At 64.7% G+C, this 57098-nt stretch carries 54 protein-coding genes and 1 tRNA gene (1 of these 55 running past the window's edge); 36 read left to right on the top strand and 19 right to left on the bottom strand.

Features of this window, described 5'->3' with window-relative positions; all coding sequences use genetic code 11:
* Positions 1 to 95 carry the 5' end (the start) of an acetolactate decarboxylase gene (gene budA, locus M3G19_RS04620; RefSeq protein ID WP_259900982.1) on the bottom strand. It extends 631 nt beyond the left edge of the window, so 95 of the gene's 726 nt are visible here — the first part of the coding sequence; it begins with the start codon at positions 93 to 95; its stop codon lies beyond the left edge, outside the window.
* Positions 96 to 200: 105 nt separating this feature from the next.
* Here budA and M3G19_RS04615 point away from each other — a divergent pair, with 105 nt between their 5' ends.
* From M3G19_RS04615 to M3G19_RS04605, 3 genes are read left to right on the top strand one after another with little or no spacing between them, the layout of a single operon-like run.
* Positions 201 to 1394: a 5-(carboxyamino)imidazole ribonucleotide synthase gene (locus M3G19_RS04615; protein ID WP_259900981.1), complete on the top strand. Its 1194-nt coding sequence runs from the start codon at positions 201 to 203 to the stop codon at positions 1392 to 1394.
* Positions 1395 to 1412: 18 nt separating this feature from the next.
* The gene (gene purE, locus M3G19_RS04610; protein WP_259900980.1) at positions 1413 to 1919 is read left to right on the top strand and encodes a 5-(carboxyamino)imidazole ribonucleotide mutase; all 507 of its coding nucleotides are present in this window, start codon (positions 1413 to 1415) and stop codon (positions 1917 to 1919) included.
* Entirely contained in the window at positions 1912 to 2391 is a 480-nt protein-coding gene (locus M3G19_RS04605) for a YdcF family protein (protein WP_259900977.1), read from the top strand. Before purE ends, M3G19_RS04605 begins: the two co-directional genes overlap by 8 nt.
* 21 nt (positions 2392 to 2412) lie before the next feature.
* Here the strand turns inward: M3G19_RS04605 and M3G19_RS04600 are convergent, their stop codons facing one another.
* Together M3G19_RS04600 and M3G19_RS04595 are read right to left on the bottom strand one after the other, a co-directional pair.
* The gene (locus M3G19_RS04600; protein WP_259900976.1) at positions 2413 to 3120 is read right to left on the bottom strand and encodes a TIGR03089 family protein; all 708 of its coding nucleotides are present in this window, start codon (positions 3118 to 3120) and stop codon (positions 2413 to 2415) included.
* 45 nt (positions 3121 to 3165) lie between these two features.
* Positions 3166 to 4767 (bottom strand): LCP family protein, encoded by a 1602-nt coding sequence (locus tag M3G19_RS04595; RefSeq protein ID WP_259900974.1) that lies wholly within the window; start codon positions 4765 to 4767, stop codon positions 3166 to 3168.
* A 177-nt stretch (positions 4768 to 4944) separates the two neighbouring features.
* On the opposite strand from M3G19_RS04595, the gene M3G19_RS04590 reads away from it, so the two are divergent.
* The 3 genes from M3G19_RS04590 to M3G19_RS04580 all read left to right on the top strand — a co-directional run bounded on the left by M3G19_RS04590 (position 4945) and on the right by M3G19_RS04580 (position 7775).
* The gene (locus M3G19_RS04590) at positions 4945 to 5859 is read left to right on the top strand and encodes a glycosyltransferase family 2 protein (RefSeq protein ID WP_259900973.1); all 915 of its coding nucleotides are present in this window, start codon (positions 4945 to 4947) and stop codon (positions 5857 to 5859) included.
* Positions 5860 to 6053: 194 nt separating this feature from the next.
* A complete protein-coding gene (locus M3G19_RS04585; RefSeq protein ID WP_259900972.1) occupies positions 6054 to 7142 on the top strand; it encodes an NDP-sugar synthase in 1089 nt (362 codons plus the stop codon).
* Positions 7143 to 7484: 342 nt separating this feature from the next.
* The gene (locus M3G19_RS04580; protein ID WP_282597884.1) at positions 7485 to 7775 is read left to right on the top strand and encodes a WhiB family transcriptional regulator; all 291 of its coding nucleotides are present in this window, start codon (positions 7485 to 7487) and stop codon (positions 7773 to 7775) included.
* An 8-nt stretch (positions 7776 to 7783) separates the two neighbouring features.
* On the opposite strand, the gene M3G19_RS04575 is transcribed toward M3G19_RS04580, so the two are convergent.
* Positions 7784 to 8182, bottom strand: coding sequence for a metallopeptidase family protein (locus tag M3G19_RS04575; protein WP_246875155.1), 399 nt, complete (start codon positions 8180 to 8182; stop codon positions 7784 to 7786).
* A gap of 242 nt (positions 8183 to 8424) precedes the next feature.
* Here M3G19_RS04575 and M3G19_RS04570 point away from each other — a divergent pair, with 242 nt between their 5' ends.
* The 4 genes from M3G19_RS04570 (at position 8425) to manA (ending at position 12711) form a co-directional block, all read left to right on the top strand.
* Entirely contained in the window at positions 8425 to 8898 is a 474-nt protein-coding gene (locus M3G19_RS04570; RefSeq protein ID WP_259900970.1) for a DUF3499 domain-containing protein, read from the top strand.
* A gap of 96 nt (positions 8899 to 8994) precedes the next feature.
* The gene (locus tag M3G19_RS04565; protein WP_259900969.1) at positions 8995 to 10422 is read left to right on the top strand and encodes a phosphomannomutase/phosphoglucomutase; all 1428 of its coding nucleotides are present in this window, start codon (positions 8995 to 8997) and stop codon (positions 10420 to 10422) included.
* Between the two features lie 12 nt (positions 10423 to 10434).
* Positions 10435 to 11466, top strand: a complete 1032-nt coding sequence (locus M3G19_RS04560) for a hypothetical protein (protein WP_259900965.1) — start codon at positions 10435 to 10437, stop codon at positions 11464 to 11466.
* 51 nt (positions 11467 to 11517) lie between these two features.
* Positions 11518 to 12711 (top strand): mannose-6-phosphate isomerase, class I, encoded by a 1194-nt coding sequence (gene manA, locus M3G19_RS04555; protein WP_259900963.1) that lies wholly within the window; start codon positions 11518 to 11520, stop codon positions 12709 to 12711.
* A gap of 10 nt (positions 12712 to 12721) precedes the next feature.
* Here the strand turns inward: manA and M3G19_RS04550 are convergent, their stop codons facing one another.
* On the bottom strand, positions 12722 to 13639 hold the full coding sequence (locus tag M3G19_RS04550) for a hypothetical protein (protein ID WP_259900961.1): 918 nt from the start codon (positions 13637 to 13639) through the stop codon (positions 12722 to 12724).
* A gap of 354 nt (positions 13640 to 13993) precedes the next feature.
* On the opposite strand from M3G19_RS04550, the gene M3G19_RS04545 reads away from it, so the two are divergent.
* From M3G19_RS04545 to secA, 9 genes are all read left to right on the top strand, one after another.
* On the top strand, positions 13994 to 14347 hold the full coding sequence (locus tag M3G19_RS04545; protein ID WP_259900959.1) for a DUF4259 domain-containing protein: 354 nt from the start codon (positions 13994 to 13996) through the stop codon (positions 14345 to 14347).
* A gap of 73 nt (positions 14348 to 14420) precedes the next feature.
* Positions 14421 to 15869: an adenosylhomocysteinase gene (gene ahcY, locus M3G19_RS04540; RefSeq protein WP_259900953.1), complete on the top strand. Its 1449-nt coding sequence runs from the start codon at positions 14421 to 14423 to the stop codon at positions 15867 to 15869.
* Between the two features lie 34 nt (positions 15870 to 15903).
* On the top strand, positions 15904 to 16545 hold the full coding sequence (locus M3G19_RS04535; RefSeq protein ID WP_259901191.1) for a dTMP kinase: 642 nt from the start codon (positions 15904 to 15906) through the stop codon (positions 16543 to 16545).
* Between the two features lie 35 nt (positions 16546 to 16580).
* Positions 16581 to 17264, top strand: coding sequence for an MtrAB system response regulator MtrA (mtrA, locus tag M3G19_RS04530; RefSeq protein WP_259900951.1), 684 nt, complete (start codon positions 16581 to 16583; stop codon positions 17262 to 17264).
* Positions 17265 to 17375: 111 nt separating this feature from the next.
* Positions 17376 to 18974, top strand: coding sequence for an MtrAB system histidine kinase MtrB (mtrB, locus tag M3G19_RS04525; protein ID WP_396121747.1), 1599 nt, complete (start codon positions 17376 to 17378; stop codon positions 18972 to 18974).
* A complete protein-coding gene (locus M3G19_RS04520) occupies positions 18974 to 20728 on the top strand; it encodes an LpqB family beta-propeller domain-containing protein (RefSeq protein ID WP_259901186.1) in 1755 nt (584 codons plus the stop codon). Before mtrB ends, M3G19_RS04520 begins: the two co-directional genes overlap by 1 nt.
* A gap of 182 nt (positions 20729 to 20910) precedes the next feature.
* Positions 20911 to 21333 (top strand): ComF family protein, encoded by a 423-nt coding sequence (locus M3G19_RS04515; protein ID WP_259900940.1) that lies wholly within the window; start codon positions 20911 to 20913, stop codon positions 21331 to 21333.
* A gap of 112 nt (positions 21334 to 21445) precedes the next feature.
* Positions 21446 to 22129, top strand: a complete 684-nt coding sequence (hpf, locus tag M3G19_RS04510) for a ribosome hibernation-promoting factor, HPF/YfiA family (RefSeq protein WP_210574153.1) — start codon at positions 21446 to 21448, stop codon at positions 22127 to 22129.
* Between the two features lie 223 nt (positions 22130 to 22352).
* Positions 22353 to 24899, top strand: a complete 2547-nt coding sequence (gene secA / locus M3G19_RS04505) for a preprotein translocase subunit SecA (RefSeq protein WP_259900921.1) — start codon at positions 22353 to 22355, stop codon at positions 24897 to 24899.
* Between the two features lie 9 nt (positions 24900 to 24908).
* Here the strand turns inward: secA and M3G19_RS04500 are convergent, their stop codons facing one another.
* Positions 24909 to 25292, bottom strand: coding sequence for a hypothetical protein (locus M3G19_RS04500; RefSeq protein WP_259900915.1), 384 nt, complete (start codon positions 25290 to 25292; stop codon positions 24909 to 24911).
* Positions 25293 to 25445: 153 nt separating this feature from the next.
* On the opposite strand from M3G19_RS04500, the gene M3G19_RS04495 reads away from it, so the two are divergent.
* Together M3G19_RS04495 and M3G19_RS04490 are read left to right on the top strand one after the other, a co-directional pair.
* A complete protein-coding gene (locus M3G19_RS04495; protein WP_259900912.1) occupies positions 25446 to 25907 on the top strand; it encodes an HAD family hydrolase in 462 nt (153 codons plus the stop codon).
* Positions 25907 to 26401: a DUF6912 family protein gene (locus M3G19_RS04490; RefSeq protein WP_259900910.1), complete on the top strand. Its 495-nt coding sequence runs from the start codon at positions 25907 to 25909 to the stop codon at positions 26399 to 26401. The genes M3G19_RS04495 and M3G19_RS04490 overlap by 1 nt, the downstream gene beginning before the upstream one ends.
* 103 nt (positions 26402 to 26504) lie before the next feature.
* Here the strand turns inward: M3G19_RS04490 and M3G19_RS04485 are convergent, their stop codons facing one another.
* The 4 genes from M3G19_RS04485 to aroA form a co-directional block, all read right to left on the bottom strand.
* Complete coding sequence (locus M3G19_RS04485) at positions 26505 to 27641, bottom strand: MFS transporter (protein ID WP_259900908.1); 1137 nt, start codon at positions 27639 to 27641, stop codon at positions 26505 to 26507.
* Entirely contained in the window at positions 27638 to 27898 is a 261-nt protein-coding gene (locus tag M3G19_RS04480; protein WP_396121745.1) for an ArsR/SmtB family transcription factor, read from the bottom strand. The genes M3G19_RS04485 and M3G19_RS04480 overlap by 4 nt, the downstream gene beginning before the upstream one ends.
* A 195-nt stretch (positions 27899 to 28093) precedes the next feature.
* Positions 28094 to 29110, bottom strand: coding sequence for a ribosome small subunit-dependent GTPase A (rsgA, locus tag M3G19_RS04475; RefSeq protein WP_259900904.1), 1017 nt, complete (start codon positions 29108 to 29110; stop codon positions 28094 to 28096).
* On the bottom strand, positions 29103 to 30374 hold the full coding sequence (gene aroA / locus M3G19_RS04470; protein WP_396121744.1) for a 3-phosphoshikimate 1-carboxyvinyltransferase: 1272 nt from the start codon (positions 30372 to 30374) through the stop codon (positions 29103 to 29105). Before aroA ends, rsgA begins: the two co-directional genes overlap by 8 nt.
* 43 nt (positions 30375 to 30417) lie before the next feature.
* On the opposite strand from aroA, the gene M3G19_RS04465 reads away from it, so the two are divergent.
* Positions 30418 to 31110, top strand: a complete 693-nt coding sequence (locus tag M3G19_RS04465; protein ID WP_259900889.1) for an SOS response-associated peptidase — start codon at positions 30418 to 30420, stop codon at positions 31108 to 31110.
* 5 nt (positions 31111 to 31115) lie between these two features.
* Here the strand turns inward: M3G19_RS04465 and ybaK are convergent, their stop codons facing one another.
* Positions 31116 to 31577 (bottom strand): Cys-tRNA(Pro) deacylase, encoded by a 462-nt coding sequence (gene ybaK, locus M3G19_RS04460; RefSeq protein WP_259900888.1) that lies wholly within the window; start codon positions 31575 to 31577, stop codon positions 31116 to 31118.
* A 45-nt stretch (positions 31578 to 31622) separates the two neighbouring features.
* Here ybaK and M3G19_RS04455 point away from each other — a divergent pair, with 45 nt between their 5' ends.
* Both M3G19_RS04455 and M3G19_RS04450 read left to right on the top strand, forming a co-directional pair.
* Positions 31623 to 32198 carry a sigma-70 family RNA polymerase sigma factor gene (locus M3G19_RS04455; RefSeq protein ID WP_210574141.1) on the top strand — a complete coding sequence of 192 codons (576 nt, stop codon included), beginning with the start codon at positions 31623 to 31625 and terminating at the stop codon, positions 32196 to 32198.
* A complete protein-coding gene (locus tag M3G19_RS04450; RefSeq protein ID WP_259900886.1) occupies positions 32198 to 32452 on the top strand; it encodes an anti-sigma factor in 255 nt (84 codons plus the stop codon). Before M3G19_RS04455 ends, M3G19_RS04450 begins: the two co-directional genes overlap by 1 nt.
* 75 nt (positions 32453 to 32527) lie before the next feature.
* On the opposite strand, the gene M3G19_RS11935 is transcribed toward M3G19_RS04450, so the two are convergent.
* Complete coding sequence (locus tag M3G19_RS11935) at positions 32528 to 32602, bottom strand: 50S ribosomal protein bL37 (protein ID WP_095066802.1); 75 nt, start codon at positions 32600 to 32602, stop codon at positions 32528 to 32530.
* A 111-nt stretch (positions 32603 to 32713) separates the two neighbouring features.
* Positions 32714 to 32971, bottom strand: coding sequence for a WhiB family transcriptional regulator (locus M3G19_RS04445; RefSeq protein ID WP_076599812.1), 258 nt, complete (start codon positions 32969 to 32971; stop codon positions 32714 to 32716).
* Positions 32972 to 33533: 562 nt separating this feature from the next.
* Between M3G19_RS04445 and M3G19_RS04440 the strand changes: the two genes are divergently transcribed.
* Positions 33534 to 34022 (top strand): hypothetical protein, encoded by a 489-nt coding sequence (locus tag M3G19_RS04440; RefSeq protein WP_259900885.1) that lies wholly within the window; start codon positions 33534 to 33536, stop codon positions 34020 to 34022.
* Between the two features lie 190 nt (positions 34023 to 34212).
* Here the strand turns inward: M3G19_RS04440 and M3G19_RS04435 are convergent, their stop codons facing one another.
* Positions 34213 to 35433 carry a hypothetical protein gene (locus tag M3G19_RS04435; RefSeq protein ID WP_259900883.1) on the bottom strand — a complete coding sequence of 407 codons (1221 nt, stop codon included), beginning with the start codon at positions 35431 to 35433 and terminating at the stop codon, positions 34213 to 34215.
* The gene (locus M3G19_RS04430; protein ID WP_259900882.1) at positions 35430 to 36755 is read right to left on the bottom strand and encodes a DEAD/DEAH box helicase; all 1326 of its coding nucleotides are present in this window, start codon (positions 36753 to 36755) and stop codon (positions 35430 to 35432) included. The genes M3G19_RS04435 and M3G19_RS04430 overlap by 4 nt, the downstream gene beginning before the upstream one ends.
* Before the next feature lie 89 nt (positions 36756 to 36844).
* On the opposite strand from M3G19_RS04430, the gene M3G19_RS04425 reads away from it, so the two are divergent.
* Genes M3G19_RS04425 through M3G19_RS04395 form a run of 7 tightly spaced genes read left to right on the top strand, consistent with a single transcriptional unit; the run spans position 36845 to position 48370 of the window.
* Positions 36845 to 37069 (top strand): DUF3107 domain-containing protein, encoded by a 225-nt coding sequence (locus tag M3G19_RS04425; protein WP_210574136.1) that lies wholly within the window; start codon positions 36845 to 36847, stop codon positions 37067 to 37069.
* 20 nt (positions 37070 to 37089) lie between these two features.
* On the top strand, positions 37090 to 38013 hold the full coding sequence (locus tag M3G19_RS04420; RefSeq protein ID WP_259900880.1) for a DUF3152 domain-containing protein: 924 nt from the start codon (positions 37090 to 37092) through the stop codon (positions 38011 to 38013).
* A 14-nt stretch (positions 38014 to 38027) separates the two neighbouring features.
* A complete protein-coding gene (locus M3G19_RS04415; protein WP_259901185.1) occupies positions 38028 to 38759 on the top strand; it encodes a hypothetical protein in 732 nt (243 codons plus the stop codon).
* 3 nt (positions 38760 to 38762) lie between these two features.
* Positions 38763 to 41915 carry an ATP-dependent DNA helicase gene (locus M3G19_RS04410; RefSeq protein ID WP_259900878.1) on the top strand — a complete coding sequence of 1051 codons (3153 nt, stop codon included), beginning with the start codon at positions 38763 to 38765 and terminating at the stop codon, positions 41913 to 41915.
* Positions 41916 to 41949: 34 nt separating this feature from the next.
* Entirely contained in the window at positions 41950 to 45201 is a 3252-nt protein-coding gene (locus M3G19_RS04405; protein ID WP_259901184.1) for an ATP-dependent helicase, read from the top strand.
* A 1-nt stretch (position 45202) separates the two neighbouring features.
* A complete protein-coding gene (locus tag M3G19_RS04400; protein ID WP_259900877.1) occupies positions 45203 to 46321 on the top strand; it encodes a TrkA family potassium uptake protein in 1119 nt (372 codons plus the stop codon).
* 3 nt (positions 46322 to 46324) lie between these two features.
* Positions 46325 to 48370 (top strand): ATP-dependent DNA helicase UvrD2, encoded by a 2046-nt coding sequence (locus tag M3G19_RS04395; protein ID WP_259900875.1) that lies wholly within the window; start codon positions 46325 to 46327, stop codon positions 48368 to 48370.
* A gap of 4 nt (positions 48371 to 48374) precedes the next feature.
* On the opposite strand, the gene M3G19_RS04390 is transcribed toward M3G19_RS04395, so the two are convergent.
* On the bottom strand, positions 48375 to 49229 hold the full coding sequence (locus M3G19_RS04390; protein WP_259900874.1) for a hypothetical protein: 855 nt from the start codon (positions 49227 to 49229) through the stop codon (positions 48375 to 48377).
* A 50-nt stretch (positions 49230 to 49279) separates the two neighbouring features.
* Between M3G19_RS04390 and M3G19_RS04385 the strand changes: the two genes are divergently transcribed.
* Positions 49280 to 49819 (top strand): M48 family metallopeptidase, encoded by a 540-nt coding sequence (locus M3G19_RS04385; protein WP_259900872.1) that lies wholly within the window; start codon positions 49280 to 49282, stop codon positions 49817 to 49819.
* On the opposite strand, the gene M3G19_RS04380 is transcribed toward M3G19_RS04385, so the two are convergent.
* A complete protein-coding gene (locus M3G19_RS04380; RefSeq protein WP_259900870.1) occupies positions 49816 to 51276 on the bottom strand; it encodes a zinc-dependent metalloprotease in 1461 nt (486 codons plus the stop codon). The two genes, M3G19_RS04385 and M3G19_RS04380, sit on opposite strands and share 4 nt — an antisense overlap.
* Before the next feature lie 175 nt (positions 51277 to 51451).
* Between M3G19_RS04380 and M3G19_RS04375 the strand changes: the two genes are divergently transcribed.
* Positions 51452 to 52462, top strand: a complete 1011-nt coding sequence (locus M3G19_RS04375) for a PDZ domain-containing protein (protein WP_259901182.1) — start codon at positions 51452 to 51454, stop codon at positions 52460 to 52462.
* Between the two features lie 52 nt (positions 52463 to 52514).
* Here M3G19_RS04375 and M3G19_RS04370 read toward each other — a convergent pair whose 3' ends face one another.
* Both M3G19_RS04370 and M3G19_RS04365 read right to left on the bottom strand, forming a co-directional pair.
* Entirely contained in the window at positions 52515 to 53213 is a 699-nt protein-coding gene (locus M3G19_RS04370) for a hypothetical protein (protein ID WP_259900869.1), read from the bottom strand.
* Between the two features lie 29 nt (positions 53214 to 53242).
* Positions 53243 to 53734: a PPA1309 family protein gene (locus tag M3G19_RS04365; RefSeq protein WP_259901181.1), complete on the bottom strand. Its 492-nt coding sequence runs from the start codon at positions 53732 to 53734 to the stop codon at positions 53243 to 53245.
* A 128-nt stretch (positions 53735 to 53862) separates the two neighbouring features.
* On the opposite strand from M3G19_RS04365, the gene M3G19_RS04360 reads away from it, so the two are divergent.
* Both M3G19_RS04360 and M3G19_RS04355 read left to right on the top strand, forming a co-directional pair.
* Positions 53863 to 56832, top strand: a complete 2970-nt coding sequence (locus M3G19_RS04360; RefSeq protein ID WP_259900867.1) for a UPF0182 family protein — start codon at positions 53863 to 53865, stop codon at positions 56830 to 56832.
* A gap of 130 nt (positions 56833 to 56962) precedes the next feature.
* A tRNA-Met gene (locus tag M3G19_RS04355) sits at positions 56963 to 57036 on the top strand.
* Positions 57037 to 57098: the final 62 nt, after the last annotated feature.

The following is a 57098-nucleotide window of genomic DNA, read 5'->3' as shown; positions in this document are numbered from 1 at the left end:
ATCTGCCCGATGGTCATCTCCCCGTCGTAGATTCCGTCGAGGAGCGCGGACATCAGGGAGTTCTGGAAAACCGTGTGGCGGCTGAAGGTAGTCATATGGCCGATGGTAGCTATCTCCCGGTGGTTGTTGGTCGCGCTGCCGGGTTTAAGGGCGGTGACCGATGGCGTGCGGTACCTGCTTGTTCACTACAGTGGGCAAGCGTGAGTAACACGCAAAGAGATGCCCAGGGAATGCCGATCATCGCGGTGATCGGCGACGGCCAGTTGGCCCGCATGATGCACACGGAGGCAATCGAGCTCGGGCTCGCGCCGCGTGTGCTGGCCGGTGCGGAGGACGCGTCGGCGGCGCAGGTCTTCGGTGACGTGCGCATCGGCGACTACACGAACTTGGACGACCTGAAGGCAGTCGTCGACGGGGCAGCGGCGGCCACGTTCGACCACGAGCACGTACCCAACGAGTACCTCGACGAGCTGATCGCTGCCGGTGTCAGCGTGCAGCCACAGCCGCGTGCGCTGATCTACGCCCAAGACAAGCTCGAGCAGCGCCGCAAGATGAAGGAGATCGGTGCGCCGGTGCCCGAATTTGCGCCGATCGAGTCGGCGGCCGATGCCGGTGAGTTTTTCGATTCCGTCGACGGCGAGATGTGCCTGAAGGCCACCCGCGGCGGATACGACGGCCACGGCGTCTGGTTCCCGGACACCCGCGAGGAGGCGGAAAGCCTCGTTGCGGATCTGCTGGATAAGGGCACGCCGCTGTATGCCGAGCGCAAGGTCGACTTCGGCCGTGAGCTCTCCGCCATGGTTGCGCGCACCCCGTCCGGCGAGGTCCAGGCGTGGCCGGTCGTGGAGTCGCGCCAGCGAGATGGCATCTGCGTCGAAGCGATCGCACCCGCGCCGGGCATGACTGATAAGCAGGCGGAGTACTGCCGCGAGCTGGCGAAGAAGATCGCCACCGAGTTGGATGTCACCGGCGTACTGGCCGTGGAGCTCTTCGAATGCGCGGATGAGGAAAAGAGCGTGATCGTCAACGAACTCGCCATGCGCCCGCACAACACCGGTCACTGGACGCAGGACGGCTGCGTGACCAGCCAGTTCGAGCAGCACCTCCGTGCAGTGCTGGACTGGCCGCTGGGGTCGGTGGAGACCACCGCGCCGTACACCGTCATGGTGAACACCCTCGGCGCCGATGTCGAGCCGGAAGAGCCGATGGAAGACCGCGTCGTCGAGGTCATGCGCCGCTACCCGGACGCCAAGGTCCACCTCTACGGCAAGGGCCACCGCCCGGGACGCAAGATGGGGCACGTCAATGTCTCCGGCACGGACCTAGACACCGTGCTCGAGCGGGCCACCGCGGCGGCGGACATCATCGTCAATGGCACTGGTGCTGCTAAGTAGGGAAGTGAAGGAGCACACATGGAACCGCAGGTAGGAATCATCATGGGGTCCGACTCGGACTGGGACACTGTCGCGCCCGCGGCGGAAATCCTCGCTGAGTTCGGTATCCGCTTCGAGGTCGGGGTCGTCTCCGCGCACCGCACTCCGGAGAAAATGCTGGCGTACGCCAAGGGTGCGCATGAGCGCGGCCTGCAGGTCATCATCGCCTGCGCCGGTGGTGCGGCGCACTTGCCGGGCATGGTCGCTGCCGCCACGCCGTTGCCGGTCATCGGCATTCCGCGTGCGCTGAAGGATCTAGACGGCCTCGACTCGCTGCTGTCCATCGTGCAAATGCCGGGCGGGGTCCCCGTGGCCACCGTGTCCATCGGTGGTGCGAAGAACGCGGGCCTGCTCGCCGCGCGCATTCTCGGCTCCACCGACCCGGCGATCCAGCGCCGCATGGTCGACTACCAGGCGAATATGGCCCGAGAAGTCGAGCGCAAGGACGAGGCGCTGCGCGAGCGTCTCCTCGGCGGCGGTGAGTAGCACCCCGAACCCCGTGGTGGTGCTCGGGGCGCGCATTATCGACGGCCGGCCGTCGCGCATGCTCGAAGCGCGCCTGGCCACGGCGCTGTCTGTCGCGTCGACGCATTCCACCGCCCCCGTCGTGGTGACGGGGAAAGGGGAATCGGCAGTGATGGCGCGCTGGCTCATCGAGCACGGCCTAGCTGCTTCACGCATCGTGGAGGAACCCGAGGCGACCTCCACCAACGAGAACCTGGAGAATTCCCGGAAGCTCTTTCCGGATGCTGCGCGCCTTATCGTGGTCACCAACGGTTTCCATGTCGCGCGCACAAAAGTCTGGGCCGCCCACCTCGGCGTGCCAGTCACCGTGATCGCAGCGCCGACGCCGAAGACGTCCCGGTTGAAGAACTACTCCCGCGAGATCATCGCCGTCCCGCACTCCGCCGCACGGGTGGTGTGGCGCAAGCTCGTCCGTCGCTGGTTCGGGCGGTAGACGCTGCTTCTCGGTCGGTGGCTAGGCGCGGCGGGCGGTGACTTTTTCAGCCTCGGCGATCTGCTCGATGCGGTCGGCGGACGCCATCCCGGCGATGACCACCACGGAGCCACCAGCGGCGAGCGGCGCCATCACATTCGCGTCGAATTCCTTGCGCGATGTCCAAGCGGGAATGAGGATGCGTTCGGCTGTCGTTCCCGGTGCTGATTCACCGCCAACGGGGGCGCTCCAATCGGCGAGCTCGGCGGAGTCGCCGAAGTACTGGTCGCCGTAGAAGCGGACAGTCGGGCCGAAGTCGACGATGCCGGGCGGGAGCGTCCCACCGGTCTCCGTCACGCCGCGGCCGAAAGGATCGCTCGAGACCACCACGACATCGGTGCCCTTCGGCCAGTTCTCCAGCCGGTCGACGGTGGTGAAGACCAGGTTGGTGTCGCTGACATCGGTGTTTGTGTCGGCGGCGCCCGGGCTGACGGTGAAGGTCAGGCCGGCGTTGTAGATGCCGATGGGCAGGACGGCGGCCTGCCAGGAGATGGGAAGGTCAACGACGATCGTGGGTGCGGCGGAGGGGTCGTCGAATTCGAATTCCTCGACGAGCATGTTGGCGATCTTGTTGGCCCAGTTCTCCAGCGTCACGCCGGAGAACTCCATCCGCGTGCCGGCGGTCTCGTCGTAGACCGTCAGCCGGGGGCTGGCAGGGTCGGTGGACACGATCGGCGTGAGCAGGCTCATGGCAACCCATCGTAGGGAAAACGCTGCGGCCGGGTGAGCGGGGAGTTAGTTCACGCAGCGGGGGCCGGAGCCACCGGCGTTGATCTCCGGGGCGACCTCGGCGGCACCGAAGTCTTCGCCCGGGGTGCCCACGGTGTCTTCCTCCGTCAGCTCGTCGGCGCCGGCGTCGGGGTCCACGTCGTCGGAAGCGGGGCCGGTGTAATCGTCGGCGGTGACCACGATGACGGAGCCAGGGTCGAGGGACTCGTTGACGGTGACAGGCAGGCCGCCGAGCAATTCAGCGAGTTCCGTGGCGGCCGGGTCATCGGCGGTGGGGGCGACGACCTGGGAGGTGGCGTAAATGCCGGGGGTGGCGTTGCCGATGCTCTCGATCGTGAGCTTCTTCTCCTCCAGGAAGCCGCCGACGGCGGCGGCCAAGCCCGGAGTGCTGCCGGCGTTCAGCAAAGTGACCGACGCACCGCTCAAAGCGGCGGAGATGTCGGCGGCACCGTCCGTGCCATCGGGGTTGTCGGTGCTGGTCTCGTCAGTCGGCTCGGCGGTCTCTTCCTGCTTCTGGGCCAGGTCGTCCATGAAGTCGTGGACCTGCTGCGGGTCGACGGTGACGATGGACTCGCCGTAATCGCCCACGCCGTTGACGGAGGTGACCGGGATGGTGGAGAAGGTGACATTGCCGGCGGCCAGGTCGGACATCTGGCTCACCAGGCCCATGACATTCCAGCCGGAATCGACGTTGACGGAACGCTCCACCGCATTGGACAGTTCACGCAGCTTCGCCGGATTCGACAGGGTGCCAGCGGAGAGCGCCTCGTTGACCAGGGAGGCCATGAATGCCTGCTGGCGGACGATGCGGTCCAGATCGCCGCGTGGCAGGTCGTGGCGCTGGCGGACAAATGCCAGAGCCTTCGTGCCGTCCAAGGTGGAGCGGCCGGCAGGGAATTTCGCGCCGGACAAAGGCTCGTCCACTGCCTCGTTCAGGCAGACCTCCACGCCGCCGACAGCGTCGGTCAGTAGCACGAAGCCGAGCAGGCCCACCTGGGCGTAGTGGTCGACTTCGACGCCGGTGAGGTCAGCGACGGCGTCGATAAGCCCCTGCTGCCCAGCTTGGGCGACTTTCTCCTCGAGCTCCTTGCCTTCCTTCTCCCCGTCTTGGAGAAGTTCCTCGCGCTTATCGTTCGCGTACTGGCCGTAGACACCGTTGATCTTCGTATTGCCGTAGGTCGAATCGTGGATGTACGTGTCACGCGGGATGGACACGGCGGTGGCGCGGGAACCGTCGTTGGGCACGCGGATCACCATGATCGTGTCTGTGTTCAGCTCACCGTCTGCCTCGCCCGCATTCAGGCGCGCCAACTCGTCTTCGGAAAGCGGGTTGCCCTGGGCGTCGGTGCGGGAATCGGAGCCGACCAGCAGGATGTCCACTGCGCCGTCCTCGCCGTCGAGGTTGTCGTCCGAGAGTGTCAGATCCGTCGAGGAGAGGTTCCCGCCCAAGCGGCCCACGGAGTAGTACCCCAACGCGGAGACGAGCAGGATGAGTGCAGACAGCACCGCCAGCACTGCCTTCAGTGCCGGGTGGCCTGCCTGGCTGATGTCCTTCACGCGGGAAGGGGCCGGCTGGATATCGCGCACCGGCCGGTATTTCACGCTCACGAAAATTGCCCCTCTAAGTCTCGTCCACACGCCGCCTGCCGTGCGGAGGTGCGGGCTGCCACGAGCAGCCCAGCGGAACCCCGCGCGGAGGGTTGTTCACATTAGGTGGAAAGTATAGTGCACACTCCCGCGCGCGCCGAGATCCAGCAGCAGCTGTCGGCTGTAAGCTGCCACACTGTGAGTACGACTTTTGGACGAGACGCCGCGGCGGGGCAGGGTGCTGCCCCGTTGGCCGTGGTCACTGTGACGTTCTCGCCGGGGAAGCACCTGGCGGGGCTCGTCGATACGCTCAGCTCCGCCTCCGTATGTGAAACGCGCCTGATCTGTGCGGATAACGGTTCCACCGACGGCGTGCCGCAGGCGATGGCCGCGGAGCGCGCGGACGTGGACTTCATGCCCACCGGCGGAAATATCGGCTACGGCGCGGCCATCAACGCCGCTGCCCGGCACCTCGCCGCGGCGCGTGAGGCAGGCGAGATCGACGGCGAGTACTTCCTCATCGTCAACCCCGACGTGGAATTCAGTCCCGGTTCCCTCGACCGACTGCTCGAGTGCGCCCGCGAGCACCCGCGCGCTGGGGCGGTCGGTCCGCGTATTGAGGAGCTCGACGGCTCGGCCTACCCGTCGGCACGCGAAGTGCCCACGCTGGTCACTGGCATCGGGCATGCCGTGCTCTACCCGGTGTGGCCGGGCAACCCTTTCAGTAAGGCATACAAAGCGGGGGAGAACCTCACGACGGTCCGCCTCGCCGGCTGGCTGTCGGGCTCGTGCCTGCTCGTGCGCTGGGAGGCTTTCGACGCCATCGGTGGCTTCGACGAGCGTTACTTCATGTACTTCGAGGACATCGACTTCGGCGACCGTCTATCCCGCGCCGGTTGGGACAATATCTTCTGCCCTGATTCCGTGATCTTCCACGACCAGGGCCACTCCGCGAAGAAACATTCCCGCGTCACCGTGCCCGCGCACCACGATTCCGCCTACCGCTTCCAGGCCGACCGCCACCCGCACACCTGGCAAGCACCGATCCGCGCCGCGCTGTGGTTGGGACTCAAAGGCCGTGCCGTGCTCGCCGGCCTGTGGGGCAGTGCTTGAAAAAGGCTTTCCAGGTGAGTTCCTAGCCACTGTCCAGTCGCTTGGCCCCGTCAAAGCGCCCTATTGGCAGACCGAACCGTTAGGTTAATGCGCAAGCTTCTCCCGCGGCGGTGCCGCTGCGGGAGAGTTCAATTCCATACCTTCATCACCGAGACGACGAACGGTAGCAACCAACAGAAAGGCCGCACCACACAATGGCTTCCACGGTAGACCCCTCCCAGATCGATGCAGTCGTGCTGGTCGGCGGGCAGGGAACACGCCTGCGTCCGCTGACGGTGTCCACGCCCAAGCCGATGCTGCCCACCGCCGGTTACCCGTTTTTGGCGCACCTGCTCGCCCGCATCAAGGCCGCGGGCATCGAGCACGTGGTCATGGGCACCTCTTATAAGGCGGAGGTCTTCGAGGAATACTTCGGCGACGGCTCCGAGATGGGCCTGGATATCGAATACGTCGTGGAGGAGGAAGCGCTGGGCACCGGCGGCGGCATCCGCAATGTCGAGTCGCGCCTGCGCTTCGACACGGCCATGATCTTCAATGGCGATGTGCTCTCCGGCGCGGACCTGGGCGGCATCCTGCAGACGCACGCCGACAAGGACGCGGACGTCACGCTGCACCTCGTGCGCGTGCCGGACCCGAGCCAGTTCGGTTCCGTGCCCACCGACGCCGACGGGCGCGTGGAGGCCTTCCTGGAGAAGACGGAGGCGCCGCCGACAGACCAGATCAACGCCGGCTGCTACGTCTTCGAGCGCGACGTGATCCGTGCGATTCCGGAAGGCCGCGTCGTCTCCGTCGAGCGCGAGACATTCCCCGGCCTGCTCAAATCCGGCGCTCGCGTCTACGGCCACGTCGATGCGAGCTACTGGCGCGACATGGGCCGCCCGTCGGACTTCGTCCAGGGCTCGTCGGACCTCGTCCGCGGTATCGCGCCCAGTCCGCTGTTGGAGGGGCGCACGGGAGAATCGCTTATCGACGAATCCGCTGGTGTTGCCGGCGGCGCCATCCTCGTCGGCGGAACCTCTGTCGGTCGCGGCTCCACCATCGGCGCGGGCTGCCGCCTCGATGACTGTGTGGTCTTTGACGGTGTGACCATCGAGCCCGGCGCCATGATCCGTGATTCCATCATCGCCTCCGGCACGACCATCGGTGCGAATGCGCGCATCCAGGACTGCGTGATCGGCGACGGCGTGAATATCGGTGCGCGCTGCGAGCTGCAGGGCGGAATGCGCGTGTGGCCGGGTGTGGATATTCCGGACCTGGGAGTGCGTTTTTCGCCGGACGCGTAGCGACACGCCGGGGAACCAGCGCATTAGTTGCTTGTGGGGGTACCCACCACAATATCTAGTACCCCCGCACTCCACCCCCGTCGCGAGTGGTATGTGGCGCATGTGACTGATGTTGCGTGCGACGGCCGAAACCCGCGCTAATGCCCAGCGAAGCGATAGTTTTGTCCCGCTTCGTGTTGACGCTATTTAGTGCGCGAGGGTTGAATCACACTTGTGTAATCAGCGGCGGCCACACGGTGGGGACGATGCTGACGGCATGGCACTATGGCGGGCATTGGCAATCAGCGCCACGACAGCAACACGGCGACAAACAAGACTCAGAAAGGGGACGGCGTGGAAGACATGGTTTCAGGCGCCACTCTCCGCGGCGCGGCTGCGGGCGGAATGACCCTCGACGAACTGTTCGGCACCGTCGAGCAGGAGTGGCAGGACCAGGCCCTGTGCGCTCAGACCGATCCGGAGGCATTCTTTCCTGAAAAGGGTGGATCCACACGCGAGGCAAAGCGCATCTGTCAGGCATGTGCAGTGCGCGACGAGTGCCTTGAATACGCGCTCGAGCACGATGAGCGCTTCGGCATTTGGGGCGGTCTCTCCGACCGTGAGCGCCGCCGCCTGCGTAAGCAGATCGGCTAACGCTTCACTCAGTACTGGAAATTCGGGTCGATATCCCGCGGGTCCAGATTCAGATAATGCGCGACCAGAGCGGTCAGAACCACAGTGAGTAGTTCTGACCGCTCTACTGCATTTGTGCAGCGCTGCTCGATCGGCATGCGGAAGATCACGATGCGTGCGCGCGTCGGATTCCCGGCGCGGTCCACGCCTGCCTGCAGTACGCGGCCCAGCGGGATCGGGCCGTCGGCGTAGATCTCGTCGGGCATGATCATGTCGGAACGCAGCCGCATGCGCGGGATCGTGTCCACTGCCAGGTCCACGCCGGTCAGGTGGTCGAAATAGCGGTTCTGCAGCGGCGCATACGCTTCGAGCACTGCCTGGTCGAAGTCCATGGAGCGGGTGCGGTAGCGCGGGACGGACACCGGCATGAGCGGCCCTCGCACACCGTGGCCGTGGCGGTCGCGCCGCACTGGCAGGCGCGCAGTGTCCGTGCTTGCGCCTGTGGCCGGACCGTGGCCGGGGCCGTTGCCGGAGCTGGTGTCCAAGCGTGCGGGATGTGCGCCGGGGTGAGTCATAGCTATCAATCTAGGACTGTGCGCCAGTGGGGCGAGTGCGGACGCGCCGCGCGTCGCGAGCCAAAAACTAAACCTTGGGTTTAGACTATTGCCCCGTGAGTACCTTCCGCCGTTGCTGTCGCCCCGGGTGTGGCCGCCCCGCCATCGCCACGCTCGTGTACGCGTACTCCGAGAAAACCGCCATCGTCGGGCCGCTGTCCCCGTCGCCGGACCCGCACGCGTGGGATCTGTGCCAGCGCCACTCCGAGCACATCACCGCCCCCGTGGGCTGGGAGATGGTGCGCATCGACAATATCGAGCTCTCCGACGAAGAAGAGATCACCGCCCTGGCTCAGGCCGTCAGTGAGGCCGGGCGCGTGACCACGGGCCTAGTGGATACCACTCAGGACCCGATCGAATTCGACACCGAGCGTGATTTCACCAACCCGGACACGTCCAACCACCCCGTGTACCGGACAAAGCGTGTCGGCGAGCACCTCGCCGAGCACAAGGCCGCCCGCCGCGCGCACCTGACTGTCGTGCCCGATCCAGATACGGATACAGAGCAGACAGACACCGATTCGCGCTAGCGGGCACTGATTCACGCTAGCGGGCGCCTGGGACTGCTCTGGGAGTGGCCGACAGGTCGACCCGTAGCACCCCGAACGCGTTTAAGATCGGGGGTCATGACTGAACAACCGTCACAGCCCGCACACCAGAACCACACCCGCACTCGCTCCCGCGAGGACGTCGAGGCCGCCATCAAGGCCTATGACATTCGCGGTGTCGTCGAACCGGCTGATCAGGCCACTGTCGACGAGGACTTCGTCTTCGACGCCGGCGCAGCATTCGCCTCCATCTTGCGTGGGGAAGGGGAGACCACCTGCGCCGTCGGCCACGACATGCGACCGTCATCGCCGGCGCTGGCCGCTGCATTCGGCCGCGGTGTGACCAGCCAGGGCTTAGACGTCATCGAGCTGGGCCTGACCTCCACGGACGAGCTTTACTTCGCCGCCGGCGTGATCGGCTGCGCCGGTGCGATGTTCACCGCCTCCCACAACCCGGCGCAGTACAACGGCATCAAGCTCTGCCGCACCGGCGCCACCCCGGTCTCCCAGGACACGGGTCTGGCGGAGATCACCGACATGCTGGTCGAAGGCGTGCCCGCCTACGACGGCGAGTCTGGCACGGTCAGCCAGCGCGATATCCTCGGCGAGTACGCGGACTTCCTTCGTGATCTGGTTCCGGTGCCGAACGACCGGAAATTGGTCGTCGCCGTCGACGCCGCCAACGGCATGGCTGGCCACACCGTCCCGGCGGTGCTGGGCAGCGAGGAGAACCTCGATATCCGTCCGCTCTATTTCGAACTCGACGGCACGTTCCCCAACCACGAGGCGAATCCGCTGGATCCGAAGAACCTGGTGGACCTGCAGGAGTTCGTCGTCAAGCAAGGCGCGGATATCGGCCTCGCCTTCGATGGCGACGCTGACCGCTGCTTCGTCGTCGACGAGAAGGGCGAACCTGTCTCCCCGTCGGCGATCACCGCGCTGGTGGCAGAGCGCACGCTCAAGGCGTCTCCGGGTGCGACGATCATTTACAACGCGATCACCTCACAGGCCGTGCCGGAGCTGATTGAAGCCAAAGGCGGCACCCCGGTGCGCACGCGCGTGGGCCATTCCTACATCAAGGCTGAGATGGCCGATAAGGGTGCGCTCTTCGGCGGCGAGCACTCCGCGCACTACTACTTCGCTGAATTCTTCAACGCCGATTCCGGCATGGTCGCCGCCCTTCACGTGCTCGCCGCCCTGGCGGAGCAGGACGCGCCGCTGAGTGAGCTCATGGCCAGCTACAACCGCTACGCCGCATCCGGCGAGATCAACTCCGAGGTCGCCGACCAGGGCGCGACGATGGAGGCAGTGGTCGAGGCTTTCGCCGACCGTACGGAGAATGTCGACCGTCTTGACGGCGTGACCGTGTCGCTGAAGGACACGAATGCCTGGTTCAATGTCCGCGCCTCCAATACCGAGCCGCTGCTGCGCCTCAATGTGGAGGCTGAGACCCAGGACGAGGTCGATGCGCTCGTCGCTGACGTGCTGGGCATCATCCGCGGTTAAGGAGCGTGGGGCATGGCACCTGAGACGAATTCTGACCTGGGCGCCGACGACCGGAGCTATTATGAGGGGGCAGCCGGCTACGACATCGAGTCCGTCCGCTTCTTCGACGTCGCCCACGAAGGTGCGCACGTTCGCGCTGTCGCGCAAGCAGCAGGGCTTCTCGACGGGCTGCGGAACACCTCGCCGCGCAGCGTCGTCGTGCTGGTCACCGACGCTGTCTCAGATGCCGCGGCGCAGTGCGCTGTCGCGCTGCTGGATTTCGGCCGTGCACCAGTGATGGTCACCCGTTTCGTGCCTGAATTCGTCGGCGCCCTCGATGTCGTCATCGTCGTGGGCGATGCTCCCGACGCGGAGAACGCTACCCGCCTGATTAGCGCGGCTGCCGGCCGCGGCGCCGAGGTCGTGCTCGCCGGTCCCGCATCCGGCCCAGTGGTCGAGGACATCCCGCGCGGCGTGATCTGCCTGCCCGCCCCGCCGACAGCGGACGGCGCGTCCCCGCTGCGCACCATCGCCGCGATCGCCGCGGTGTGTGCCGCACTCACGGACACGCAAGAGCTTATCGACGGCCCCGCCGACGCCATCGACTTCGAACTCCGCCAGCTCTCCCCGGAGCGCGACGTGTCGGTCAATGCTGCGCGTCAGCTGCGTGAATTCGTCGACGGCGCACGGATCTTGCATACCGGATACACCCCGGTCGGTGCAGCGGTGGCCGCGCTGATCTCAGCGCTTTGGTCTGCCCATGGCCTGCCCAGCGGCTTCGTCGGCCGCGAGGACCTGGCTCGGGCGTTGGAGCAGACTTCCGCCGAGTCGGCGGGTAACTCGAGCGGGGCGGCGGACGATATCTTCTATGACCCCCTCATTGACGGGCCGCCCGCCCAAGTGCCGGTGAAGACCATCGTCTGGGCGCAGCGTGACGCGCACCTATTCGGGGCACGCGCCGAATATGTCGAGACCGACGGCGTGGCCGCTACAGGAGACGAGTTCTCTGCGGCGCTCCGGCTCATCGTGCGTGGCCTCGCGGCTACGGCAATGCGGGTCGAGTGAAACAACTACAGCAAACAGAACAACATGCAGTAGGAGAAGAGGCGAACACACGTGGAGCTGCTCACACCAGCGCTGCAGACCTATCCGTGGGGCTCGCGAACATTATTGGCGGACCTGCGCGGGGATGAATCCCCGTCGGCGACACCGGAGGCGGAGCTGTGGTTCGGTTCGCACCCCGCGGCACCCGCCACGATCGAGGGCGTGGGGTTAGACGAGGTCATCGCCGATGACCCGGCCGACGCACTCGGTGTAGAGGTCCGCGGGCGCTACGGTGATTCGCTGCCGTTCTTGCTGAAGATCCTCGCGGCTGATTCCCCGCTGTCCATCCAGGCGCACCCGACATCGGCGCAAGCCCGCGCCGGATTCGAGGCGGAGAACGCCGCCGGGATCGCGCTGGATGCGCCGGAGCGGAATTACAAAGACCCGAACCACAAGCCCGAACTGCTCGTTGCGCTGACACCCTTCCGCGCGCTCGCGGGGCTGCGCCCGGCGAAGCAGACGCTCGAATTCTTCGACTACCTCGACTGCCCGGTGCTCAGCCGCTATTCGGCCATGCTCCAATCGGAAAACGAGGAAGAAGGCCTCCGGGCACTGTTCACCACCTGGATCTCATTACCGCGCGCCAAGCGGGTGGAGGTGATTGACGGGGTGCGGGGATGCGTCGATAAGCGTGCATTTTCCGGCACGCCGGACTGGATGCGCGAAGCCGCGCGCTGCTTCGTCGAATTGGACGAGGCACACCCGGGCGATGTCGGTGTGCTGGCGTCGCTGCTGCTCAATTTCGTCGAGCTCGCGCCCGGCGAGGCGATGTACCTCGGTGCCGGGCGGCTGCATGCCTACCTGTCGGGCATGGCAGTGGAGATCATGGCGAACTCGGATAATGTGCTCCGCGGCGGGCTGACCACCAAGCACGTGGACGTGCCGGAACTGGTGCGCATCACCGATTTTTCCACGCTGGTGAACCCGCGCGTGCACGCTGATGCGGTCGACGGCGCGTGTGCTTTCGACGTGCCCGTGCGGGATTTCCACCTCACCCGCTACGAGCTCGCTGATGGTACCGGCTTCGACGCGGCCTCCGCTGGTCCGGCGATCGTTCTGTGCACCGATGGTGCGGTCGATTGCGGCCCGCTCGAATTGAGCCCGGGCACCGCCGCGTGGATTCCCGCCTGCGACCCCGATGTGCGCGTGAGCGCCCGTGACGGTTCTGGCCGCGCGGAAGTGTTCTACGCGCGGGTAGGGAAGTAGCTGCTTCGAGCTATTTTTCTGTGGAGTTGGTCTCCGCGGAGTTCGCCTGCGCGTCCGACTTCGGGGGCAGTGCAGCGCCTTCGGCCGTTTCCGGCACCTCGTCCTTGGCGTTGTCCTCGGGAGCCGGGGCCTGCTGCACGCGCGTGGATGCGGAGAACGGGTCCTCCGGGCGCTTCTTCGGCGCGTCCTGCTTCGCCTCATCGGCAGCGGGAGCGACCCCCAGCGCTTCGGCAGCGGCCTTCGCATCCGATGGGTCAATCTCCATCGTGTCGTTGCCGGACTGCGTTTCCGCATCATTCGCCGGCGGGAGTGAACCCTCCTGGACCCCGGGCTTCGCAGGCTCGGACGGACGCTTAGGCTCGGACGGTTCATTCGGCACCACGGTCGTGGAGCCCGACGGCGTCGTCGTCTCCGGTGCCTCGCCCTGCGAGGAGGACGAGTCAGCGCTATCCGGTGTGCGCGACGGTGCCGAAGCGGATGTGCGGACGCTCTGCTGCTTTTGCTGCTGCTGCGGCTGAGCTGGGGCAGGTGCCGGCGCGGCATTCGTCGGACGGTAGTAGGACGGTTCAGCGGATTCGCCGCGGTTGCCGTTCAAATTCGCGTTCGGCGGGGCCAGCGGATCCTTGACCGGACCCGCGACGTTGCCGCTGCCGTTGCCATTGCCAGCGCCGGTGGAAGCGTCCATGCCAGCGCTTGCGGAGCCTTCAGCGGTCTCGCTTGATGGCATCTCGGAGGACGTGGGCTCATCCGCGGTGCGCTGCTGCGCGGTCGCGTCCGCGGCGGCGACAGGCTGGCCAGCGAGTTCCGTCTCCTGGCTGTTCAGGGTCACACCCGCGTCAGAGACCTTCCACACCAGCAAGCCGACGAGCACCGCTAGCGTCAGGCCAGAGGTAAGGAAAATGGCGAAGCGGCGATTAGTCAGTTCCATCTCCGGCATCTCCTTACCTCCCTGAGTGTTTTTCGCGTTCGGCTGCGCGGTGTGCTTGTTACTTGGTATATCGCTAATGATGACTCAGCGTTAACTCGTGCTTCGTTGTGTTCCGTGAGGCCCCCGTGACCTGCATGTGAGATCGGCCACGTGGTACTCATAACAACTCGATAACAAACTACCAATTAATCGTGCGTGAATCCACCCCCAATTCTTCACCCGGCGTGTCGCACATACCGCGCCTGCCTCTCGTAGAGCCCGAAATAGGTGGTGGACATCCCGCCAGCGAGACAGTAGAAGTGGACCTTGACGTAGTTGACTTAAGCGCACGGGACGAGCCGGAAGGAGCACGGCGTGAGCACCTGGGACATGGCCATCTTCGATGAGGACGTGAACGTCGATTTTCTCGACGACCTAGCGGAAATGGACTTCGACGAAAGGGTAGAAGCGGTGCGTGACGCGTGCCTGCTGGCCCGCGATAAGGACAACGCCTCCGAAGACGACCTCCTCAACGGCCAGGCCGCAGCCACCATCGCCGCGATCTGGGCGGGTGCGCCGTTCAGCGCCGGCGAGACCGCAGACACCTACTCTTTCCTGCGCGCGTCTTCCGCCGAGCTCGACGAGAAGCTTATCGACGCAGCGGTGACGATCCTCGAGGACGTCGACTCCGAGCAGGACGTCGACCAGTTCATCGAGGCACTGTCCTAAGCACTGCGGCCGAACCCCTAAGCTGGCCACGACACATCATTGACGCGCATTTGCATTATCAAGGAGAGAAACCATGAACCAGGATCTCAGCCAGGACTTCAAGGTCGCCGACCTGTCCCTGCATGAGGCTGGACGTAAGCAGATCGACCTGGCCGAGCACGAGATGCCGGGACTGATGCAGCTGCGTCGCGAATACGCTGAAGAGCAGCCGCTGGCCGGCGCGCGCATCGCCGGTGCGATCCACATGACCACCCAGACTGCGGTGCTCATCGAAACCCTGACCGCCCTTGGTGCCGAGGTGCGCTGGGCGTCCTGCAATATCTTCTCCACTGAGGACCCGGCTGCAGCCGCCATCGTCGTGGGCAAGGACGGTACGCCGGAGGACCCGAAGGGCGTGCCCGTCTTCGCATGGAAGGGTGAGACCCTCGACGAGTACTGGTGGTGCATGAAGCAGATCTTCACCTGGGGTGAGGGCGTGTACCCGAACATGATCCTCGATGACGGCGGCGACGCCACCATGGCTGTGATCAAGGGCGCCGAGTTCGAAAACGCCGGCGCTGTCCCGTCCGCCGCGGACACCGATTCCGACGAGCAGGTCGCCTTCTTCAATATGCTCCGCGAAACCTTGGCGGAAGATTCCACCAAGTGGACCGAGACCGCCAAGAACGTCAAGGGCGTGACCGAGGAGACCACCACGGGTGTCCACCGCCTGTACCACTTCGCCAACGAAGGCACCCTGCCGTTCCCGGCGATGAACGTCAACGACGCGGTGACCAAGTCCAAGTTCGACAACCGCTACGGCACCCGGCACTCCGTCATCGACGGGCTCAACCGCGGCACCGACATGCTCATCGGCGGCAAGAAGGCGCTCGTGTGCGGCTACGGCGATGTGGGTAAGGGCGTCGCCGAGTCGCTCGACGGCCAGGGTGCGATCGTCTCCGTCACCGAGGTCGACCCGATCAACGCGCTGCAGGCGCTCATGGACGGCTTCAAGGTCGTCACCGTCGACGAGGCGATCGGGGATGCCGACATCATCATCACCGCCACCGGCAACTTGGGCATCATCACCTTCGACGACATGCTCAAGATGAAGGACCACGCTGTGCTGGGCAATATCGGCCACTTCGACAACGAGATCGATATGGCCTCCCTGCTGCACCGCGAGGACGTAACCCGGATGAATATCAAGCCGCAGGTGGACCTGTTCACCCTGCCCAGTGGCAATTCCATCATCGTGCTCTCCGAAGGCCGCCTGCTCAACCTGGGCAACGCGACCGGTCACCCGTCGTTCGTCATGTCCAACTCTTTCGCCGACCAGACCATCGCGCAGATCGAGCTGTTCACCAACAACGGCCAGTACGAGAACCAGGTGTACCGCCTGCCGAAGATCCTCGACGAGAAGGTCGCGCGCATTCACGTCGAAGCCCTGGGCGGCACGCTCACCGAGCTGTCCAAGGAGCAGGCCGAGTACATCGGCGTCGACGTTGCTGGTCCGTTCAAGCCCGAGCACTACCGCTACTAACTTCGCAGAGCTCAGTTAGCAGCGAGGTGGCATGATGATCATTGCTCTCGAAGGAATCGACGGCGCCGGCAAGCACACCCTGGTTCAAAAACTGATCCGCGAACTCCCGACCGTCGACGGGATCGACAGCGCTGCCACGATGGCGTTTCCGCGTTATAACGAGTCCATCCACGCCCAGCTGGCCGCCGACGCCCTGCATGGGAAGATGGGGGACCTCACCGACTCCGCGCACGGGATGGCCGTCATGTTCGCCCTTGACCGGCATGGGGTCGTGGATGAACTGCGGCGCTGGGCGTCGTCGATAAGCGATGTGCTCCTGCTCGACCGCTACGTCGCGTCGAATGCGGCGTATACGTCGGCGCGCACGGGGCGTACTAGCGACCGCGCGTGGGTCGCCGAGCTCGAATTTGCGCGCCTCGGCCTGCCGCGGCCGGACCTGCACGTCCTCGTCGACACCTCGCCGGAGACCGCGCGCGATCGCGCCGCGAAACGCGAAAGCCTCGACGCTTCTCGCACCCGCGACCGCTACGAACGCGACACCGCCCTCCAAGACGCCACGTACGCGGCCTACGTCGACATGGCGGAACACGACTGGGAGGGCCGGTGGCTCCGCGCGAGCGAAACGGGGCCTATCATGCAATCTATCGGCGCAATTTCGCGCCCACCCGCGCACTAAGGTATGCGGTAACGCAACGCAGCAAGGAGTCAAAGATGACGAACAAAATCCTCGTCGTGGACGATGACCCCGCGATCTCCGAGATGCTGACCATCGTGCTGGAGGCTGAAGGGTTTGAAGCAAAGCCCGTCGTCGACGGCCTCGAGGCGATCCCCGCGTTCCGCGAATACCAGCCGGACCTTATCTTGTTGGACCTCATGCTCCCGGGCATGAGCGGCGTGGATATCTGCAAGGAGATCCGCAAGGAATCCGCCGTGCCGATCGTCATGCTCACGGCCAAGACCGACACCGTCGACGTGGTGCTGGGCCTGGAATCCGGCGCGGACGACTACATCACCAAGCCGTTCAAACCGCGTGAGCTCGTCGCACGCATCCGTGCGCGACTGCGCCAGAACACCGACGAGCCCAGCGAAGTGCTCGAGATCGGCGATCTGACGATTGACGTTCCGCAGCACATCGTCACCCGCGGCGACACCGAGATCAACCTGACCCCGCTCGAATTCGACCTGCTCGTCGAGCTGGCGCGCAAGCCACACCAGGTGCACACCCGCGAGGAACTCCTCGAATCCGTGTGGGGCTACCGCAACGCCTCCGACACCCGACTGGTCAACGTGCACGTTCAGCGCCTGCGCTCCAAGATCGAGCACGACCCGGAGAATCCCGAGATTGTCCTCACCGTCCGCGGAGTGGGCTACAAGACTGGACGGCCGGGGGTGTAACAGACCCTGGTTACCAACCTGAAACGGGCCAGGGAAAACCTTGCCCAACGGTGGCGGACCTCGCTGCAGGTCCGGTTCGTGGGCACGGTGCTCATCGTCTCCGCGATCGTCATGGGCGTGCTCGCGCTCGCCCTCGCGTCCGTGGTCACGCAGCGCCTCGTGGACCTGAAACTGGAAAACGCGGAGAACGATCTCGAGCGTGTCCGCGGCACGGTGGAGGAGCAGCTGCGTAATACCTCCGCCACTGGCGCGTCCACCCAGGGGCGCCTCAACACTGCGCGTGCGGCATTGGCGCAGAGCTCCCAACAAGACCAACCCGCCACCGGCGCCTACGAGCCGGTGTTGGTGGTGCCGCAGAAGAACGGGGTGATCACCTCCCCGGAGAATTTCACGGTCCCGCAGCGCCTCACCGATTTCGTCGCCCAGGGTCAGGTGGCCTACCAGTTCAACCCCGTCAACAGTGGCGAGCGGGTCTACGACGCGCTGATCATCGGCACACCGACTGATTCCGATATTCCGGGGCTGCAGCTCTACCTCGTCATGGACATGCAGTCGGAGCGTCAGACGCTGGCGCTCATGCGCGGCCTGCTCACCTCCGCCGGCATCGTCGTCGTGGTGCTGCTCGTCGGCATCGCGTGGCTGTCATCGCAACAGCTCGTCGCCCCTGTGCGCTCCGCATCGCGCATTGCCGAGCGGCTCGCTGGTGGGCACCTGCGCGAACGCATGGCCGTCGAGGGCGAGGACGAGATGGCGCGCCTGGCGCTGTCCTTCAACGACATGGCCGACAACCTGTCCAGCAAGATCACTCAGCTGGAGGAATACGGCGACCTGCAACGTCAGTTCACCTCGGATGTCTCACACGAGCTGCGCACACCTCTGACCACAGTGCGCATGGCCGCCGACATGATCGCCGGGGACGAGGAGAATCTCGAACCGCACACTCAGCGCGCCTCCCAGCTCATGATCCGCGAGCTCGATCGCTTCGAAGCGCTGCTCGCAGACCTGCTGGAGATTTCGCGTCACGACGCCGGTGTGGCCGACCTGTCCGCCGCCAAAATGGACGCGCGCTCGCCGATCGAATCCGCCTGGGCCCAGACCTCTGTGCTGGCCGAGGAGCTCGATGTGGCCGTCGAATTCGACGTGCCCGACGAACCCGTGCAGATGGTCGGCGATGCCCGTCGAATCGAGCGCATCGTGCGCAACCTTTTGGCCAACGCCATCGACCACTCCGAGGGCAACCCGGTGTGCCTCGAACTGGCCGCCAACGACGAAGCCGTGGCCATCACCGTCACCGACGGCGGCGTGGGGCTCAAACCGGGACAGGAGGAGCTGGTGTTCAACCGCTTCTGGCGCGCCGATTCCTCCCGCAAACGCCATTCCGGCGGCACCGGTCTGGGCCTGGCCATCGCCCGCGAGGACGCGCAACTTCATCACGGCATCCTCGACGCAGCCGGCACCGCCGGTGTCGGCTCTCAGTTCCGCCTCGTGCTGCCGCGTGACCCGGAGGCCGGTTACACACAGGCACCGCTCGAGCTGCGTGCTCCCGGCGCTCCTGAGGAGGAGGAAGCGCCTGAGCTCGTGCGCACCCAGCGCGACCTGCCGGCCCTGCCTTCTGGCACGTCCCGGCCCGAGGCAGCAACGTCGATGGACGCCTCCGATTTCGCCGCCCTCAAAGACTCCGCCGAATCGGCCGAGGAGCGTGAGCAGTGATGCGCGCTCAGGTGACCAAGAAGACTGGGTGGGTCCGAGGAGCACTCGGCGTCTGCTCGGCAGCGATGCTGTTCACGGTCGCAGGCTGCGCGACCCTGCCCACGAGTACAGAGCCGCACGTTCTCCACGCCTTCGAAGGGCGGCCGGACCCGCAGCTGGACATGGACCCGACCCCGGATGCCGAACCGGATCTCTTGCTGCGCGAATTCTTCGCGGCATCCGCCAACCCGTCTGGTCAGTACGAGGCGGCGCGCCGCTACCTCACCGGGCCGATGGGGCAGGCCTGGGAGCCACACGAGGAAACGCTCATCCTGGACACCTTCGAGCTCACCTCCCGGCCCATGACCGACCAGTCCAAGAGGTCGTATGTGGTGGAAGGGCGCATCGTGGGCAGGCTGGGTCCCGGCGGAGTGTTCCGCCCGGATAACCAGCTGTACGAAGCCACGATGGAACTGGCGCAAGAGGACGGCCAGTGGCGCATTGCGGGCCTGCCTAACGACGTGGTGGTGGACCGCATTGAATTGCGCAACCACTACGAGCCCCGGAACGTCTACTTCTACGATTCCACCGACCAGGGGCTCACCCCGGACCGCCGCTGGGTCTACGCCGGTGCTGCGTCGAAAGAGGACGCGTTGCTCAACCTGCTCGTCGGTGGCCCTTCGTCCGTGATCGCCCCGGCCGTGTCTACCGCCGTGGCAGACGATGTCGCCTACACCGGCTCCACCGACGGCGTGTACCGCTTCACCGGTCTGGCCGATGCAGAAGAAAAGACCCGCGCCCGCTTCGCCGCGCAAGTGGTGTGGACGCTCGCTGCCGCCGGTGTGCCCGGCCCGTACCCGGTCACCCTCAATGGCGTGCCGGTCGTGGGGGAGACCGCGGAGCTGTCCACCGATCAGTTCCGGGACCTCAACCCGATCAAGCAGCTCGAGGGCGGACCTGCCCTGTACACCCTGAGCGATGGGCGGGTGAGCAGCGTGGACACCGTCTCTGAGGAAGAAGAGCCCGAGGTGGAGCCCGTCGAATCTCTCAACAAGCTCGGCAGCGTGTCGTCGGTGGACATCGGCGACGAGGGCAATTTCGCCGCCGTGATCAATGTCAGCGACGACGAGCAAGCCCTCGTGGCCGGCGATGTCGACGGCGCCAACAAAGAAGTGCAGCGCGCTGGCAGCTTCACCCGCCCGAGTTTGGAGCCCGACCACAATGCCGCCTGGGCGGTGGCCGACGGCAAGGGCGTGATCCGCGCTGAACGCTCCACCGCCACCGGCGAGGTGAGCGTGAACAGCGTGCAGGTGGAATTGCCCGAGAATGTGGACGGTGAAATCACCTACCTGCGCTTGTCTGGCAGCGGCTCCCGGGTGGCCATGGTCGTCGACGGCCACCTCATTATCGGTGTGGTGGAGCGGCGCGACAACGGCCAGCGTGCCGTGGTCAACACCACCAAATACGCCGAGGTGGAGCTCGACGGCTCCGCTGTCAGCGTGGATTGGCAGCCGGACGGTTCGCTTCTGGTGGGCACGTCCTCCCAACAGCGCCCCGTGGTGCGTGTCGAGCAGGACGGCTCTTCGCTCACCGCGCTGCCGTCCGGCAATGTCGGCGGTCCTGTCGTCGCCGTCGGCGCTACCGCGGAGATGATGTACATCACCGACTCGAAGGTTCTCATGCACATGCCGCTACCCACGAAAGATTCGCTGAACTGGCGTGAGGTTCCCGGCCAACAAGGCGTGCGCGCCGCCCCGGTTGTGCCGCGGCCATGATCTTCGACCTGTTGTTTCCGCGCCAGTGTGCCGGATGCCGCACTCCCGGAGAAAAGCTGTGCCAGCGGTGCCAGAAGCAGCTTTTATCGCCGCCTTTCCGCGTCACACCGCGCGTTCCGGTTCACGTTCCGGTGTATGCGCTCGGCACATATTCCGACCCACACCGCGGAGTGATCCTCGCGATGAAGGAGCGCAAGAATCTCGCGGTGCGGCGCGAGATCGGCGCGGTGCTCGGTGCGATGCTGTTCCGGCTCGAGGCCAACGGGGAATTGACGGAGCACTCAGCGCTCGTTCCTGCCCCGACGCGGCCGTCCTCGGCCCGCGACCGTGGTGGTGACCCGGTGGCCGGAGTCTGCGGCTTCAGCGGCCGGACTGTGCACAATGTGCTCCGGCTGGCGGAGGACACCCCCGACCAGGGCGCGCTCAGTGAAGCCGGGCGTCGGCGGAACCTGCAGGGCAATGTCTTCCTCGACTCTGTCCCATCTGGCCCCTTGGTCGTGGTGGACGATGTGGTGACCACGGGGGCGACGCTGCAAGCGAGTGTTGAGATACTGCTCGCCCACGGCGCGGATGTGCGTGGGTGCGTCGTTCTGGCAGCCGCCTGATTTCCACGTTACAAACATGTGAACTCATGTAAACCGTGCGATGGCGGTAGGTATAATTCTAAGTAGAGCGAGCGATCGCGTTCGACGTGTCCGACTAGAAGGAGGAAAGCAGATGACCTCTGCAAACGAGAACAAGAACGAAGCCCTGAGCCCCGCCGCACAGGTGACCATCACGGGCCGCAACGTCGAAGTTCCGGAGCACTTCCAGGAGCGCGTGAATGGCAAGCTGGCCAAGATCGAAAAGCTCGATCCGACGTTGACCTTCTTCCACGTTGAGCTGCAGCACGAGCCGAACCCGCGCCGTGAGGCACAGGCCAACCGTATCCAGATCACCGCGACCGGCAAGGGTCACCTCGCCCGCGCCGAGGCCAAGGAAGACAGCTTCTATGCCGCACTCGAATCCGCGATCGGCAAGATGGAGCGCTCCCTGCGCAAGGTGAAGGTCCGCCGCGAGATCTCCATGGGCGGCCACCGCAAACCGAAGTCCACCGGCGAGATCGCAGCCGAGCTCGCCGCAGAGGCAGAGCAGGCACGCGCTAAGGAGAACCAGGAGCAGCCCGCCGACCCGTACGCGGCGCAGATCGAGGATCAGCTGCCGGGTCAGGTCGTGCGCACCAAGGAGCACCCGGCCACCCCGATGAGCGTGGATGCCGCGCTGTCCGAGATGGAGCTGGTGGGCCACGACTTCTACTTGTTCATCAATGAGGAGACCTCCCGCCCGTCCGTGGTGTACCGCCGCCACGCGTACGACTACGGCTTGATCACCCTCGTGCCTGAGGAGGGCGCGGACAACTAGTCCCAGCCCACTCACCACCTGCCCGTTTCTCCGCACCGAGTGCTGGGGAGCGGGCAGCAGCGTTTTCACAGCTTTCTGTCAGGACAACTGCACGCCTGAAAGTGGTTCCAAACATGCGCGTGCGTACAATGGCGGTTTGAATAACGAGCAGAGTTGTTGCGTTGACTAATGCGCCCTGGCTCTCGCTTACGCCCGATGTATCCAACTGTTAAAGGAAGACAACGTGTTCGGACTGTCCAAGCTGCTGCGCGCCGGTGAAGGCCGCACAGTAAAGCGCCTTTCCAAGATCGCGGACGACGTTCTCGCTTTGGAGGACGAGTACGCCGCGTTGACGGACGAAGAGCTCAAGGCAAAGACCAACGAGTTCAAGGACGCGCTCGCGGACGGAAAAAGCTTGGACGACATCCTGCTCGATGCATTCGCTACCGCGCGTGAGGCATCCTGGCGCGTGCTCGGGCAGAAGCACTACAAGGTGCAGATCATGGGCGGCGCCGCACTGCACTTCGGCTCCGTCGCCGAGATGAAGACCGGTGAGGGCAAGACCCTGACGTCGGTGCTTCCGGCCTACCTCAACGCCCTCGAAGGCAAGGGTGTCCACATCGTCACGGTGAACGACTACCTAGCCAAGCGCGATGCCGAGATGATGGGCCGTGTGCACCGCTTCTTAGGGCTCGAGGTCGGCGTCATCCTTTCCGACATGCGCCCGCCGGAGCGCACGCGCGCTTATTACTCGGACATCACCTACGGCACGAATAACGAGCTGGGCTTCGATTACCTGCGCGACAACATGACCAAATCGGTCAGCGACATGGTGCAGCGCGGTCACAACTTCGCCATCGTGGACGAGGTCGACTCGATTCTCATCGACGAAGCGCGTACCCCGCTGATCATTTCCGGACCGGTCGACGGCTCGAGCCAGTTCTACACCGTCTTCTCCCAGTTGGCGCCCCGCATGCGCGAGGGCATCCACTACGAAGTGGACCAGCGCAAGCGCACCGTCGGCGTTTCCGAGGAAGGTGTCGAGTTTGTCGAGGATCAGCTCGGCATCGACAACCTCTACGCACCGGAGAACTCCCAGCTGGTCAGCTACCTCAACAACGCCCTGAAGGCGAAGGAGCTCTTCGAGCGCGACAAGGACTACATCATCCGCAAGGGCGAGGTCCTCATCGTCGACTCGTTCACCGGCCGCATCCTGCCGGGCCGCCGCTACAACGAGGGCATGCACCAGGCCATCGAGGCCAAAGAGGGCGTGGAGATCAAAAACGAGAACCAGACCCTGGCCACGGTCACGCTGCAGAACTACTTCCGTCTCTACGACAAGCTCGCCGGCATGACCGGTACCGCCGAGACTGAGGCAGCGGAGCTCAACCAGATCTACAAGCTCGGTGTCGTGGCTATTCCGCCGAATAAGCCGAATATCCGCCAGGACAAGGACGACCTGATCTACAAGACGCAGGAAGCGAAGTTCGCTGCCGTCGCAGAGGACATCGCCGAGCACGTGGAGAACGGCCAGCCGGTCCTCGTGGGCACCACGTCCGTCGAGCGTTCCGAGTACCTCTCCCAGCTGCTGGCACGCAAGGGCATCAAGCACAACGTCCTCAACGCGAAGCACCACGAGGAAGAAGGCCGCATCATCGCCGAGGCGGGTCTGCCCGGCAATGTCACGGTGTCCACCAACATGGCTGGCCGCGGTACCGATATCGTGCTGGGCGGCAACCCAGAAGTCCTGCTGGACGCCAAGCTCAAGGAGCAGGGCCTCGACCCGTTCGAGGACGAAGAGGCGTACCAGGAAGCGTGGGATGAGCAGCTTCCGGCAGCGAAGGAGCGCTCCAAGCAGCTTGGCGACGAGGTGCGTGAGGCCGGCGGCCTGTACGTCATCGGCACCGAGCGCCACGAGTCCCGCCGCATCGACAACCAGCTCCGCGGCCGTTCTGGCCGTCAGGGCGACCCGGGCGAGACCCGCTTCTACCTCTCCATGCGCGACGACCTGATGGTCCGCTTCGTCGGCGCATCCATGGAGAACATGATGAACCGCCTCAACGTCCCGGACGATGTGCCGATCGAGGCAGGCATGGTCTCCCGCTCCATCAAGGGCGCGCAGTCCCAGGTGGAGAACCAGAACTTCGAGACCCGTAAGAACGTCCTCAAGTACGACGAGGTGCTCAACGAGCAGCGCAAGGTCGTCTACCGCGAGCGCCGGGAGATCCTCGAGTCGAAGGACATCAAGGACCAGATCCGCAGCATGATCGATGACACCATCGGCGCGTACGTCGACGGTGCCACGTACGACGGCTACGTCGAGGACTGGGACTTGGACGAGCTGTGGAATGCGCTCGATTCGCTGTACGGCCCGACGGTCACACCGCAGGAGCTTATCGACGGCTCCGAGTACGGCTCACCCGGCGAGCTCACCTCTTCCCAGCTGCGTCAGGCAGTGCTCGATGACGCCCACGAGTCCTACGACAAGCTCGAGGACAATGTCATCTCCATCGGCGGCGAAGACCAGATGCGCAATGTGGAGCGCATGGTGATCCTGCCGATCATCGACACCAAGTGGCGCGAGCACCTCTACGAGATGGATTACCTCAAGGAGGGCATCGGCCTGCGCGCGATGGCCCAGCGCGATCCTCTGGTCGAGTACCAGAAGGAGGGCGGCGACATGTTCAACGCCATGAACGACGGCGTGAAGGAAGAGACCGTCCGCCAGCTGTTCATGCTGCGCAAGCAGTTCGAGCAGCAGGACCAGCAGCCGACGACCGAGCAGGCCTAGGTGGCGCCCTCATAGCACCCGGAAGGACACGAGGCGGCCGGCGTTGACGCGCGCCACCCAGGCGTAGCGCGCGCCCGCGGCTTCGGCTGTCCCGTAGAATTCCTGGCCGCGCCGCCGGCTGGTGGATACTTTGACCACCCCGGGCGGCAGCCCGCCGATGCGGCGCGCCCGGACATACGTCCGCACCATCGGCGCGAAGGTGCGTGCTTGCAGCACTTTGAGGTCCCGAATACCAAAGGCTGCGTCGAGCGCGACACGGATGAGCGGTGAGAATGTCGGGGTCTCGCCGGCCATAGCGCCAGCTTTGCCGGATATAGGCGGTGGTGCTGCGCGTCTGCCTGGTGCGGGCAGCAGCACTTTCATGTGTGTGAGACCGGGAACGGGGTAATACATCTATCTAGCCTCCTAGTGTGTGCACGCGCCAGCGAGAACAGATCCTGAAAAATTCAGTGTTCCGCGGCGCTTCACCCCAGGGGCAGACGCGGCGTGGGCTAGGTAGTATTGTTCCGGAATCCGGACCGGTTGTCCTTGAAACCCGGTCGTGTGATGTCTACTGAAGTAGACAATGAAGAACAAAGCGAGGAAACGAGGTCGTTGATGCAGGGTTTGATTATCGATTACGCCGGCGTGCTCGACGCGGACGCCGAGGACATCAAGCGCTGGCAGACGCTGCTAGCAGAGCTCAAGGCCAACGAGATCAGCACCGCCATCCTGTCCAATGACCCGGGCGGCCCGGAGGCAGACGCCATCCGTGAATGGGAGTTCCGCGGCCACGTCGACGCTGTGATCCTCTCCGGCGAGGTCGGCGCGGAAAAGCCGGAAAAGGCCGCATTTCAGGCTGCCGCCGATGCGATTGGCATGCCGCTGGAGGATTGCACGATGATCGACGACGACATCCTCAACGTCCGCGGCGCTGTGGAAGCGGGCCTCATCGGCATCTTGCACACCGCATTCGACCGCACTGTGGTGGAAATTCAGTCCCTCTACGGCATCGAGGGCGAGTTCTAGTGCGCGTCTACATTCCCGCCACCTTCGCGATGCTCAAGGAGCTCGACGCTGAGGGCACCATTCATGCCCGCAGCGGCTGGGGTTTCGCCGCCACACCCGCGCTGGTCGAGTTCTTCACCTCCGGCGACGAGGAGGAGATCGAGGCCGTCGCATTCGACGACGCCGCGCTGGCCTCCCTGCGCCTACTCGCCATCGGCGACGAGCCGGACTTTCCGCACCGCCGCGTGGTCATCTCCGCCGACGTCGACGCCGTCCCGCAGCCCGATATGGGCGAGTCCGTGGTCAAGCTGTCCGAGGCCATTAACCGCGAGGATGTCGCCGCGATCCATGTCGACATCGCCGCTGCCGAAGAAGCCACGAAAAAAGCCACTGAGCTTATCGACGCCGCCGATCTCGGCGACCAAGATGCCGAACTCGCCGTGGGCGACGCCCAGGACAATTACCTGGCGTTCTACCACCCAGACGAGCTGTCCTTCCTCGTCGAGCTGCTCTAGCTCTGCTGACGGGGCACGTTGGTGAATCGCGAAAAGGGAGCCTGGTTCCCGTAGACCGTGTGGGCCTGGTGGCGTTAGCTGAATGCGACGTTGGGATGCACGTCTACGGCTCGGAATCCATGCGCTGGCGAGCAAGCTGGCAGAGCAGTGCGACCGCTGCAAGTGCCGCCGCGGAACCACACAGCATCGCCGGCGTCGCATGCGCAGCGACCAACAGTGAGCCAATGACCGCACCCAGCGCCGAGCCCAAATAGTTCGCCGACGCATTCGCAGCCACCGCCGTAGCACCATCAGCAGGATTCGTCTGGAGCAGTACATGCTGCTGGGGTGCGAGAGAAGCCCAACCGCACAGTCCCCAGACGAAAAGACTGACCACCACGATCCCAGGGACCTGCCCCAGAGTCATACCGACTAGCGCACAGGTGAGGCCAGTGAGGATGAAACCGCTCAGTCGCAGCGGATTACACTTGTCCACGAAACGCCCGATGCCCAGCGCTCCGACCGCCCCGCCGAGCCCCCAAACCCAAATTGCCATGGTCTGATGCGAAGCAAGGCTTCCCGCGGACAGTACGACGGTCAGGTAGGTGTAAAGCCCCAGAGAAGCGCAGCCGGTCAGTAGCGTTACCGTGACCGTGAGGAGATTCTTCGGGCGGGCGATGGACCTCAACCGGTCTGCAGCGCCAGAGGCCGCGATCGTTGGCAGTTCCCCGCCGCGCAGCGTTATTCCTGTCAGTGCAGCGCCACCGATGACCACGATCAACAGGAACGCGGCACGCCAACCCCACTGTTGCGCCAGGGCCAGACCGATCGGCACTCCGAACACAGTACCTACTGCCAAGCCGGCAAGAACCAAAGCCAGTGCACGCCCCCGACGATGTTGCCCCACGAGCTCTGCGGCAACTGCGGACGACAGTGGTGAGTACACGCCCGCTGCCACGCCAGCCGCCACACGAGACCCCAGGAAAAGCCACACTGTCGGCGACAAGGCCGTAGCCAAGTTCGCAACGGTGAACACAAGTATGGCGATGACCAGGCTACGCCGGGACTGCTGTCCGGCTCGCCCGGCCAGCAGAGGCCCAGCGATCGCGTAGGATCCTGTGAAGGCCGCCACGCCCAGTCCGACAGTAGCTTCCCGTGCACCCAGCGATGAGGCGATGGCAGGAAGTAGACCTGCGACGACGTAGGCATCCAGGCCGAGCGCGACGCTCCCCAACACGAAGGGCCAAAGTCGACTCATCATTCCTTATCCACCTCGGAACCTGTGTTGGCGATAACAGCAGCGAGCACACCGGGGAACAACTGGTCCAGATCGTCGCGCCGCAACCGGATCAGACACGCGCGTCCTTCACCCCGGGTCCACGTCACTCCAGCCTCACGCAGCATGCGTGTGTGGTAGGTCAGCGTAGACCGAGGCAGATCGTCTGCGAGCCCGCGACTGTCGTGTTCCTGCCCGTCGGCTAGCCGATGGATCATCTCCAGCCGGGTGGGGTCACTCAAGGCAGCTAGCACCTTGGCCAAAGTGATTTCATCGGGTTTCGGGTGCTGGTACTCGCGTGGTGACATTGAACCTCCAAGAATCATGCAGTAATTCCTGCATGATAACCGTGCAAGAATTACTGCACAAACTTAAAGGCTGCCTGAACTTCAACCAACGTCCACGATCTGTTTATCTAGCTGGCCTAATGCCATTCGCTAGTCATAGGTCGTCTCGTTGATCCGCAACGCCACGAGTAGGCGCCGCACCGCTTGGACACGCCGTCCGATGACGGAGTCTGGGTCGAAGTCGTCCCACGCGCACTCCGGGTCCGCCGGGGGACCGGCGTGCGTGCACCCGCGCGGGCAGCGCTCAGCCGCCTCCGCGAGATCGGGGAACGGCTCGATCACCTGGTCTGGTGAGACGTGCGCCAGGCCGAAGGACCTGATGCCGGGGGTGTCGATGATCCAGCCGTGGCTATCCGGCAATTCCAGTGCCACCGATTGCGTGGATGTGTGACGGCCCTTGCCTACGCCGGAGACTTCGCCGGTCTCCCGGTTGGCATCCGGGACGATGCGGTTGACCAGCGTCGACTTGCCCACACCGGAATGGCCGATGACGGCGGAGAGGCGGCCGTCGATACGCTTTAGCAACGCCGCGATATCGTCGTCGATGCCTGAGCGCAGGACCTCCACGTCCAAGTCCGCGAGCTCTTTCTCGAACTCGCCCGGGTCCGCCAAATCCGACTTGGTCAGGCAGACAACCGGGGTGACACCGCCGACGAATGCGGCGACAAGCGCGCGCTCCACGAAGCCTGTGCGTGGCGGGGGATCAGCGACAGCGCAGACGATCAGCAGGATCTCCGCATTGGCCACGACGATCCGCTCGTACGGGTCCGTGTCGTCGGCGGTGCGGCGCAGCTCGGAGGTGCGTTCCTCGCGCTTGACGATGCGGGCGAGCGTGTCCTTTACCCCGCTGGTGTCACCGACGACGCCGACGCGGTCGCCGACCTCGATCGAGGTGCGCCCCAGCTCGCGGGCGCGCATGCACACCACGCGCGTGCCGTCCTCCAGCACGACGCCCCAGCGGCCGCGGTCCTTCGTGATCACCAAGCCCACGACTGCATCTTTGTGCTTCGGGCGGTCCTTCGACCGCGGGCGCGAGCCCTTGCCCGGCCGGACTTTCACATCCGATTCGTCGTAGCTGGAGAAGTCCCGTCCGCCGCGCCTAGCCATGCAGCATGTCCGTCCACATCGTCTCAAAGCCTGGCAGCGTCTTCGCCGTGGTGCCGATGTCTTCGACTTCCACGCCCTCGGTGGTCAGCCCGATGATCGCGCCGGCGGTGGCCATGCGGTGATCGGCGTAGGAATGCCAGGTTCCCCCGTGCAAGGCGGCGGGGGTGATGCGCAGGCCGTCGTCAAGCTCCTCGCACTGCCCGCCGAGCGCCGTGATCTCCGCGGTGAGCGCCGCCAGCCGGTCCGTCTCGTGCCCGCGCAGGTGCGCGATGCCCGTCAGCTCGCTCGGGCTGGCTGCCTGCGTGGCCAGCGCCGCCACTGTGGGGGTGAGCTCGCCGATATCGCCCATATCCAGCTCAATGCCCTGTAGCTCACCGGGTTTCGGGCCCGTGACGGTGAGTGTCTTGTCCGTTTCTTCGCCGCTCAGGCGCACGTCGCAGCCCATATTTGTCAGGATGTCCCGGATGACGTCGCCGGCCTGGTTCGTCGTGGTCGGCCAGTGCGGTACGCTCACCGTTCCGCCGGTGACAGCCGCCGCAGCCAAAAACGGCGTGGCATTGGACAGATCCGGTTCGATCACCCACGTGCCGCCCTTGATCGGACCCGGGCGCACCGTCCATTCCGTCAGACTGGATTCGACCTCCACGCCGGCGGCGCGCACCATCTCCACGGTCATCTCGATGTGCGGTGTCGACGGCACGCGCTCGCCGGTGTGCACGATGTGGAGGCCTTCGTCGAAACGCGCGCCCGCGAGCAGCAGAGCCGAGACGAACTGCGAGCTTTTCGACGCATCCATCTCGATCCGTCCTCCCTTCGCCGACCCCGTTCCGTTGACGGTGTAGGGGAGAGCGGTGCCTTCAACGTCCACTCCCGCATCGCGGAGCGCATCGAGTACCGTTGCCACCGGGCGGACCCGCGCTTGCTCATCGCCGTCGACGTGGACCGCGCCGTTCGCGAATGCCGCGACTGCCGGAATGAAACGCATGACCGTTCCCGCGAGACCGCAGTCGACTGTGCCGCCCGTGAGCGTGCCCGGCGTGGCCGTGAGCGTGTCGCCGTCGAGCGTGAATTCCACGCCCATGGCTTCGAGCGCGCCCTGCATCAAATCCGTGTCGCGCGAACGCAGTGCGCCCACGAGCGTGCTCGGTTCGCTGGCGAGAGCAGCGAGCACATACGCCCGGTTGGTGATCGACTTTGAGCCGGGCACCAGCACAGTGCTGGTGAACGGCTCTGGGTGAAACGGCGCTGGCCACAATTGCGTCATGCGGGCCATCCTACCGAGCTAGCCGCGGGCATAATGGGAAGGCATGTGCGGACGTTTCGTTCTCTTCACCACCGGCGACGACCTGATCGCGGCCGTCGGCACGCTGCCTGGCGTGACCGAAGTCCTCGCGCCGGATGGCACCCCGCCGCCGCGCTACAACATCGGGCCCACGCAGCAAGTGCCCCTGATCCGCGTCGACGGCGCTGAGGCCCAGATCGACTCTGCCCGCTGGGGCCTTCTCCCCACCTGGAAGAAGGACGAGACCGGCCCGCCGCTGTTCAATGCCCGCGGCGAGACCGTCGCTGAGAAACCGTCATTCCGTTCCGCCTTCAAAGCCCGCCGCGGCCTGATGGTGCTCGACGGGTACTACGAGTGGAAAGCCGATGCCAGCACGAAGACCGGGAAACAGCCGTATTTCGTGCAACCGGAAGAGGGGCTGCTCTACGCTGCCGCGCTGTGGGAGACCGGGCTGGACAAACTCTCCACAACGATGGTCACCACTGACGCCACCGATAATATGTCGTGGCTGCACCACCGCCTCCCACTCTTCCTGCAGCCTGAGGAAACCGAACAGTGGGTGCACGGTTCACCGGACGAGGCGCTCGAATTGGTCCACCCCTCCCGCGTCGCCGATCGGCTGCAGTGGCGCCCGGCCGCGCAGGAAGTGGGTAATATCCGCAATGAATACGCCGAGCTTATCGGCGACGGCCCGATGAGCACCGAGCCAGTGGGGTAGGAGTGCTACTCAGCCGCGATATCCGCGAACTGGGCACTGCATAGTTTTGCCAGATCAGTCGGCGACATCGCGATGGACAAACCACGCTGGCCCGCCGAGACGGTGATGGTGTCGGAGTGGGCGACGGAGGCGTCGATAAGCGTGCTCAACTGCTGTTTCGTGCCGAGCGGCGAGATGCCTCCCACGATGTACCCGGTGAGGCGCTGCGCCACCTTCGGGTCCGCCATCTCCGCGTTCTTCCAGCCCAGCGCTTTCGCCGCATGCTTGAGCGACAGGTGACCAGCGACCGGCACGCAACAGACCGCGTACTCGCGCTCGTGATGGATGACCAGCGTCTTCGCGGCATCGAGTCCCAGCTGCTCCACCGCATGCTCCCCGAAATGGTCTGTGCCCGCGGTGTAGCTGAGCACCTCGTGGTCCACTCCAGCTTGTTTGAGGGCTTCCAACGCCTGAGTCTTCGTTGCCATAGGCGCCAAGCCTAGCGCTCGCTGATCACCGCTAAGATGGCACCCATGGCCCACACCGATCTCGAACAGCGCTTCACCGAGGAGGCGATGCCGCTGCTGGACCAGCTCTACGGCGGCGCGCTGCGCATGACGCGCAACCCACAAGACGCTGAAGACCTGGTGCAAGAGACTTACCTCAAGGCCTACAAAGCGTTCGACTCCTTCAAAGAAGGTACGAACCTCAAAGCGTGGCTGTACCGGATCATGACGAACACGTACATCAACTCGTACCGGAAGAAGCAGCGCCGCCCGATCGAGACCTCCGCCGAGGATGTCACCGACCGCCAGCTGTACACCACCAGCTCGCACGACTCGACCGGCCTGCAATCCGCCGAAGTTGAGGCGCTGAAGAACCTGCCGGATGCGCAAATCGCCGAAGCCATGAACTCGCTGAGCGACGACTACCGCATGGTCGTCTATTACGCAGATGTTGAAGGTCTGGCGTACAAAGAAATCGCCGAAGTCATGGACATCCCGCTCGGCACCGTCATGTCGCGACTCCACCGGGGAAGAAAACAGCTCCGCGAACTGTTGAAAGATGTGGCGAACGAACAAGGTATTGGTCTGGAGGAGCAGAAATAATGGGTGACTGCAATATCGAACCAGCACGCGCACACGCGCTACTCTGCGAATACTTCGATACCGACACCCCTGCGGCGCGAGTCGCCGAGATCCGCGAGATCATCCAGACCTGCCCCGAAAGCTTTGCCTGGCTCAAATCTGAGACTGAGATCCGCCAGATCGTCCGCCGCTGCAACTGCCAGGACCAAGCGCCCGAGGGCCTGCGTCAACGCATTGTGCAGTCCATTTCGATCACTTACCGGCGATACGAGTAGCTGCTAGGTGCAAAAACCAAGAACTCCTCCCCACCTTTTATTCAGTGGGGAGGAGTTCTCGTATACGCTCAACTCTTAGGAGTTGGGGCGCTTGCCGCGGTTAGCGCTCTTCTTGCGGCGGTCCTTGCGCTTACGACCACGCTTGCTCATAACGACCTCCTTGGGCCAAAGATACGGTACTGATCTAACTGTCAGTCCACTTTATCGGGCACCGGCCCGGCAGCGGTAATTGGTCCGCTTTTGGGCCGGTTCGCGCGTGGCTTAAGCAGAAACGCGCTGACGGTTGCGCTGCTTGTTGCGGCGCTTGAGGGCGCGGCGCTCCTCCTCGGACAGGCCACCCCAGACGCCGGCATCCTGGCCGGTCTCCAGAGCCCACTTCAGGCACTGGGAGGTGACGGGGCAGCGGTGGCACACAAGCTTGGCCTGTGCGATCTGGGACAATGCGGGGCCGGAGTTACCGACCGGGAAGAACAGTTCGGGGTCTTCGTCGCGGCAAATTGCTTCGTGGCGCCAATCCATGGTGATCAGTCTCCTTCTAGGTCTTCGGGTAGGTAGTGCGTCGGATGTCGAGAAATGTCATGAAGCGTGCACACCACTAACAAGCCCGTCGACAGGCGCAGGAATGAATGCGCGCACGGCGGCGCGACAATGAAACCTGGCTTGGGTCAGGGTTTGCGCAAGCAGATGATTTCCGGCGATGAGCGGGCGGTGTTCCCGGTGGCTTCGGGACCCGTCTTCCGTTTACCGGAACTTAACTCCGTGGTGGCTTGGAGTTAGTGGCTATGTAACTAGCTCTTTGTTTTTGCTACCCGAGAATAATGACACGTTTACATACATCCCGCTAGGGGTAAACGCCAAATTGTGACCGGAATCATAATTTCTCCGCGGATTTTATCTGTTTCGGGGGCTTGCTGGGCCCTGTAAGGGGGAGTTCTGTGCCTGCTGAAAGTAGCGTGAACAGGGTATATCAAGCAATGCTGTGAGATGTGACCGGACGCACTACGTCAAATCGCCTGTGGTTTGGGTTGGCTGCCGGGGCGGGGTTTCGGGTTCGCGACGGCCGTGGCTTTAGGATGAAGGCGTGAATGCGAACGCCCCGGAACCGAAGAAAAACCTGCCCAGCCCTGAGGCCGCCCGCGCGACGGCGGAAGCGCCCGCGCTAATGAAGGCGGCGGCCGTGATGGCCGTGCTCGAAGGCGTTGTGGCGATCGGCTACGGCATTTACCTGGCGTATGTGCAGATCACCAATGGTGCCGACGAATCGCTCGTCCAGTCCGAGACCTCCGCCTTCGCCTTGGTCGGCGTGGGCACCGCGCTGTTCATTCTGTGCACATTCGGGCCCATGGCCTACGGCGGCATCAACATCCTGCGCGGCAATCAGTGGGGGCGCAGCATCATCGTGTTCATGAACGTTCTGCTGCTCGGCATCGCCTTCTACATGTTCATGGGCGGTGCGACGTCGATCGGCGTGATTACCCTCCTCGCCGCCGCGATCACTCTCGTGTGCGCGCTGCACCCGGTGTCCACCCAATGGGCCACCGCCGCGTTCGATGCGCGGCGCGGTAAGTAGGGCTGGTTGGCCCCTGATGCCTGGCGCTGGTGAATCTGTTTACATCCGCGATATGCGCCGCTAACTATATTTCCTGCTCAGGGCGTTTTCGTTCCTGCGCTGATCGGGCGAACATGTAAACAGATTCACCGGCGGTGGCGCGCGGGCTCCTGGCGCCCGGCGCGCTGAGCGGAGCGGCGCGGGGGGAAAGCTACTGCACGAGGTCGAGGATCGCGATCTTAGTGCCGCGCTTTTCGACGACGGTGGCGCCGGCGGAGGCGATGGAGACCGGGCCGGTGTAGCCGTGGCGGTCGACGGGGATGACGTGGTCGACGGATTGGGTATCCCAATTGGCAACGGCGATGCCTTCGGCGGTGGGGTAGACGAGGCGGTCGCCGGCGCCGAAGCCGGTGCCGAGAGCGTCGGAGAAGATGGTGGTGACTTCGAGGGTTTCGGGGTCGAGAAGCATGAGATTCTGGCCGTCGAAGTAGCTCATGTGGTGCGGCAGATCGGCGACTTGGACGGTGGCGATCCCGATCGGTGAGTCGCTGAGCAGGTCAGACTGGGGCACCTGGGAGCTGGCCAGTTGGGTGCCGTCCTGTTTATAGGACGTGACCTTCGAGGATCCCGGGTTGTAGACGGCGGCGGCTTCCTGGCCCACAGCGACGAGGTAGGCGTTGTCGGCGATCTCGACGGACTCGTGAAGCTCGGGCTTGCGGGAGTCCTCCGGAGTGGCCTTTTGCATGCGCAGCCAGGAGCCGTCCTCGCACTTCTCGGTGACGGCAAAGAATTCGGTGCGGGTCAGAGCGGAGGTGAGGGTACAGCCCTCGTTGGGCTGGAAGTCCGGCTCCTGCGGGGCTTCGACCTCGCCGTATTCGACGGTGCGGACAAGGTCGTTGCGCCAGATCTCGGAGCGCGACGGGGCGGCATAGCCGACGCGGTCGTTCGAGGAGATCATGGCGACCTGCTCGGGCGCGATCGCGGAGCGGGTGTGGGAGTACTGGCCGGTCGTGGCTTTGATGGCCACCACATCGCCGCAGCCGATATTGGTGCGGTAGACAGCCACGACTTCATCCCATGCTGAGGCCATGCCACACAGTTCGGGGCCGCGGGTGTAGCTCCACTTCTCCTCGCCGTCCGGGGTGGAAGCGGTGATGGTGCCGCTGTCTTTGTCGTAGGTGGCGATCATGCCGGCGACGGTGACAGGGCGCGGGTTGGGGGCGTCGTCGTACAGGGTAGGGCCCTCGGAAAGATCATGCGGGGCGATGGCGAGTATCCCGCCGTTGGGAATCTCCTCAGCGGCGGGGGTGAGCTCGTCCTTGCGGATCGGCGCGGTGAAAAACGCGATGAGCAGGGCAAGAACAGACACGGCGGTGATGACGCCAGTGGCGATGAGGTCGCCGCGGGTGCGGCGTAGCGGAGCGTTGCTCACCGTCGCCTCCTTTTAGATCGGGATCTGGATTGGTTCCGGTCGGGACGGGAATCGCCGCGCTTTTTGCGCACGCCGTGAACGGGGCGGGCCGGGCCGACGTTGGAGCGGGCGTCCTCGGGAATATCGAGGGCGTCGCGCAGCTCCGGGGAGGTGGAGAACCACGTCGGGGGTTCAGGTGTGTCTAGCGAGAGCTCGTCGTTGATGAGCTTCCACTTCGCGCCCTCATCGAAACCGACGAGGGTGACGGCGGTGCCGGTGCGGCCAGCGCGGCCGGTGCGGCCGATGCGGTGCACGTAGGTCATTGGGTCGTCAGGAGTCTGGTAGTTGATCACGTGGGTGACATCGTCGACGTCGATGCCGCGGGCGGCGACATCGGTGGCCACGAGGATCTCCACTGTGCCGTTGCGGAAAGCTTCGAGGGAGCGCTCGCGGGCTTCCTGACCCAAATCACCGTGAACGGAGCCGACGGGGAAACCGCGGCCGGCTAAGTCTTCGGCGACATCGGCGGCGGTGCGCTTCGTGCGGGTGAAAATGATGGTCTTGCCGCGGCCGTCGGCCTGCAAAATGCGGGCGGTGACCTCGGGTTTGTCCATCTTGTGGGAGCAGAATACGACCTGCTTGGTGGTGTCGTGCACTTGGGAGGACTCGGTGGCCTCAGCGCGGATGTGCAGCGGCTTATTCATCATCGACCGTGCCAGGGTGAGGATCTGCCCCGGCATAGTGGCGGAGAAGAGCATCGTCTGCAGCGGCTGGTGCAGCGCAGCCCACAGTTTTTGGATGTCGGGGAGGAAGCCCAGGTCGAGCATCTCGTCGGCTTCATCGAGAACCAGAATCGCCACGTGGCTTAGGTCCAGATCGCCGCGCTGGTGAAGATCCAGAAGGCGGCCGGGAGTGCCGACGATGACGTCGACACCGTCATTGAGGGCGGCGAGTTGCTCGTCGTAGGGGCGGCCGCCATAGATCGTCGATAAGCGAATGGGCGTGTTTTTCGCTGCGAGCGTGAGGTCTTCGCCCACCTGGACGGCGAGCTCGCGCGTGGGCGTGACCACGAGTGCGCGCGGGGTGCCGTCGAGCTCCTCGATAGCGGCGTCGTCGAAGACACGGTCCAGCAACGGGACGCCGAAAGCGAAAGTCTTGCCCATGCCCGTGCGGGCCTGGCCGATCAAATCCCGGCCGGTCAAGGCGATGGGGAGGGTGAGCTCTTGGATGGAAAAGACCCGCTCGATCCCGTTGTCTGCGAGCGCCCCGACGATCTCCGCGGCGACGCCGAGCTCAGCGAACGTCGGCGGCTGCTGGGGCTGCTGTACAGAACGATCGGGCACGTGAACATCTTAACTGCCCCTCGTTACAATATGACCATCGCCGGCGACGGCACGAAGAATAGAGCGAAAAGTAAAGGACGAAAAACAGCATGGAAATCAAGATCGGACTGGCTGACTCCCACCGCGAACTCTCCATTTCCTCCCCGAAGGGGCAGGATGAGATCCTCGGCGAAGTTACGCAGGCGATCGAGTCCGGCGCTCCGACTGTCTCCTTCGACGACGAGCGCGGTATGAAGTACGTCGTGCGTACCGAGCGCATCCTGTATGTCGAATTGGGCAACTCCACCCCGCGTGCTGTCGGCTTTTCCGGCTAAATGCGCGATAGATTGAACGTATGACCTACCACCCCGGCGCTTACGAACCCGCCGCTGGCCACAGCGGGGCGGAGAAATCCGCGTTCGCGCGATTCGCTGATGCTTACGGTTGGCGCGCTTATGCCATCCCGGTGCTGGTGGTGGTGACTGCGTTGGTGATCTGGAGCATCGTTAATACTCCTGCGGGGGAGACTGTTGGGACGACCTCGCGCGGGACGGAGGGGATTGAGGACACCACCGACGAGCCGCGCGTGACGGTGCCGGACATGCCGGAAGGCCAGGTCGCGATGACGGAGCTTCCGCCCGGCGGCCCGTTCACCGAACAGGGCAAGGGTACGTACCGGCCCGTTGGCTCGCTCGGCATGAATCACGGGAAGGGCGAGGAGAAGGTCGTGCGGTTTTCCACCGAGGTGGAAGACGGCATTGACACCACCACCTTCGGCGGCGACGATTCTTTCGCTGCGATGGTGGACGCTACTTTGTCGGATCCGCGCGGCTGGACGAACGACCCGCGATTCCGTTTCGAGCATGTCTCCTCGTCCGATGATCCGGACCTGCGCATCCAGCTGACCTCCGTGGGCACGACTCGTGAGACCTGCGGAAATGACATCGGGCTCGAGACGTCCTGCCGTATCTATACGGAAGCAGACGGTGACCGGGTGATCATCAACGAGTCCCGTTGGGTCCGCGGCGCCGCGCCGTATAACGGCGATTTGGGCATGTACCGCCAGTACTTGATCAACCACGAAGTGGGACACGCGCTGGGCTACGCGGAGCACGAGCCATGCGGTGAGGACGGCAAGCTCGCCCCGGTGATGATGCAGCAGACGCTGAGCTTGAACAATAAGGATCTGTTCCAGCTCGCGCCGGAAGAGGTCTACCCAGATAACGACGACACGTGCCGCGCCAACCCGTGGCCGTACCCGCGTCCGGCGGCGGTATAGGGAGAGGCGTGTCGATGGCGATTCCGGGGCATGTTCTAACGTCGTTCCAGGTCGATGAGTCGCAACCGCTCCCGCTTGGCCCGGAGTGGGGCAACGGAGTGCGTTTCGGTCGCATTGTCATTTCCGAAGCGCCGGTGCACGCCGCATGGTCGTCGAAAGTGCGGGAGAAAGTCACGGTTCCCGGCGTCCGCGTCGCCCGCCCGGTCCGCTCCACTGACGGCCGCTTCACGGTCGCGGGTTTTCATGCCACCGATTACGTCGAGGGCGAGCCGGGGCACCGCGTTGACGAGGCGATTTCCGCGGCCCTTCGGTTCGATGATGCCGTGTCCTATTTCCCAGCCCCCAAGCTCGAGCGCAACGACGTGTGGGCGCGCGCCGACCGCGCCGCATGGAAGGGGCACCTTCCACAAGGCAAGAAATTGCAGGTCGTGCACACCGATTTCCTCGCGTGCTGCCTCTTTTCCGGCTCGCTGCCGCCCGCGCTCACCGATTTTGTCCCCGCCGACAGCGCGCGGCCTCACGGTTACAGCGCAGCGCTGACGCTTATCGACGGCCTCTTGGCCGACGCCGTCGACGATGCCGTGCTGAGCAGGTGGTCTCATGTGCCCGACTTGATATTCATGTGTGAGCGCGCACTTGATTATCGAGAGATTCTGAACAGGGAATTCGGAGGATCGTCGAACACGGGTTCGAAGATTGAGCGTGTTCGGGGGCTGCTCGTGTCCGGGGCGGATGCCACACTGTAGGGCATGACGCAGCCGAACGACGCCCACAACGCAGGCCTGAAACTCCCGCCGCACCCGCAGGCCTATTTGGTGGGCAGGGAACGGACTGTTCACCAGCGCGAGTGGCCAGTGGAGCTTCCCTCCCGCGGGGCGTTCAAGGTCACTGGTGCGGCCGGTGCGGGCGTGACCAGTTTCCTCATTGACACTGCGGTGGCGAAAATCCGCGGCGGGGCTGACCCAGCTGGCGTGGTGTTTCTCACCGCGTCCAAGGAGTCCGGTGCGCGGGTGCGCGCGGAGTTGTCTGACCGGCTCGCGGCCTCCGGTTTCGTCGCCGATGAACCGATTGTGCGCTCCATTCACTCGTTGGCCTTCGCACTCGTGCGACTGGGCGATGAGGATCAAAGCGCGGAGGCGGAGCCGATCCGTTTGATCTCGGGCGCGGAGCAAGACTTCGCCATTAGGGAGCTGCTGCAGGGCCATGCTGCCGACGGTGGAGGAACATGGCCGGCGGAACTGCGCCCCGCGCTGCCGATGGTCGGTTTCGCCCGCCAATTGCGCGATTTCTTGCTCCGCGCCGTTGAGCGCACGCTCACGCCGGGCGACCTGCGCGATTTGGGGCAGCGTCACGGGATTCCGGTCTGGTCGGCGGCGGGCGATTTTCTCGCTGAGTACCAGGACGTCATGGCTCTCTACGGCGCGCGCAGCTATTCGGCATCGGAACTAGTCGCCTCCGCCGTGCGTGCGCCGCTACCGCGCACATGGCACACCGTCATCGTCGACGATGCTCAGCACCTCGATCCGGCTTCGGCTCAACTGGTGCGCCAGCTCGCGCAGGAAGCGGAACTCACTGTCATTGGCGGCGACGAGAAGCAGTCGGTCTTCCGTTTCCGCGGTGCATCCCCGCTATTCTTCCGGGACTTGGACGGCGCAGAAGTGATCGATCTGGGCGCGACTAAGCGTCATCCGGCAGCAGAAGCGGTGATCGCACCGAGTGCTGCTGTCAACCACGCCGCCGTGGTGGACCGCCTTCGGCGTTGGCATCTCGAAGAGGGGGTGGCCTGGCGCGATATATCCGTGGTGGTGCGCTCGGTAGGGATGATCGAGTCGCTGCGCCGGGCGCTGCTGCAAGCCGGTGTTCCAGTGGCGGTGAACCCGACTGATGTGGTGCTGGCGGAACAGCGCATCGTCGCTGCGATGCTGCTGGGGCTAAAGGCGCTGACCGAACCGTTGAGCATGGCCCAATGGCGTGATCTGCTGCTCGGGCCCGTCGGCGGCACAGACCCGGTCACGCTGCGCCGTCTGCTGCGTGGTCTGCGCAGGTGGAAGCCGGACACCCGCGCTGAAGTGACGCTCTCGGAATTGCTCGCATTGGAGGAAGAGCTGCCCGATTTCGGTTCGGTGCTCACGGATCGGGAGCTTGCGATTCTGAACCGCATCCGCAGCGTGCTCGAGGCCGGGCGCACGGCACTAGGAGAGGGCGGCAGTGTCGAGGACGTGCTGTGGGCGATCTGGTCGGCGACGAAACTGGCGGACAGCCTCATGGCGATCGCGCTGCGCGGCGGTGCCGCAGGCTCGCAGGCGGACCGCGACTTGGACGCGATGATGGCGCTGTTTGATGCCGCAGGCGATTTCACGGAGCGGCGCCCGAGTGCCACCGTGGAGTCTTTTATCGCGCACATCGAGGAGCAGGAATTGCCCACCGGCGTGCGTGACCGGCGCACCGCCACCCCGGATGCCGTGCCGCTGCTCACCGCGCACGGTGCGGCGGGGCGCGAATTCAAGCGCGTGATCGTCTCCGGGGTCCAGGAATTGTCATGGCCCACGCTCAGTGAGACTGGCACGCTCATGCGCCAGGAGGATCTGGTGGACCTAGTGGACGAAGGGATCGACCCAGCCACGCCGGTCTCCCACATCGCTGACCGCCTGAAAGAGGAGCGCCACCTGTTCCACCTCGCGGTCAGTCGCGCGACCGACCGGATCGTGGTCACCGCGGTGCAGTCGGAGGACGGCGACGAGGTGGTGGAACCTTCGCGCTTCATCGCCGAATTCGCCGCGGAAATTGGGATTATCCCGCAAGAGATCGCCGCGGTGCCCGTCACTGCGCAAGAGCGCGTCGCCGCGGAGGGCGCGGAGGTTCCAGCGCTCTTCGACACCGTCGGCAGTGAGGTGCGCGCTGAGGCTGATGCAGTTCGGGTGCTGGCAGTCGAAGACATCGTGGCGGAACTACGCCGGGCGCTCACCGACGAGGCATCCAGCGAACAAACGCGCTTGCAGGCGGCACGTCAGCTGGCGCGATTGGCGGAGGCCGGTATCGCCGCGGCGGACCCGGGGCAGTGGTGGGGGACAACGGAGGCGTCGATAAGCGAGCCCTTGCCACCCCCGAAGCGGCTGTCGCCCTCGCGCATTGAGGGGCTGCTTGAATGCCCGATGCGCGGCGTGCTGGAACGCGAGATCGCGCCCGCGGTCAACGATGCGATGACGCGCGGCACGCTCATCCACTATTTCTTCGAGGCGCTCGGAAACGGTGTAGACCCAGATCTGGCCCGCGCCGACACGATCGCCGCCTACCGCGCCCTCTTCAGCGTTCCGCCGTGGAAGGAAGCCAACGACCTAGCTGAATTCACTGCGGTGCTCGAGCGATGCGGGCAGTGGATCGACTCCACTCGCGGGACATTCTCCCAGCTCGGCGTGGAGGTACCGGTTCATGTGGAGGTCGCTCCGGGCCTGACCATCGGCGGGCGCATTGACCGGCTGGAGCGCGAGGGCGACGCGGACGGTGACGGCCCGGTGCAGGTCGTGGATTTGAAGACCGGGAAGAATGCGACGGTGCAGAAGAAGGTCGACGAGCACCCGCAGCTGCTCAGCTATCAGCTCGCGCTGAGCCGCGGTGTGTGGCGCGATGGCGCAGTGGTCACCGCCAGCGCGGGCGAAAAACCGTTGGAGGTCGGCGGCGGAACTCTGTTCTTCCCTGCGTCGAAAGCGAAGAAGCCCACCGTGCGCACGCAGGCGCCGAAGGATGCCGAGCAGCTCGACGAATTCGCGGAACTGATCCGCCCGCTTGTCGGCGAAATGACGGGCCCCACCCTGCGTGCTGTCACCGGCGACCACTGCTCGTTCTGCCAACTGAAATCGATCTGCCCGGCCCAGCCCGAAGGAGAGGTGACCACCCGTGGTTAGCACTGTCGTACCGCCAACAACGCTGTGGCGCTACATGGGCGAGAAATTCATGCCCACCGACCAGCAGGCCGCCGTCATCGGCGCGGAACCGGGCTCGCTGCTCGTCGTCGCCGGTGCCGGTGCCGGCAAGACCGAGACCATGGCCTCGCGCGTGGTGTGGCTCGTGGCCAACGGTTATGTCCGCCCGGAGGAGGTCCTCGGACTGACCTTCACCCGCAAAGCAGCGCAGGAGTTGGGAAAACGCATCCGCACGCGCCTAGAGAAGCTCGCCGCCGACGAACAGCTGGTGCGCCGCCTCGACCCGACGGGGAAACTCGCGGAATCGCTCACAGCCATTGCGCCGACGGTGTCCACCTACGACTCGTACGCCGGCAACCTGATCCGTGAGTACGGCCTGCTCGTTCCCGTCGAGCCCGATGCGCGCCTGATCACCGACGCGGAGCTTCACGCCATCGCGTGGGAGGTAGTGAGCAACCACGGCGGCGAATTGCTCTCCGGGGTGGGGGAGAACCCCGCCATGGACACTGTCGTGGAGACGCTGCTGCGGCTGGTCACCAATATGGGCAATGAGCTCTTCCCGCACGAGCGCATCGCGGAGGAATCCGATGCCTTCGTGGCCAACCTCGCGGGCCTGCCCCGCGGTAAACGCCAAGGGGAGGCATACAACCAGACGGTGCAGAAGTGGGTGGACCGGCAGAAGCTGCGCCGCGCGTATGCCGATATGGCGCTTGAGCTTGGCCGCGAGCTGCGGGAGCGCGGCGTGGTCACCTTCAACGAGCAGATGTCCGTGGCGGCGCAGATGGCGGCCGATCACCCGGCGGTGGGCGCCTCCCAGCGTGACCGTTTCCGCGTGGTCATGCTCGATGAATACCAGGACACCTCGCATGCCCAGCGCGTGCTGTTGCGCAGCCTCTTCGGAGAGAACCGCGACGATGTATCCCGGCACGCGCACCCGCTCACCGTCACTGCGGTGGGCGATCCGATGCAAGCGATCTATGGCTGGCGCGGGGCGACGGCGGCGAACCTGGCCGCCTTCGTCGACGATTTCCCGCTGCCGGATGGTTCACCTGCCCCGAAGGCGCAGCTGACTACGTCGTGGCGCAATCCGCCGGAAGTGCTCGCCACCGCGAATAATGTCTCCGCCGCGGTCCTGGGCACCCCGGAGGGCGGACAGCGCGCCGTCGAGCCGCTGACCTCTAAGCCGGACGCACAGCCGGGCTGTGTGGAGCTGGGCTTCTACGCCACAGAGGATGAGGAGATTGGCGTGGTCGCAGATATGTTCGCTTCCGATTACAACGACCGTGTGAACGCGGGCAAACCGGTTTCTTCGGCGGTGCTGGTGCGCAAGAACAAGCACTCCGCGGCCATCGCGGAGGCCTTAGAAGAGCGCGGCGTGCCCTATGAGATCGTCGGCACCGCCGGTCTGCTCACTGTGCCGGAGGTAGCGGACACCGTCGCTGCGGCCCGCATGCTGGTCCACCCACAGGATTCGGCCGCAGCGCTGCGCATTCTGGCCGGCCCGGCGTGCGGGTTGGGCCTGAAAGACATTTCGGCCCTGGCCAGCCGCGCCACCAATCTCGCCGGCGAGCGCCGGACGAGCGCCGTGGACGAGCTGCCCGCAGACACTGATCCGCGCGAGCGGCTTCGCGTGCAGCTAGAGGAACTGATCGAGAACGCGGAGAACGCAGTCGGCGAGAACGAGCGCAGTGTGGGATTGGGCGATGCGGTCGCCGACCTGGGCGAGCCGGAGCGGTACTCGCCCGAAGGGCTGGTGCGCCTCCAAGCTCTCGCGGCGAAGCTGCGTGCCCTGCGCACCCGCAGCCTGGGCAAGCGCCTGCCGGACCTGTTCGATGACATCGTTTCCATCTTCGGCATCCGCATCGAAGTCCTGGCGCGCCCGTCCAACACCGGCACGGTCCACCTGGACAAACTCGCCGAGGTGGTCGCGTCCTATCCGGGCGCGGACCTCGAAGGATTCTTGTCGTACCTGGATCTTGCTGCCGAGCACGAAGACGGCCTCGAGCCAGGTTCGGTGACCACCAGCGATGACCGTGTCCAGATCCTCACCGCCCACAAAGCGAAGGGCTTGGAGTGGGACACCGTCGCCGTCGTTCACGCAGACACCCAGACGTACAGCGTGATCACCGAGACCTTCCTGACCTTCGTCGAGTACGTCCCCGATGACGCCTACGACGTTTTCGACGCAGCCGAAGACCGCAGCGAATTCCAGAAACTCACCGACGAGTACAGGAAGACCAAGAAAGCAGAGCTCGAAGAAGAATCGGCCCGCCTGTTCTACGTCGCTGTCACCCGCGCCGCTGAACGCCTCATGGTCACCGGTTCTGCGACGGTGCCGGACCGCGCGAAGCAAGCCGAGCCGTACCCGCACTTCCTCGCGCTCAAAGATGTGCTCACGCAGCCCGGCGACACCCCCGCCACACAGGTCCTTCACTGGTGGGAGGGCGGAGACACAGAGGAAGAGACCCCCAGCGCCACCCGCGAAGGCACGTGGCCGCACTATGCCGCCGACCCCGCGAGTGTCACCGCCGCGATGCAGGTCCGCACCGCGCGCGAACAACTGCCCGAGCTGGCCGATGGCGAGCTCTACTCGCTGTGGGAGCGCGACACCGAAGCGCTGATCGAAGAACACGAAGCCGCCCAGCGTCCCGCCGTTCCCGTGGTCATGCCGGCGACGCTCACGGCGTCCGACATCGTCGCTCTGCGCTCCGACCCCGAGCAATTCGCCCGCCGAGCCCGTCGCCCCGTGCCGTTCAAGCCGAATGCCTACGCCAAGCGCGGCACAGCATTCCACGAATGGATCGAAGGCTTCTACGGGGCACGCCCCCTGCTTGACGACGATGAACTGCCCGGCAACCTCGAGCCCGACGTCGATGCCGCTACGTTGGTCCGCCTGAAGGAGAATTTCTCCGCCAGTCAGTGGGCAACGCGCGCCCCCGCGCACATCGAGCACCCCTTTGAAATTGACCTGGGCACTTCGACTGTCCGCGGTCGCATCGACGCGGTCTTCCAGGACGAAGACGGCGGGTGGACCATCGTCGACTGGAAGACGGGCAACAAGCCCCAGGCGGCGGAGATGCGCGCGGCGAAACTCCAATTGGCGGTCTACCGCGAAGCCTGGCGCCGGATTGCCGCGGATGGCAAGCCGATTCGCGCGGTGTTCTTCTACGTACGGACCGGAGAGGACTTCTCTCCCAGTGACCTGCCGGAACGCAGGGAGCTGGAGGGCTTGCTGCGAACCGCGGCCCCGGCCGGTTTAGAGTCGTGATATGGCGTTTTCGTTTCAGCCGCGGATTTCCTTCCGCAGCCGATTGCGCGGTGAAGAACTCACCGCGCTGCCCGACCATGCGCTCATCAACGTCATCCGCCTGCCGCAGGAGGCGCGGACGACTCCGTGGACGCTGATCTTCAGGCGCTTTATCTACGCGATCATCCTGATGATCCTGGTCGCCGGAATCGTGTGGACGGACAAGGATGCCTATTCTGAGCCGCTGACATTCATCGATGCCGTCTATTACTCGGCGGTGTCGCTGTCCACCACCGGCTACGGCGACATCACTCCGGTGACGCAAACGTCCAGGCTGGTCAACATCTTTATCATCACTCCGTTGCGTGTAGCGTTCCTGATGCTGCTCGTCGGCACGACGCTGTCCGTGCTCACGGAGGATTCCCGCAAGACGCTGCAACTTCAACGGTGGAGGAAGAACGTGCGCAACCACACCATCATCATCGGTTACGGCACCAAGGGCCGGTCCGCTGTCGAGGCATTGCTTGCCGACGGCGCGTCGCCCTCCAATATCGTCGTCATCGACGGCGATAACGAAGCTCTCGTGCATGCGGAGAACCGCGGGTTGGTGTGCGTCCACGGAAACGCCACCAAGTCGGATGTGTTGAAGATCGCCGGTGTGAACCGCGCCCGCTCTGTGGTGGTCGCACCGTCCTCCGACGATACTGCCGTGCTGGTCACCCTGTCCGTGCGCGAGATCAACCCGGGCGTGAATATTGTCGCCTCTGTCCGTGAGGCCGAAAACCAGCACCTGCTGGAGCAGTCCGGCGCGGATTCCGTGGTCATCTCTTCGGAGACCGCGGGTCGCCTCCTCGGCATCGCCACCAACACGCCGACCGTGGTGGAGATGATGGAAGACCTGCTGAGCCCCAATGCTGGTTTCACCGTGTCTGAGCGCCCGATCCTTGACGATGAGGTGGGCGCCAACCCGCGCCACCTCGCCGATATCGTGCTCGGCGTGGTCCGCTCCGGTGAGCTGTACCGCCTGGATTCGCCTGAGGCGGAGACGGTCGAGCCGGGCGATAAATTGCTGTATATCCGTTACGCGCCAGAAAGTCCCGACGATCTCGATGAGGCTCGGCATGAGGAAGAGGATGATTAAAGCGTGATCGACCTCAGTCAGCTCGATGAGGATCAGCGCGTCGCCGCCACTGCGCCCCGTGGGCCGGTGTGCATTCTCGCGGGTGCCGGCACAGGCAAGACCCGCACCATCACGTACCGCATCGCGCATCTGATCGACCAGGGCTTCGTCGTCCCCCAGAAGGTCCTCGCTGTCACGTTCACCTCCCGCGCCGCCGGTGAGATGCGCGACCGCCTGCGCTTGATGGGAATCGGGGGAGTGCAGGCCCGCACCTTCCACGCCGCGGCGTTGCGCCAGCTGCGCTATTTCTGGCCGCAAGTGGCGGGCGATCTGCCGTGGACGCTCATCGACAACAAATTCCCACTTGTCGCACGCGCCACCCGCACGGTCGGACTCGAACCGGACAAAGAACTCGTCCGCGACGTGCTCAGTGAGATTGAGTGGGCGAAGGCCTCCCTGGTCACGCCAGAAAGCTATGCGCAGGCCATCGAGAAAACCCACCGCGAACCGCCGACATCAGCCGAAAAGGTCGCCGCGGTGTACAAGCGCTACGAGGAGTCCAAGACCAGCCCGGACGGCATGGGCCTCGATTTCGACGACCTGCTTTTGCATGTCGCGGGAGCGCTCGAAAATGCGCCAGCGGTGGCGGAGGAATTCCGCAACCAGTACCAGACCTTCGTGGTGGACGAGTACCAGGACGTCACGCCACTCCAGCAGCGCGTGCTCGAGGGCTGGCTGGGCCAGCGAGACGATCTCACCGTCGTCGGCGACGCGAACCAGACCATTTATTCCTTCACTGGCGCGACCCCGGACTACCTGCTGAATTTCTCCCGCACCTACCCGCACGGCACCGTGGTCAAGCTCCAGCGCGACTACCGCTCCACACCGGAGGTCACCGAGCTCGCCAACACGGTCATCTCGAAGGCCACCGGCAGGGAAGCGGGCACCCGCCTCGAGCTCGAGGGCATGCGCGCGCCAGGCCCGGAGCCGACGTTCGCGTCCTATCCGGATGAGCCGTCGGAGGCGCGCGATATCGCCGCGGAGATCAAAAAGCTCATCGCGTCCGGCACGCCCGCCAGGGAGATCGCGGTGCTCTACCGTATCAATGCGCAATCGGCCGTGTTCGAGCAGGCGCTTTCCGACGCCGGGATTGTCTACCAGGTCCGCGGCGGCGAAGGATTTTTCACCCGCCCCGAGATCCGCGAAGCGATCAATGTCTTGGTCTCCGCCGGAGGCCGCACTGATCTCCCGGACGACCCGGTGGTTGTTGCGAAAGCCGCCTTCGCACCGCTGGGGCTGTCTGCGACAGAACCTGAGGGTGCACGTCAGCGCGAGCGCTGGCAGACCCTCAATGCACTGGTAGAGCTCATTGGCGACATCGTCAGTACCGGCGAGGCCACCTCTCTGCCGGGCGTGCTGGCCTCCCTGCGACAGCGTGCGGAATCGAAGCAGCCGCCAGCTGTGGACGGCGTGACCCTGGCCAGCCTCCACGCCGCCAAAGGTCTGGAATGGGACGCCGTTTTCCTCGCCGGGCTGGTGGAGAAGACCCTGCCGATCTCGCACGCCATCAAGGCCGGCGACGCCCAGATCGAAGAGGAGCGCCGCCTGTTCTACGTGGGCATTACCCGTGCTCGCGAGCACCTGCACCTGTCGTGGTCCTTGGCCCGGCAGGAGGGCGGCCGCGCGTCCCGCGAACGGTCCCGTTTCCTCGACGGCATCGCCCCGCAGCTTGACGTCGAGCAGGCCCCTGAGCGCCTCAAGCGCGCGAAGCGCTGCCGTGTGTGCGGCAACCAGCTGGGCACCCCGGCGGAGAAGAGCTTGGGCCGCCACGAGGATTGCGAGCCGACTTACAACGAATCCGCGTTCTTGGCGCTCAAGCAGTGGCGCCTCGATACCGCACGGGAGGCCCAGATCCCGCCGTTCATGATCTTCACCGACGCGACGTTGCTCTCCGTCGTGGAAGCCATGCCCGCGAGCGAGAACGAGCTGCTGGACATCTCCGGCATCGGTCCCGCGAAACTGGAGCAGTATGGCGACGACCTCTTAGACGTCCTCGAGGACTACCGCTAACTCGCTAACTCCCGACGGAGATACACACCGGGCACCGCGGGTGCTGCTCCATGTCCAGCAGCGACACCGTCTGAGCGCCGAGCGGGTCGACCACCGCCGCCCACCCGGCGCTCGGCATCTCACTCACAATCCCGGGCGGGTCCGGGATGCCGGTCAATCTGCGCACGGTCAGTGCCGCCGCTGCTGCCCCGGCAGCCGCGATGACCGGATCGATCGTTCGCGGTTGGATCTCCAACTGATCGGCGGCCGCGCGGAATTGGTCGTCGCGGTCGCTGACATGCATGTGCGCGCACATGCCGCACGCATGACTCGGGTGGCGGGCAACAGGCCCGATGATCACCCGCGAATCGAAGGACAACACCGGAACCACCCAATTGCGGTGCTCCTTGATGGGCCGGCTCCAATTCACGTATTCGTGTCCGCCATCAACCACGATGAGCGGTGCACCGGCCATCCGGTTCAGAAAGCTGCGGGTGTCCTCGCCCGCCAGCCGAATCCGCACTCTCGCACCAGAAGCCTCCAGCACCCGTCTGATCTCCTGCGCCAGGGGAGTGGCGCCCAGCAGCGCCACTGTGGTCCGGGTTGAGGGGATGAGGATGTTGTAGGCACACAAGTCGTCGATAAGCGAGCGTGCCGCTGTGGAATCGACGCTGCACTCGCCCACGAGCTGGTCCTGCAATTGCTTGATTGTCAGCGGCCACTTCGTGCTGCGCAGCGACATGGCGAGCGCCGGTGCGACGTGTGTGTCCACGATTCCGCTCCGTGTCGCGTCGAGGCCGAATTGCACAGCCGTGTCCCCTCGCGTGACAACGTGCACCCCGTGGCCGAGCGTGACTAATGTTGAATCATCTAAACGCATGATTTCCCCCCTGACACTCACTATTCCACTGCACGAGAGCCGACGCACCTATGAAACGTCTACTTCAGTCGACATCGGGCAGTGATGCGTGGCCGCCCGAAGGCGTGGATGTGATCCGGTCGGCGCGCAGGAAACGGACCGTGCAGGCACGGCACGTGGGGGAGCGGATCGAAGTGCGGATCCCCGCGCGTTTCAGCGCGAAGGAGGAACGCGAGGCCGTCGAGGAGATTCTGGCGAAGCTGAAACGGCGCACTACCTCGAATGCTGTGTCCGACGACGAACTTCTCGCGCGCGCCAAGAAGCTGAATGCGCAGGTGCTCGACGGCAAAGCGCGCATCGGCTCCGTGCGGTGGGCGAGCAACGACAACACCCAGTGGGGATCGTGCACCGTGTCCACGGGCGATATCCGGATCAGCGACCGTCTACGCGATGTGCCGGATTATGTTGTCGACGCTGTCGTCGTGCATGAGCTGGTGCACACCTTCATTCCGGGCCACGGGCCGGAGTTTTGGCAGTGGGCTGACCGCGCCCCTCGCGCTGAGCGCGCAAAGGGCTACCTTGAGGCCTACCAGCGGTTCGGCGCGCGCTAGTCGTCGTCCTGCTCGTTGCCGCGCTCATCCTCGCTCGGGCCCTGCTCATTGGCGAGCATCTCCTCGAGCTTGGCGATCTCCTCGTCGAAATCGGCGTCCGGCGCATCGTCGAGAAGCGTGTCGATGAAGGCCGCCGGATTATCCAAGTTCTCCGCCGTGGGCAGGAAGTCCGGGTGATCCCAGACCTTGTCGCGGCGGTCCACACCGACGGCGGTGGTGGCGCGGCGCCACAGCTCGGCGGCCTCGTTGGTCTTCGGCGCGCCGAGCTCGATGCCGACGATGTTGTTGAACGCATGCTCAGCCGAACCGCCCGTTGCGCGGCGGCGTGCCCACGACTCGGTGAGAGCTGCCGTGGACGGAATGCGCTCTTTGAGCGCGTCCTCGACAACCACTTCGACCCAGCCCTCGACGAGCGCGAGCAGCGTTTCCAAGCGGGACGCAGCTGCGGCATTGCGTGAGGTGACGCGCGGGGACATGTCCATGTCCTGCATCCCCTGCATCGCCTCCTGCAGCTTGGCCGGGTCGCCCGACTCGAGGTCCAGGTTGCGGAGCTGCTCTTCGATGTGGGAGGTGTCCAACTCCAAGCCCATCGAGTACTCCTCGACGGAGGACACGATGCGTTCCACCAGCCACGGCACGTGCGTGAAAAGACGCTGGCGAGCGGCCTCGCGCGCGGAGATGTACACGAGCACTTCCTGGCCGGGCACCGAAAGCTGGTCGGAAATCGGCTCGATATTCTTCGGCACGATGCCGATCACGCCGCTCGGCGCGACAGGCAGACCAAAGTCGTTGCCCGTCAGAGCCTGGTTAGCCAGATCGCCGAGTGCCTGGCCCAGCTTGGCACCGAAATTCATGGAGTTGAAGTGGCCGAGCATCTGAGTGATCGGCCCGAAGATCTCGCGGGCCTGCTCCGGCATCGCATCCAGCTGCGCGCGGTCCATGTGCTCCGCGACAGGGCTGACCAGACGCTTCCAGGTCGGCAGAGTGTTTGTCAGCCACTCGTCCGCGCTCCACGCCTCTGCCCGCGCACCGGAATCGGGCAGGGAAGAGGCATCGTCGAGCCACAAATTGGCCAAGCGGGTCGATTCCGTCACCGCAGTGCGGTCGTTGGCCGTCATGCCCTTCGGTTCCTTGATGGACCGCCGCGCGGTGCGCAGCGCCACGTCGTAATTCACCGGATCGCGCTTCGGCTTCTCAGCCTTCTGCCCCGGCTGACCCGGCTGCCCCTGCTGGCTCATGCCGGAGAGCATCTCGCCGAACTGGCCGAGGATGTCACCGAGGTTGCCGCTGAAATTCGCGTTGCCCCCGTTGCCGAAGGCGAAGCCGAACTGGCCGAACGGGTCGCCGCCGCGGTCATTGCGACCGTCGCCGTCGCCACGGCCGCCGTCGCGGTCGTCATCGCGGTCGCGGTCGCGATCGTCGTCGTTGGGGAAAGAGAACCCGAATCCGTTAACCATGGTGGCAAGCCTACCGGCGGGTATCAGGGCCGGTCCACGATGGGAGGAACGCTGTCAGCGAACACGAGGGCACAATGTAGGCTTTACATCCGTGGAAAATCCCGCAGCAGACAAGACAGATGCCCAGCGTCCGACCCGCCGCGCCGCCATCTGGGGCGGCATCCCGCTCGCGGTGATGGCGCTGATGCTCATGCTCGGCGGAATCCCGGGCACGCCGATCAAGCTGACAGTGCCGTACGCTGCGGAAAGCGCTGGCCCGACGTTCAATACCCTGGCTGAAGTGGAGGGCACCCCGGTCATCGAGATCGAAGGCGGCGAGGTCGACGAGACCTCCGGCTCACTGGATATGACCACCGTGTCCGTGCGCACCAACATGACGATGGGGCAGGCGATCGGCCGCTGGCTGTTCTCCAACGACACGCTCGTGCCCATCGGCCAGATCCTCCCCAAAGACATGACCGACGAGGAGATGCGCAAGCACAACGAGGCTTCCTTCGTCGCATCCGAGGCCGCCGCGACCGTCGCCGCAATGAAGCACCTGGGTGAGCCCACGAAGGTCATCGTCCACGACGTGCTGCCCGACACCGCCGCAGCGGACGCGCTCAAATCCGATGACACCATCACCGCGATCGACGGCGAGGAGGTCACCGAACCGCAGCAGATCCAGGACAAGGTCCGCGCGAAGAAGCCGGGCGATGACGTGACCGTCACTTTCGTCCGCGGCGACGGCGATAAAGAAGATGCCACGATCACCCTCGGCACGAACCCGGAGGATAAGGACCAGCCGTTGCTCGGCGTCACCATGACATCCGAGCCCGCCGGCGACATCAACGTCACCTACAACCTCAACGACGTCGGCGGACCGTCCGCCGGCATGATCTTCTCGCTCGCCGTCATCGACAAACTCTCGCCCGGCGAGCTCAACGGCGGCCGCAATGTCGCAGGCACCGGCACCATCCGCGAAGACGGCACCGTCGGCCCCATCGGCGGCATCGCGCACAAGATCGAGGGCGCGCGCGACGGCGGCGCCGAGCTCTTCCTCGCGCCCGAAAAGAATTGCGCCGAAGCACGCAAGGTCGACAGCGGCGACATGGTCGTCGCTAAAGTAAGCACGCTTGACGACGCCATCAGCGCCATGCACGACTTCTCCACCGGCCAAGAAGTACAGACCTGCGAGGCTGAATAGGGCCGGAGCGCTCACGATTGGGGAGTTAAGCCGCTCACGATTGGGGAGTTAACTAAGCATTTTTCGAGGTAGAGGCGATTTCTTTGGCTTCGGAGGAGGGGGCAGTTTCGGACTCGTCCGCGCCCTTTTCTGCGAGGCCGAGCTCGTAGATCCGGTCGCGCGGATCCTCCATCTCGGACGACATCATCTGCTGGAGGACCTTGCCTTCTTCAACATTGACGACGGTGATGACGGCTGTGCGGCCGATCATGCTCCAGCCGACGAGCTGGTTTTCGGTCTCCTCGACGATGGTGGAGCTCTTCAGCCCCTCCAAGACGTTCGCGGTGTCCTTCGCCATGGCTTGGGATTCGAAGAACTGGAACTGGCCGATCTCTTTGCCGCTGCAGTCATACGAGCTGCGAAGGCTGGTCTCGGTGCAGGTCTCCAAGGCGTCGAAAAGCGATTCTGGCGCGAGCGACGCGAACGTCTCGCGGACTTCCTCGAGCTTGTCCGCGCTGCCGCCGCCGTTCATCCAACGGCCCTTGCTGCTGGTTTCTGCCGCGGGCGATGTCGTCGAGGTTGTCGTTGTTTCCGATTCCTCTTCGCTGCTCGTGGATTCTGTCGTCTCGGGCGCCTCTGACGATTCCGTGGTCGGCTCGGCGGGTTCTTCCTCATTCGACGAGCAAGCGGACAGCCCGAGAGCGAGCACGAGCGCGGCGGGGATGCACGCGCGGCGGGCGAACGTGCGGCGGGTGAGCGTGGGGGACAGCACGGCAGGGGACTCCTTTGATCGGACGTGCTCTAGTCTATTTCCTCGTTGTCCAAGCTGTAGCGCAGCGCGCCCAGAACGGCGGGTGCGACGCCCGGGCCGCCGCGCAACTGAATCTCATCTTGTGCGAAGGGGCCTGCTTCCTCCAATTCCTCCTCCGTCGGGCGCAACTGCAGCAAGGTCTGCTCGATGCCTTCCTCGCGCAGCACACCGGAGAATAACCGCGCCGGGCGCGCGGAATCTGCTGAAGCGTCAGCGGTGTCTTTGAACATGATCTCCTGGGCGAGCACGAGCCCCCCGATCTCTGCCGGCCACACCAAACGGGTGAGGTAATCGCCCAATTCATCCGAACCGGGCTGAATGTGTTCCGGCATGTCCTCTTGCACGATCAACGTCAGCGGCGATGCTGTTTCCTCCTCCAAAGAGGCGAGCTGATCCGCCACCAATTCCGTGGGCACCAGCGCGAAGAGGGTAGGGGAGGCGTCCCACCCTTCGGCATGGACGAATTCAACAGCTTCCATCATGGCCTTGTTCAGAGCCTGCTGGGGGCGTTGTAACTGCGGCAAGAGGGAACCCTTCTGGTCTTTTAGGCGTTGAACAATTTAGTGTTAGAGCTTAATAGAATGCCACAAGCCTGATAAGGAGCTGGATTTTGGCCACGCGCCTCAACCGCCCCCGCCCAAAGCCGGGGAAGTCCTCGAATAGATTCGCGATCATCCTCGGGCTCATCGCCCTGGTGCTCTTCCTCGTTCCGATGCTGGTCGGTGTGTACACCGACTTCCGCTGGTTCGGTGAGTTGGACTACCGCGGGGTGTTCACGAAAACCATCCTGGCGCGCGTCGCGCTGTTTGTGATCTTCGGCCTGGTCGGCGCCGCGATCACGTGGGCCGCAGCTTTTTTCGCATGGCGCGGACGCGAGCGTGATGACGATTTCTTGGGCGACCCGAATTCGCCGATGACGGTCAACCGTGCCGCCATCCAGTCCGGTCTTCGCCCGCTGCTGCGCTGGGTGCCGCTCGCCGTTGGTCTGGTGTCTGGTCTCCTCGGCCAGAGCACGTGGCGCACGTTCATGCTGTGGCTCAATTCCCAGTCCTTCGGCTCCACGGACGCCCAGTTCGGCCGCGACCTCGGCTTCTACGCTTTCGCTCTGCCGGCGCTGACCACGATCGTCAGCGTGCTGTCGATGCTGCTCGTCGTCGCGTTCCTGGTCGGCTTGGTCGGCCACTACCTGCTCGGCGGCATCCGCATTGCCAGTCAGGCCGCAGGCACCAAGGGCCATATTTCCCGTCCGGCGCTGATCCAGCTCGCGGTCACGGCTGGTTTGTGGATGCTGGTCAAGGCGCTCGATTACTGGCTGCAGCGTTACAGCCTGCTGTTCGACCGCAACGATATTTTCACCGGTGCCTCCTACACCGACATCAATGCGCAGCTTCCGGCACGCATCATCCTCATGGTCATCGCGATCTTGGTCGCTGCCGCATTCTTCGCTTCTGTGGTGTTCAGGGATCTGCGCGTCCCCGTCATGGCGACCGTCCTGATGGTGTTGTCCTCCCTGGTCATCGGGCAGGCGTGGCCGGCTCTGCTTCAGCAGTTCTCCGTCAATCCGAACCGCCAGGAACGCGAGTCCGAGTACATCGCCCGCAATATCGAGGCCACCCGTGAGGCGTACGGGCTTACCGACGACAAAGTCACCTACGAGAACAACTGGGGTGCGGAGAACACCGACGACAGCGAGGTCGGCAACGACTCCGCCACGATCTCTAACCTCCGTCTTCTCGACCCGGACATCCTCGGTCCGACCTTCACCCAGAACCAGCAGCTGAAGAACTTCTACGGCTTCCCGGATAGCCTGGCCATGGACCGCTACACGGTCGACGGTGAACTGCGCGACTATGTCGTCGCCGCCCGCGAGCTCGATCCGAACGCTCTGCAGGAAAACCAGAAGGACTGGCTGAACCGCCACACCGTTTACACCCACGGCAACGGCTTCGTCGCCGCGCAGGCAAGCATTGTCGACGAAGCAGCCCAGGATGCCGGCTCCACTCGCGGCGGCCTCCCGGTCTTCACTGTCTCCGACCTGCAGGCCAATGAGAACGCCGCGGAGAAGAAAGACGCTGAGGATTTGGGCATCCGTGTGGACCAGCCGCGCGTGTACTACGGCCCGGTCATCTCTTCCGCCGAGGACGGCCTCGACTACGCCGTTGTCGGTGACGTGGGCCAGGGCCCGCTCGAGTACGACACCGACGGCACCCAGTTCACCTATGACGGCGAGGGCGGTGTCAGCATCGGCAACTGGATCGACCGCGCCGCCTACGCGATCAAGTACCAGGAGCTCAACCTGATCCTGTCCGACCGTGTCGGCGACGATTCCCGCATCCTCTACGACCGCGACCCGCGTGAGCGCGTGGAGCGCGTCGCGCCGTGGCTCACCACCGACCAGCAGACCTACCCTGCAGTTATCGACGGCCGCATCAAGTGGGTCGTCGACGGCTACACCACGCTGTCGGCGCTGCCGTATTCCACCCGCACCTCCTTGCAGTCCACCACGGTGGACGCACTGAACCCGGAGGGTACTGACCAGCGTCTGGTCAACAACGAGGTCGGCTACATCCGCAACTCCGTCAAGGCCACCGTCGACGCCTACGACGGAAGCGTGGACCTCTACGCCTTCGACGAGGACGACCCCGTTCTCAAGGCATGGATGGGCGTCTTCCCGGACACTGTCCACCCGTCGTCGGAGATCTCCGAGGACCTCCGCGAGCACCTCCGTTACCCGGAGGATCTATTCAAGGTTCAGCGTGAGCTGCTGGCCCGCTACCACGTGTCCGACCCGGGCGTATTCTTCAACAACGACGCTTTCTGGTCCGTCCCGAACGATCCGACCGCGCCGGAAGGCCGCAACGAGCTGAACCAGCCGCCGTACTACGTCGTGGCAGCTGATCCGAAGACGAAGAACCCGTCCTTCCAGCTCATTACCCCGTACCGCGGCTTGGACCGTGAGTTCCTCGCCGCCCACATGGCTGTGTCCTCCGACCCGGAGAACTTCGGCCACATCACCGTCCGCGTCCTGCCGACCAATACGCAGACCCGCGGTCCGAAGCAGGCACAGGACGCCTTGATGTCTTCCGACCAGGTCGCCCGCGACCGCACCCTGTGGGAGGGGTCCAACACCCTGAAGAACGGCAACTTGCTCACCCTGCCGGTTGGTGATGGTGAGATCCTCTACGTCGAGCCGATCTACTCGCAGCGCAAGGACCAGGCATCTGCCTTCCCGAAGCTGCTGCGCGTGCTCGTCTTCTACAAGGACCGCGTGGGCTACGCCCCGACCGTCTCCCAGGCACTGAGCCAGGTCGGCATTGACGCCAAGGAAGCCCAGGACATCAGCATCGCCGGCGAAGGCGTACCCGACACCGAGGCCGAGCCGCAAGACGGCGAGGAGCAGCCCGCCGACGAGAACAAGCCTGACGACGCCCCGTCCGGCGGTGACAAGGACAGCGCCCTCAAGGACATCGACGATGCCCTCCGCGGTATCGAAGATGCCCGCGATGGCTCCTTTGAGGAGTACGGCCGTGCCCTGGACAAGCTCGATCGCGCCGTGGAGAACTACCAGAACATCCAGTAGTCCCACGGTGAACAAAGGGTGAACAAACCCCTGGCTCGCAAGCGCGAGGCCAGGGGATTTGGCCTTTTATGGCCTCGTGCGTATAGTTAACGCCGTTGCCGATCATGGCAGCAGGCGAGTAGTCGCCCGACGCGGGGTGGAGCAGCTCGGTAGCTCGCTGGGCTCATAACCCAGAGGTCGTCAGTTCGAATCTGGCCCCCGCTACTAAGATGAGGCCCCTACCAGTGCAAATGCTGGTAGGGGTCTTCTTCATTTTGTGAGCCGAT

The organism is Corynebacterium sp. p3-SID1194 (assembly GCF_025144155.1).
Taxonomy (GTDB): domain Bacteria; phylum Actinomycetota; class Actinomycetes; order Mycobacteriales; family Mycobacteriaceae; genus Corynebacterium.
This window is presented reverse-complemented; position numbering and strand designations above follow the sequence as displayed.

Excerpts from the sequence above, each read along its gene's own strand:
- purE (WP_259900980.1), top strand. The coding sequence starts at position 1,413 with ATGGAACCGCAGGTAGGAATCATCATGGGGTCCGACTCGGACTGGGAC.
- M3G19_RS04600 (WP_259900976.1), bottom strand. The coding sequence starts at position 3,120 with ATGAGCCTGCTCACGCCGATCGTGTCCACCGACCCTGCCAGCCCCCGG.
- M3G19_RS04585 (WP_259900972.1), top strand. The coding sequence starts at position 6,054 with ATGGCTTCCACGGTAGACCCCTCCCAGATCGATGCAGTCGTGCTGGTC.
- M3G19_RS04580 (WP_282597884.1), top strand. The coding sequence starts at position 7,485 with ATGGTTTCAGGCGCCACTCTCCGCGGCGCGGCTGCGGGCGGAATGACC.
- M3G19_RS04575 (WP_246875155.1), bottom strand. The coding sequence starts at position 8,182 with ATGCCGGTGTCCGTCCCGCGCTACCGCACCCGCTCCATGGACTTCGAC.
- M3G19_RS04565 (WP_259900969.1), top strand. The coding sequence starts at position 8,995 with ATGACTGAACAACCGTCACAGCCCGCACACCAGAACCACACCCGCACT.
- M3G19_RS04560 (WP_259900965.1), top strand. The coding sequence starts at position 10,435 with ATGGCACCTGAGACGAATTCTGACCTGGGCGCCGACGACCGGAGCTAT.
- M3G19_RS04550 (WP_259900961.1), bottom strand. The coding sequence starts at position 13,639 with ATGGAACTGACTAATCGCCGCTTCGCCATTTTCCTTACCTCTGGCCTG.
- ahcY (WP_259900953.1), top strand. The coding sequence starts at position 14,421 with ATGAACCAGGATCTCAGCCAGGACTTCAAGGTCGCCGACCTGTCCCTG.
- M3G19_RS04535 (WP_259901191.1), top strand. The coding sequence starts at position 15,904 with ATGATCATTGCTCTCGAAGGAATCGACGGCGCCGGCAAGCACACCCTG.
- mtrA (WP_259900951.1), top strand. The coding sequence starts at position 16,581 with ATGACGAACAAAATCCTCGTCGTGGACGATGACCCCGCGATCTCCGAG.
- mtrB (WP_396121747.1), top strand. The coding sequence starts at position 17,376 with ATGGGCGTGCTCGCGCTCGCCCTCGCGTCCGTGGTCACGCAGCGCCTC.
- M3G19_RS04520 (WP_259901186.1), top strand. The coding sequence starts at position 18,974 with ATGCGCGCTCAGGTGACCAAGAAGACTGGGTGGGTCCGAGGAGCACTC.
- M3G19_RS04515 (WP_259900940.1), top strand. The coding sequence starts at position 20,911 with ATGAAGGAGCGCAAGAATCTCGCGGTGCGGCGCGAGATCGGCGCGGTG.
- hpf (WP_210574153.1), top strand. The coding sequence starts at position 21,446 with ATGACCTCTGCAAACGAGAACAAGAACGAAGCCCTGAGCCCCGCCGCA.
- M3G19_RS04500 (WP_259900915.1), bottom strand. The coding sequence starts at position 25,292 with ATGTATTACCCCGTTCCCGGTCTCACACACATGAAAGTGCTGCTGCCC.
- M3G19_RS04495 (WP_259900912.1), top strand. The coding sequence starts at position 25,446 with ATGTCTACTGAAGTAGACAATGAAGAACAAAGCGAGGAAACGAGGTCG.
- M3G19_RS04485 (WP_259900908.1), bottom strand. The coding sequence starts at position 27,641 with ATGATGAGTCGACTTTGGCCCTTCGTGTTGGGGAGCGTCGCGCTCGGC.
- rsgA (WP_259900904.1), bottom strand. The coding sequence starts at position 29,110 with ATGGCTAGGCGCGGCGGACGGGACTTCTCCAGCTACGACGAATCGGAT.
- aroA (WP_396121744.1), bottom strand. The coding sequence starts at position 30,374 with ATGACGCAATTGTGGCCAGCGCCGTTTCACCCAGAGCCGTTCACCAGC.
- M3G19_RS04465 (WP_259900889.1), top strand. The coding sequence starts at position 30,418 with ATGTGCGGACGTTTCGTTCTCTTCACCACCGGCGACGACCTGATCGCG.
- ybaK (WP_259900888.1), bottom strand. The coding sequence starts at position 31,577 with ATGGCAACGAAGACTCAGGCGTTGGAAGCCCTCAAACAAGCTGGAGTG.
- M3G19_RS04455 (WP_210574141.1), top strand. The coding sequence starts at position 31,623 with ATGGCCCACACCGATCTCGAACAGCGCTTCACCGAGGAGGCGATGCCG.
- M3G19_RS04450 (WP_259900886.1), top strand. The coding sequence starts at position 32,198 with ATGGGTGACTGCAATATCGAACCAGCACGCGCACACGCGCTACTCTGC.
- M3G19_RS04445 (WP_076599812.1), bottom strand. The coding sequence starts at position 32,971 with ATGGATTGGCGCCACGAAGCAATTTGCCGCGACGAAGACCCCGAACTG.
- M3G19_RS04425 (WP_210574136.1), top strand. The coding sequence starts at position 36,845 with ATGGAAATCAAGATCGGACTGGCTGACTCCCACCGCGAACTCTCCATT.
- M3G19_RS04420 (WP_259900880.1), top strand. The coding sequence starts at position 37,090 with ATGACCTACCACCCCGGCGCTTACGAACCCGCCGCTGGCCACAGCGGG.
- M3G19_RS04415 (WP_259901185.1), top strand. The coding sequence starts at position 38,028 with ATGGCGATTCCGGGGCATGTTCTAACGTCGTTCCAGGTCGATGAGTCG.
- M3G19_RS04410 (WP_259900878.1), top strand. The coding sequence starts at position 38,763 with ATGACGCAGCCGAACGACGCCCACAACGCAGGCCTGAAACTCCCGCCG.
- M3G19_RS04405 (WP_259901184.1), top strand. The coding sequence starts at position 41,950 with ATGGGCGAGAAATTCATGCCCACCGACCAGCAGGCCGCCGTCATCGGC.
- M3G19_RS04400 (WP_259900877.1), top strand. The coding sequence starts at position 45,203 with ATGGCGTTTTCGTTTCAGCCGCGGATTTCCTTCCGCAGCCGATTGCGC.
- M3G19_RS04390 (WP_259900874.1), bottom strand. The coding sequence starts at position 49,229 with ATGCGTTTAGATGATTCAACATTAGTCACGCTCGGCCACGGGGTGCAC.
- M3G19_RS04385 (WP_259900872.1), top strand. The coding sequence starts at position 49,280 with ATGAAACGTCTACTTCAGTCGACATCGGGCAGTGATGCGTGGCCGCCC.
- M3G19_RS04380 (WP_259900870.1), bottom strand. The coding sequence starts at position 51,276 with ATGGTTAACGGATTCGGGTTCTCTTTCCCCAACGACGACGATCGCGAC.
- M3G19_RS04375 (WP_259901182.1), top strand. The coding sequence starts at position 51,452 with ATGGCGCTGATGCTCATGCTCGGCGGAATCCCGGGCACGCCGATCAAG.
- M3G19_RS04365 (WP_259901181.1), bottom strand. The coding sequence starts at position 53,734 with ATGATGGAAGCTGTTGAATTCGTCCATGCCGAAGGGTGGGACGCCTCC.